General features: G+C 47.5%; 55 protein-coding genes and 1 tRNA gene (1 of these 56 only partly in view). 27 read left to right on the top strand and 29 right to left on the bottom strand.

Annotated elements, in window-relative coordinates; translation table 11 throughout:
• Positions 1-231: 231 nt before the first annotated feature.
• Entirely contained in the window at positions 232-780 is a 549-nt protein-coding gene (locus tag ACSHX2_RS03165) for a DUF4136 domain-containing protein (protein ID WP_435690491.1), read from the top strand.
• A gap of 51 nt (positions 781-831) precedes the next feature.
• Here the strand turns inward: ACSHX2_RS03165 and ACSHX2_RS03160 are convergent, their stop codons facing one another.
• Entirely contained in the window at positions 832-2,313 is a 1,482-nt protein-coding gene (locus ACSHX2_RS03160; protein WP_435690489.1) for an NAD(P)H-hydrate dehydratase, read from the bottom strand.
• A gap of 86 nt (positions 2,314-2,399) precedes the next feature.
• Here ACSHX2_RS03160 and ACSHX2_RS03155 point away from each other — a divergent pair, with 86 nt between their 5' ends.
• Positions 2,400-3,143, top strand: coding sequence for a spermidine synthase (locus tag ACSHX2_RS03155; RefSeq protein ID WP_435690487.1), 744 nt, complete (start codon positions 2,400-2,402; stop codon positions 3,141-3,143).
• 27 nt (positions 3,144-3,170) lie between these two features.
• Here ACSHX2_RS03155 and ACSHX2_RS03150 read toward each other — a convergent pair whose 3' ends face one another.
• Entirely contained in the window at positions 3,171-4,022 is an 852-nt protein-coding gene (locus ACSHX2_RS03150) for a DUF1853 family protein (protein WP_435690485.1), read from the bottom strand.
• A gap of 106 nt (positions 4,023-4,128) precedes the next feature.
• Between ACSHX2_RS03150 and yaaA the strand changes: the two genes are divergently transcribed.
• Genes yaaA through ACSHX2_RS03135 form a run of 3 tightly spaced genes read left to right on the top strand, consistent with a single transcriptional unit; the run spans position 4,129 to position 6,401 of the window.
• The gene (gene yaaA, locus ACSHX2_RS03145; RefSeq protein ID WP_435690483.1) at positions 4,129-4,902 is read left to right on the top strand and encodes a peroxide stress protein YaaA; all 774 of its coding nucleotides are present in this window, start codon (positions 4,129-4,131) and stop codon (positions 4,900-4,902) included.
• Between the two features lie 10 nt (positions 4,903-4,912).
• Positions 4,913-6,217, top strand: a complete 1,305-nt coding sequence (locus ACSHX2_RS03140; protein ID WP_435690481.1) for an MFS transporter — start codon at positions 4,913-4,915, stop codon at positions 6,215-6,217.
• A 52-nt stretch (positions 6,218-6,269) separates the two neighbouring features.
• Positions 6,270-6,401: an entericidin A/B family lipoprotein gene (locus ACSHX2_RS03135; RefSeq protein ID WP_435690479.1), complete on the top strand. Its 132-nt coding sequence runs from the start codon at positions 6,270-6,272 to the stop codon at positions 6,399-6,401.
• 54 nt (positions 6,402-6,455) lie between these two features.
• Here the strand turns inward: ACSHX2_RS03135 and ACSHX2_RS03130 are convergent, their stop codons facing one another.
• The 6 genes from ACSHX2_RS03130 to ACSHX2_RS03105 all read right to left on the bottom strand — a co-directional run bounded on the left by ACSHX2_RS03130 (position 6,456) and on the right by ACSHX2_RS03105 (position 15,447).
• Positions 6,456-7,361 (bottom strand): DapH/DapD/GlmU-related protein, encoded by a 906-nt coding sequence (locus ACSHX2_RS03130; protein ID WP_435690478.1) that lies wholly within the window; start codon positions 7,359-7,361, stop codon positions 6,456-6,458.
• 225 nt (positions 7,362-7,586) lie between these two features.
• Positions 7,587-10,718: an efflux RND transporter permease subunit gene (locus ACSHX2_RS03125; protein WP_435690476.1), complete on the bottom strand. Its 3,132-nt coding sequence runs from the start codon at positions 10,716-10,718 to the stop codon at positions 7,587-7,589.
• A gap of 25 nt (positions 10,719-10,743) precedes the next feature.
• Complete coding sequence (locus tag ACSHX2_RS03120) at positions 10,744-11,889, bottom strand: efflux RND transporter periplasmic adaptor subunit (RefSeq protein WP_435690474.1); 1,146 nt, start codon at positions 11,887-11,889, stop codon at positions 10,744-10,746.
• A gap of 17 nt (positions 11,890-11,906) precedes the next feature.
• The gene (locus ACSHX2_RS03115; RefSeq protein ID WP_435690472.1) at positions 11,907-13,286 is read right to left on the bottom strand and encodes an efflux transporter outer membrane subunit; all 1,380 of its coding nucleotides are present in this window, start codon (positions 13,284-13,286) and stop codon (positions 11,907-11,909) included.
• Positions 13,287-13,292: 6 nt separating this feature from the next.
• Positions 13,293-13,925 (bottom strand): TetR/AcrR family transcriptional regulator, encoded by a 633-nt coding sequence (locus tag ACSHX2_RS03110; RefSeq protein WP_435690470.1) that lies wholly within the window; start codon positions 13,923-13,925, stop codon positions 13,293-13,295.
• Between the two features lie 142 nt (positions 13,926-14,067).
• Positions 14,068-15,447, bottom strand: coding sequence for an LptF/LptG family permease (locus tag ACSHX2_RS03105; RefSeq protein WP_435690468.1), 1,380 nt, complete (start codon positions 15,445-15,447; stop codon positions 14,068-14,070).
• A gap of 298 nt (positions 15,448-15,745) precedes the next feature.
• Here ACSHX2_RS03105 and ACSHX2_RS03100 point away from each other — a divergent pair, with 298 nt between their 5' ends.
• From ACSHX2_RS03100 to ACSHX2_RS03085, 4 genes are read left to right on the top strand one after another with little or no spacing between them, the layout of a single operon-like run.
• Positions 15,746-16,426: a rhomboid family intramembrane serine protease gene (locus ACSHX2_RS03100; RefSeq protein WP_435690466.1), complete on the top strand. Its 681-nt coding sequence runs from the start codon at positions 15,746-15,748 to the stop codon at positions 16,424-16,426.
• Positions 16,427-16,431: 5 nt separating this feature from the next.
• Positions 16,432-17,265 carry a nucleoside triphosphate pyrophosphohydrolase gene (gene mazG / locus ACSHX2_RS03095; RefSeq protein ID WP_435690464.1) on the top strand — a complete coding sequence of 278 codons (834 nt, stop codon included), beginning with the start codon at positions 16,432-16,434 and terminating at the stop codon, positions 17,263-17,265.
• A 57-nt stretch (positions 17,266-17,322) separates the two neighbouring features.
• Complete coding sequence (locus tag ACSHX2_RS03090) at positions 17,323-18,900, top strand: SpoIIE family protein phosphatase (protein WP_435690462.1); 1,578 nt, start codon at positions 17,323-17,325, stop codon at positions 18,898-18,900.
• 56 nt (positions 18,901-18,956) lie between these two features.
• A complete protein-coding gene (locus ACSHX2_RS03085) occupies positions 18,957-20,552 on the top strand; it encodes a SpoIIE family protein phosphatase (RefSeq protein ID WP_435690460.1) in 1,596 nt (531 codons plus the stop codon).
• Positions 20,553-20,601: 49 nt separating this feature from the next.
• Here ACSHX2_RS03085 and ACSHX2_RS03080 read toward each other — a convergent pair whose 3' ends face one another.
• The gene (locus ACSHX2_RS03080; RefSeq protein WP_435690458.1) at positions 20,602-21,759 is read right to left on the bottom strand and encodes a hypothetical protein; all 1,158 of its coding nucleotides are present in this window, start codon (positions 21,757-21,759) and stop codon (positions 20,602-20,604) included.
• Positions 21,759-22,634 carry a metal ABC transporter substrate-binding protein gene (locus ACSHX2_RS03075; protein ID WP_435690456.1) on the bottom strand — a complete coding sequence of 292 codons (876 nt, stop codon included), beginning with the start codon at positions 22,632-22,634 and terminating at the stop codon, positions 21,759-21,761. Before ACSHX2_RS03075 ends, ACSHX2_RS03080 begins: the two co-directional genes overlap by 1 nt.
• 126 nt (positions 22,635-22,760) lie before the next feature.
• On the opposite strand from ACSHX2_RS03075, the gene ACSHX2_RS03070 reads away from it, so the two are divergent.
• From ACSHX2_RS03070 to ACSHX2_RS03060, 3 genes are read left to right on the top strand one after another with little or no spacing between them, the layout of a single operon-like run.
• Positions 22,761-23,303 carry an 8-oxo-dGTP diphosphatase gene (locus ACSHX2_RS03070; RefSeq protein WP_435690454.1) on the top strand — a complete coding sequence of 181 codons (543 nt, stop codon included), beginning with the start codon at positions 22,761-22,763 and terminating at the stop codon, positions 23,301-23,303.
• Positions 23,304-23,338: 35 nt separating this feature from the next.
• Positions 23,339-23,749, top strand: a complete 411-nt coding sequence (locus ACSHX2_RS03065) for a hypothetical protein (RefSeq protein WP_435690452.1) — start codon at positions 23,339-23,341, stop codon at positions 23,747-23,749.
• A gap of 51 nt (positions 23,750-23,800) precedes the next feature.
• Entirely contained in the window at positions 23,801-24,448 is a 648-nt protein-coding gene (locus ACSHX2_RS03060; RefSeq protein WP_435690450.1) for a hypothetical protein, read from the top strand.
• Between the two features lie 66 nt (positions 24,449-24,514).
• Here the strand turns inward: ACSHX2_RS03060 and ACSHX2_RS03055 are convergent, their stop codons facing one another.
• Both ACSHX2_RS03055 and ACSHX2_RS03050 read right to left on the bottom strand, forming a co-directional pair.
• Positions 24,515-24,787, bottom strand: a complete 273-nt coding sequence (locus ACSHX2_RS03055; protein WP_435690448.1) for a type B 50S ribosomal protein L31 — start codon at positions 24,785-24,787, stop codon at positions 24,515-24,517.
• A gap of 107 nt (positions 24,788-24,894) precedes the next feature.
• A complete protein-coding gene (locus ACSHX2_RS03050) occupies positions 24,895-25,821 on the bottom strand; it encodes a hypothetical protein (protein ID WP_435690446.1) in 927 nt (308 codons plus the stop codon).
• A 174-nt stretch (positions 25,822-25,995) separates the two neighbouring features.
• Between ACSHX2_RS03050 and ACSHX2_RS03045 the strand changes: the two genes are divergently transcribed.
• Positions 25,996-26,394 carry a hypothetical protein gene (locus tag ACSHX2_RS03045; RefSeq protein WP_435690445.1) on the top strand — a complete coding sequence of 133 codons (399 nt, stop codon included), beginning with the start codon at positions 25,996-25,998 and terminating at the stop codon, positions 26,392-26,394.
• Positions 26,395-26,407: 13 nt separating this feature from the next.
• On the opposite strand, the gene ACSHX2_RS03040 is transcribed toward ACSHX2_RS03045, so the two are convergent.
• Genes ACSHX2_RS03040 through ACSHX2_RS03030 form a run of 3 tightly spaced genes read right to left on the bottom strand, consistent with a single transcriptional unit; the run spans position 26,408 to position 28,734 of the window.
• Entirely contained in the window at positions 26,408-27,022 is a 615-nt protein-coding gene (locus ACSHX2_RS03040) for a hypothetical protein (RefSeq protein ID WP_435690443.1), read from the bottom strand.
• The gene (locus tag ACSHX2_RS03035) at positions 27,022-27,801 is read right to left on the bottom strand and encodes a phosphodiester glycosidase family protein (RefSeq protein ID WP_435690441.1); all 780 of its coding nucleotides are present in this window, start codon (positions 27,799-27,801) and stop codon (positions 27,022-27,024) included. Before ACSHX2_RS03035 ends, ACSHX2_RS03040 begins: the two co-directional genes overlap by 1 nt.
• A gap of 12 nt (positions 27,802-27,813) precedes the next feature.
• Complete coding sequence (locus ACSHX2_RS03030) at positions 27,814-28,734, bottom strand: ArsR/SmtB family transcription factor (RefSeq protein ID WP_435690439.1); 921 nt, start codon at positions 28,732-28,734, stop codon at positions 27,814-27,816.
• Positions 28,735-28,800: 66 nt separating this feature from the next.
• Here ACSHX2_RS03030 and metK point away from each other — a divergent pair, with 66 nt between their 5' ends.
• From metK to ACSHX2_RS03015, 3 genes are all read left to right on the top strand, one after another.
• Complete coding sequence (gene metK / locus ACSHX2_RS03025) at positions 28,801-29,979, top strand: methionine adenosyltransferase (protein ID WP_435690437.1); 1,179 nt, start codon at positions 28,801-28,803, stop codon at positions 29,977-29,979.
• Between the two features lie 34 nt (positions 29,980-30,013).
• Complete coding sequence (gene ahcY, locus ACSHX2_RS03020; RefSeq protein WP_435690435.1) at positions 30,014-31,444, top strand: adenosylhomocysteinase; 1,431 nt, start codon at positions 30,014-30,016, stop codon at positions 31,442-31,444.
• Between the two features lie 691 nt (positions 31,445-32,135).
• The gene (locus ACSHX2_RS03015; protein WP_435690433.1) at positions 32,136-32,486 is read left to right on the top strand and encodes a DUF6572 domain-containing protein; all 351 of its coding nucleotides are present in this window, start codon (positions 32,136-32,138) and stop codon (positions 32,484-32,486) included.
• Positions 32,487-32,700: 214 nt separating this feature from the next.
• Here the strand turns inward: ACSHX2_RS03015 and ACSHX2_RS03010 are convergent, their stop codons facing one another.
• From ACSHX2_RS03010 to purU, 4 genes are all read right to left on the bottom strand, one after another.
• Positions 32,701-33,993, bottom strand: a complete 1,293-nt coding sequence (locus ACSHX2_RS03010; RefSeq protein ID WP_435690432.1) for a hypothetical protein — start codon at positions 33,991-33,993, stop codon at positions 32,701-32,703.
• Between the two features lie 27 nt (positions 33,994-34,020).
• A complete protein-coding gene (locus ACSHX2_RS03005; protein ID WP_435690430.1) occupies positions 34,021-34,713 on the bottom strand; it encodes a hypothetical protein in 693 nt (230 codons plus the stop codon).
• 235 nt (positions 34,714-34,948) lie between these two features.
• Positions 34,949-35,587 (bottom strand): PEP-CTERM sorting domain-containing protein, encoded by a 639-nt coding sequence (locus ACSHX2_RS03000; protein WP_435690428.1) that lies wholly within the window; start codon positions 35,585-35,587, stop codon positions 34,949-34,951.
• A 247-nt stretch (positions 35,588-35,834) separates the two neighbouring features.
• On the bottom strand, positions 35,835-36,710 hold the full coding sequence (gene purU, locus ACSHX2_RS02995) for a formyltetrahydrofolate deformylase (RefSeq protein ID WP_435690426.1): 876 nt from the start codon (positions 36,708-36,710) through the stop codon (positions 35,835-35,837).
• Positions 36,711-37,145: 435 nt separating this feature from the next.
• On the opposite strand from purU, the gene ACSHX2_RS02990 reads away from it, so the two are divergent.
• Positions 37,146-37,571, top strand: coding sequence for a hypothetical protein (locus ACSHX2_RS02990; RefSeq protein WP_435690425.1), 426 nt, complete (start codon positions 37,146-37,148; stop codon positions 37,569-37,571).
• Positions 37,571-38,209, top strand: coding sequence for a hypothetical protein (locus tag ACSHX2_RS02985; RefSeq protein ID WP_435690423.1), 639 nt, complete (start codon positions 37,571-37,573; stop codon positions 38,207-38,209). Before ACSHX2_RS02990 ends, ACSHX2_RS02985 begins: the two co-directional genes overlap by 1 nt.
• 37 nt (positions 38,210-38,246) lie before the next feature.
• Here the strand turns inward: ACSHX2_RS02985 and ACSHX2_RS02980 are convergent, their stop codons facing one another.
• The 3 genes from ACSHX2_RS02980 to serA all read right to left on the bottom strand — a co-directional run bounded on the left by ACSHX2_RS02980 (position 38,247) and on the right by serA (position 40,794).
• Positions 38,247-38,912, bottom strand: coding sequence for a protocatechuate 3,4-dioxygenase (locus ACSHX2_RS02980; protein WP_435690422.1), 666 nt, complete (start codon positions 38,910-38,912; stop codon positions 38,247-38,249).
• Positions 38,913-39,033: 121 nt separating this feature from the next.
• Positions 39,034-39,108 (bottom strand) — tRNA-Val (locus ACSHX2_RS02975).
• 87 nt (positions 39,109-39,195) lie between these two features.
• Complete coding sequence (serA, locus tag ACSHX2_RS02970; RefSeq protein ID WP_435690420.1) at positions 39,196-40,794, bottom strand: phosphoglycerate dehydrogenase; 1,599 nt, start codon at positions 40,792-40,794, stop codon at positions 39,196-39,198.
• 276 nt (positions 40,795-41,070) lie between these two features.
• Between serA and ilvD the strand changes: the two genes are divergently transcribed.
• The 4 genes from ilvD (at position 41,071) to ACSHX2_RS02950 (ending at position 45,096) form a co-directional block, all read left to right on the top strand.
• Positions 41,071-42,780 carry a dihydroxy-acid dehydratase gene (gene ilvD, locus ACSHX2_RS02965; RefSeq protein WP_435690418.1) on the top strand — a complete coding sequence of 570 codons (1,710 nt, stop codon included), beginning with the start codon at positions 41,071-41,073 and terminating at the stop codon, positions 42,778-42,780.
• 161 nt (positions 42,781-42,941) lie between these two features.
• A complete protein-coding gene (locus tag ACSHX2_RS02960) occupies positions 42,942-43,103 on the top strand; it encodes a hypothetical protein (RefSeq protein WP_435690416.1) in 162 nt (53 codons plus the stop codon).
• A 60-nt stretch (positions 43,104-43,163) separates the two neighbouring features.
• On the top strand, positions 43,164-43,331 hold the full coding sequence (locus tag ACSHX2_RS02955) for a hypothetical protein (RefSeq protein WP_435690414.1): 168 nt from the start codon (positions 43,164-43,166) through the stop codon (positions 43,329-43,331).
• A gap of 403 nt (positions 43,332-43,734) precedes the next feature.
• Positions 43,735-45,096, top strand: a complete 1,362-nt coding sequence (locus ACSHX2_RS02950) for a DEAD/DEAH box helicase (protein ID WP_435690412.1) — start codon at positions 43,735-43,737, stop codon at positions 45,094-45,096.
• A 160-nt stretch (positions 45,097-45,256) separates the two neighbouring features.
• Here ACSHX2_RS02950 and ACSHX2_RS02945 read toward each other — a convergent pair whose 3' ends face one another.
• Both ACSHX2_RS02945 and ruvX read right to left on the bottom strand, forming a co-directional pair.
• On the bottom strand, positions 45,257-46,003 hold the full coding sequence (locus tag ACSHX2_RS02945; RefSeq protein ID WP_435690410.1) for an MBL fold metallo-hydrolase: 747 nt from the start codon (positions 46,001-46,003) through the stop codon (positions 45,257-45,259).
• Position 46,004: 1 nt separating this feature from the next.
• Complete coding sequence (gene ruvX / locus ACSHX2_RS02940; protein WP_435690408.1) at positions 46,005-46,457, bottom strand: Holliday junction resolvase RuvX; 453 nt, start codon at positions 46,455-46,457, stop codon at positions 46,005-46,007.
• Between the two features lie 118 nt (positions 46,458-46,575).
• Here ruvX and ACSHX2_RS02935 point away from each other — a divergent pair, with 118 nt between their 5' ends.
• Together ACSHX2_RS02935 and ACSHX2_RS02930 are read left to right on the top strand one after the other, a co-directional pair.
• Positions 46,576-47,025: a universal stress protein gene (locus ACSHX2_RS02935; protein WP_435690406.1), complete on the top strand. Its 450-nt coding sequence runs from the start codon at positions 46,576-46,578 to the stop codon at positions 47,023-47,025.
• Positions 47,026-47,070: 45 nt separating this feature from the next.
• Positions 47,071-48,324, top strand: a complete 1,254-nt coding sequence (locus tag ACSHX2_RS02930; RefSeq protein ID WP_435690404.1) for an FKBP-type peptidyl-prolyl cis-trans isomerase — start codon at positions 47,071-47,073, stop codon at positions 48,322-48,324.
• Positions 48,325-48,384: 60 nt separating this feature from the next.
• On the opposite strand, the gene ACSHX2_RS02925 is transcribed toward ACSHX2_RS02930, so the two are convergent.
• The 5 genes from ACSHX2_RS02925 to ACSHX2_RS02905 form a co-directional block, all read right to left on the bottom strand.
• Positions 48,385-49,620 carry a DNA polymerase Y family protein gene (locus ACSHX2_RS02925; RefSeq protein WP_435690402.1) on the bottom strand — a complete coding sequence of 412 codons (1,236 nt, stop codon included), beginning with the start codon at positions 49,618-49,620 and terminating at the stop codon, positions 48,385-48,387.
• Positions 49,621-49,670: 50 nt separating this feature from the next.
• Positions 49,671-50,969 (bottom strand): hypothetical protein, encoded by a 1,299-nt coding sequence (locus tag ACSHX2_RS02920; protein ID WP_435690401.1) that lies wholly within the window; start codon positions 50,967-50,969, stop codon positions 49,671-49,673.
• Between the two features lie 214 nt (positions 50,970-51,183).
• Positions 51,184-52,059, bottom strand: a complete 876-nt coding sequence (locus tag ACSHX2_RS02915; protein ID WP_435690399.1) for a YicC/YloC family endoribonuclease — start codon at positions 52,057-52,059, stop codon at positions 51,184-51,186.
• 18 nt (positions 52,060-52,077) lie between these two features.
• Positions 52,078-53,628, bottom strand: a complete 1,551-nt coding sequence (gene tatC / locus ACSHX2_RS02910) for a twin-arginine translocase subunit TatC (protein WP_435690397.1) — start codon at positions 53,626-53,628, stop codon at positions 52,078-52,080.
• 19 nt (positions 53,629-53,647) lie between these two features.
• On the bottom strand, positions 53,648-54,319 hold the full coding sequence (locus ACSHX2_RS02905; protein ID WP_435690395.1) for an HAD family hydrolase: 672 nt from the start codon (positions 54,317-54,319) through the stop codon (positions 53,648-53,650).
• Positions 54,320-54,563: 244 nt separating this feature from the next.
• Here ACSHX2_RS02905 and recA point away from each other — a divergent pair, with 244 nt between their 5' ends.
• From recA to ACSHX2_RS02890, 3 genes are all read left to right on the top strand, one after another.
• Positions 54,564-55,607 carry a recombinase RecA gene (gene recA, locus ACSHX2_RS02900; RefSeq protein ID WP_435690393.1) on the top strand — a complete coding sequence of 348 codons (1,044 nt, stop codon included), beginning with the start codon at positions 54,564-54,566 and terminating at the stop codon, positions 55,605-55,607.
• 107 nt (positions 55,608-55,714) lie between these two features.
• A complete protein-coding gene (locus ACSHX2_RS02895) occupies positions 55,715-56,317 on the top strand; it encodes a class I SAM-dependent methyltransferase (RefSeq protein ID WP_435690391.1) in 603 nt (200 codons plus the stop codon).
• Positions 56,317-56,320, top strand: the beginning of a protein-coding gene (locus ACSHX2_RS02890) for a low molecular weight protein tyrosine phosphatase family protein (RefSeq protein ID WP_435690389.1). The gene runs 341 nt beyond the window's last position; only the first 4 of its 345 coding nucleotides appear in the window; the start codon lies at positions 56,317-56,319; its stop codon lies beyond the right edge, outside the window. Before ACSHX2_RS02895 ends, ACSHX2_RS02890 begins: the two co-directional genes overlap by 1 nt.

Raw genomic sequence — 56,320 nt, 5'->3', positions numbered from 1 at the left:
CCGTTAGCGGATTCGTTCCGTGTCTGTGCATTTTAGGAATGTACCTACAATATCTCTCTCCCTATTTAATTCATAACAAAGCTCTGTGTGAGAACAGTGGATCAATGGGTGTTGGTCCAAGATAATGAGCCCCATAGTCTTTGTTTAGGCTATGGGGCTTTTTGTTAGGGGGCTGGATTGAGCTGAGATTAGTACTTGTGAAAAACTAGTACTCTCGTTAGAAATTAAGACATGACAGCATTACGTTTACTTGCCGTTGCCACATGTGCAGCGGTCTTTACCTCCTGTTCTTCAAGCGTAGATATGCCGAAGGGTACTAGTAAGGGGTATAACTCAGCTCGCCTTGTAAAGCGCGGACCTAGTGAAGCCACTCAAACTTCTCGTGAAAAACAAGTACACGGGCTTATTCAGAACTCTATCAAGCAGCAGTTCACTAGCCATGGACTTTCTTACAATCAACCAAATGCCGAACTCGTGGTAGGCTACATGGTGATTTATCAGGAGAATGCAATGACCACATCTTTTGATGATTACTTTGGTTATGGACGTGATGCTAACGAGATCCTCGGAGTGGCTCATGAGCGTGGTGTTATCAAAGGTGATCGCCCTGATTACTTTGAGCGCGCAGGTCTGGTTGTTGACGTGATTGATGCGAAGACGAACAAGCTTGTTTATCGAAATGTCTCCGTTGGAGATATTGTTGAGGGGGCTTCCAGCTCACAGCGCTCTGCACGTGTGAATGCCGCTGTGAATGAAGCTTTGGCTCCATTCTTCAAGTAAGTACTTTTAAATTTCAATAGCTCTCAGTCCACCACAGGACTGAGAGCTTTTTTATTTTGTCCGGCCTACTTGAGCAAAAGCACTGTGGAGGTAGTGAAGTGTCGAGCTGGCTGTGAGTGTTTCATGAGTTTCTGCGTCTTTAGCTAGTGCTATTTGAGCGGCTTCTCCAGCGATCCAAGCCGCAAGCTTTGTCGCATCAAGGTTCTGATACCCTTGCGCGCAAAGCCCAGTAATGAGGCCAGTAAGTACGTCGCCTTGACCCGCTGTAGCCATAGCTGGGCTCCCGCTGGAATTAACGAAGATCGGAGATTCCCTTTGTGCTACTATGGTTCGGGCTCCTTTGTAGAGGAGGGTGACTGGATGTTTTTCTAGAAATTGTAAGACTGTTTCCTCTCGCGTTAGATTAGCCGATGCAGGGAAGATGCGTCTCATTTCCCCAGGGTGAGGGGTAAGAATAGAGGTGGGAGGTAAGCATGATAGAGCATCGAGCTTTGCTATGAGATTAAGCATGTCCGCATCTATAACAATAGGCTTCGTGGATTGCTTTATGAGCTCTATGAGTCCGTCAGAAATTAGTTCAGAAGGACTACCTATTCCTGGACCTATGGCGAAGGTATCGAAATGTTCCTTGGTCATATCGAGAGGTGAACTAGATGGGCGAAGCATTATTTCAGGAGGAACCATTGTTGCTAAAATGGGGTAAAGCGAGGGTTCGATAAAAACGGTGATGAGCCCGGCTCCGGATAGTAATGCAGCTTTAGTTGTGAGAGCTGCCGCTCCAAGCATTCCTGTAGATCCCGCCCAGATTGCGACTCGTCCCGCTTGTCCTTTATGGGTTGAGAAGTTGCGACGTTTTCGTGTGAGGCTATGTTCCGAAATTAAATGAGGTGTGGCTTTTTCTTCAGTGATTTCAGGCTTTAATGCCTCGAGTGTGACTAAGCTGATCGCTCCAACATAGTCGACTACTTGACTATTCAAGAGGCCTACTTTGGGAAAACCAATGGTGATTGTGTGGTCTGCAACTACTGTGTTTTCATTTACATCAGCGGTGTCACCATTCAGTCCACTGGGAATGTCGAGTGCGACAACGGTACAGTCATGTTCGTTCCTGTGGTGATTGATCGCTTCTGCAAGCCCCTTAATTTCATTTCGTAAGGGACCTTTAGCGCCGATTCCTAGCAATCCGTCGATGAGTATGCTCCCAGGAGTGGGTCTTTTCTGATTTTGGTTATACTCGAGACCTAGTGAGATAATTTTTTTCTGAGTGAGAGGCGCAAGGCTACGAAGAAGAATATTCGTTTGGATATTTACCTCCCAACCCGCTTCTTTCAGGTGTTGGAGTACCACGATAGCATCTCCTGCGTTATGGCCTTTACCTATGTATGCGGTGGCTTTCCAGATGTTAGGATAATAGTGGAGTATTTTCTGAGCAATTTTGAAGCCTGCTTCGTCCATCAATTCTTCTGGAGTATGGTGCATCGAAAATGCGCGATTCTCAATGGAGCGCATGGATTGGCAGGATACAGATTGCATGTTATGACTTTATCAGCCACTGATCTCAGCGACCAAGCATTTTATGTGATTCACGTAAGAGCATTGCAACTTCTTCGCTGGATGCTATGGCAACGAGAACACAGCAGATTATGAAGCAATATATCAAGCTAGCAGAAACAGTTACTCCAGAAGGTGAATCTCTCGATCTCTTTGAGCACGATGGTGAGTTTTTTATCAGCTCTAAAGGAGAGCGCTTGATGACTAGTATTGCTTATGGATCTGAGGAAGAACTCGCGCGTATGGCCTGCCAGCCGTTTCGTCCTGCACGTCAACCTAAAGTTCTTATTGGCGGTCTGGGGATGTGTTTTACTCTCTCTGCTGCAGTCGAGAGCTTGCCGCAAGATGGGGCCCAATTTGACGTGGCTGAGCTTACTCAAGGAGTTGTCGATTGGAATAAAACCTATCTCAAGGGATTACACCCAGGTTTGTTAGATGATCCTCGTATCAAGATTAAGGTTTCTCCTGTGCAGAAGATTATTGCAGGTGCAAAAGCTGAATACAGTGCGATTATGCTAGATGTTGACAATGGTCCTAGTGCTTTTCATGGCGAGGAAAATGAGAGCCTGTATACTTTAGAAGGGCTCAATGCAGCAAAGGCTGCCTTGAAAGAAGGTGGGATTCTAGCAGTATGGTCGGCTTACCCAGATAAGAATTTCACGAAGCTATTACGTAAAGCTAAGTTTGATGTCTCAGAGGTGGAGGTGCCAGCATCGCACAAAGGCCGTAAGCGCCGTATGCATACTATCTGGCTCGCTCGTAGTGGATCTTATGTTTCTCAGAATAAGCCTGAGTCTAGACGTAGAAAGTAATGTACTCAATTCACGCGGTTTGAAGGTTTAATGATTCGGCCAGCTGTCAGGAACGACGAAGTATGGATGAGTGTCTGAGCTGTTAATGCATAGTGTGCAACGCTCTTGCGCTAGTTCGGAGAGCTCTTTTAGTGGGACCTCTACGAGGGTCTGGAAAATTTCAGAAGTTATTTCGCAAAGCCACAGAGGCTTCGGGATGACTCTGACGGTGTGTAAGCTGGGGGAATTTTTAGACATTTCACTGAAATACATCCATTTGCGCCGTCTAACATTGCTTGAAGCATATTCAGGTAGAGGCGTTGTTTTAGCGTGAATGTGGTCGAAGAATATCCCATGAATAAGGTGCTGTACTTTAATCGTACTGGAGTTTGTTAGAGGGGTGATGAGCTCTTGTGTGTCTTCTCTCTGAGTTAAAGTTAGCTGATGGTTAATGAGCCTAGTTAGCTTTCGTTGGTAATTATCCCGGGCATCAGGCCCTGGGTATTGGGGTTCTCTATTTTGTTCATGAATGAGATAAAACTTCACGGCTAGTTCTAGATGAATGTGCTCATTTCGCTCTGTGTCAAGGAGTAGGAAATCAAGTTCTCCAATAGTTTGTTTCTGAGCTGTAATGAGTTGCGTGTTTTTAGCCAATAGCTTGTACGCTGTGCTACTAGAGAGAATTTGAGCAAGGGCATCCTCATAGAGATGGCCTAACTTTTGATTGAAATTGAGCTGGGGGTTATCCCTCCTAGGGAGCTGTAATTTACTTGGAGTAAAGCTGGTGGATATCGGTAAATCTCCGACCATGACAGATGGAGATAAGAGGCTCTCGTGTATAGCCCTTGTATAGAGTTCTTCATATTCAATGAGAATTTGTTGGCTCGTATGAAAGGGCATGAACTACTTTTAGGAGTTGTGAAGGCATCGGCAAAGCATCTTCTAATACTGAGTATAAGTGACGGCTGAATCTTGCATTTTTTCTAGGGGACGCTTGATTAGTTCCATGCTCATTCTTCTTTCACCAGCTAAGTCACTCAACTACGATTCTGAGCTTCCAACTAAGAAGCACACTAAGCCACGACTCCTCGATGAATCTGAGGTACTCGTACAGCAATTAAGAGCGATGACTCCAGTCCAGATCGGTAGCTTGATGTCAATTAGCGAGAAGCTGGCAAATCTCAATGCTGAGCGTTATGTTCAATGGGAGAAGGACTTTTCTCACTCTAACAGCCGCCAAGCATTGTTTGCATTTACTGGGGATGTTTATCAAGGCTTGGAGCTAGCCGAATGGTCAGGGGATGACTATACTGAAGCGCAGAAAAAAGTACGAATTCTGTCAGGTCTCTATGGAGTGCTACGTCCTTTGGATCTAATGCAGGCATACCGTTTAGAAATGGGTACGAAGTTAGAAAACAAGCGTGGTAAGAATTTGTATGAATTCTGGGGCAGTAAGATCACGGATCTTCTTAACAAAGATCTCAAAGCGAGCGGGAGTGACTTAGTAGTAAATCTAGCGTCTAACGAGTATTTCTCATCGGTGAAGAAAAAGGAGCTGGAGGGAACCTTGATCACTCCGAGCTTTAAGGATGAGAAGAATGGTAAGTATAAGGTGATCTCTTTTTATGCCAAGAAAGCACGAGGGATGATGGCTGATTATATTGTTAGAAACAGCATTGAAACTGTAGAGGGAATCAAACAATTTAAGGCTGCAGGGTATAAGTTTGACTCGGTGAGCTCTACGGATACGGATCTTGTGTTCTTGAGAGCTGAGCAATAGTTTCACTAGCATGTATAAAGGGCTGAGCACGCGAGACCTCGAAAGCAATGTGAGGCTTTTTGTGTGGTATCGTGTGTTATTTAATGCCCGCTTCTATTATCCCATTTTTGCTGTGTTCTTCACAGATATGGGATTGAGTATTACTCAGTTTCTTTGGCTAAACGCTCTGTGGGCGGTAACTATTGTCATTTTCGAACTCCCCTCAGGAGTTCTGGCAGACATTGTTGGGCGGAGGAAATTAGTGATTTTTTCAGCAGTAAGCATGATGGTAGAGATGCTCTTGTTGATCGTCTCACCTCAGGGCGCTGGATGGTGGTTGTTTGGAATATGCGCTATGAATCGCGTTTTAAGTGGAATGGCAGAGGCCGCTGCAAGTGGTGCGGACGAGGCTCTAGCGTATGACTCAGTGAAGCTTCTTCACGCTGATGAAACGGAACGAGAGAAGCGTTGGGATGAAGTGTTAGTGGCAACTATGCGCTGGAAGTCTTTGGCTATGATTGTAGCAATGCTCATTGGGGGCTTAGTTTTTGACTATGAAAAAATGAGTAGTCTGTTTGGCGAGTTTCCAAAGTGGATTAGTCTGAAGCTTCCTGTGATCCTTTGTTTTCTCTCATCGATCGCATGTGTCATCATGGCTCTACGTTTTACTGATCTAGGCCTACAAAAAAAGGCTGAGGGCGAAAGAACTCAGGTGAAAGACATTTGGCGTGGCATCTGGAAAGCTGTGCATTGGGTCCGCAGCTGTCAGTGGATAGCTGCAATTATTATTGGCGGGCTTATTATTGACGCAATTGCGCGAACTTTTGTAACTCTCCAAAGTACCTACTTTCGTTCGATCGACCTCCCAGAGTACAGCTTTGGTATCATAGGAGGTGCAATGTCTCTCTCAGGTTGGATTGTTCCGCTTTACGTGAAGAAACTAACGGAGCTTTACTCTCCTCGTGTGAATTTCCTCATTGCGGGTTTAATCAGCGTTGTCGGATTATTCGGCGTGCATGTTTTTGATAATGTTTGGGGAATTATCCCGAGCTTTTTCATTATGCTGAGTTTGATACAAGTGGGCTTCCTTCTCAGCCGATATATCAATCAAAGTGCACCTTCCGAGATTCGAGCCTCTATTCTCAGTGTGAATAATCTCACATTAAATATTGGGTATTGCCTGTTCTCATTGGGAATAGGAACAACGATAAATCGGTTTTCAAAAACTCTTGGCGATGGGCTAGCATTCTCTCAGGCGCTTCACTGGATGGCAGTGGGTTCGATAAGTGGCTTGCTTCTCTGGTTTATAGCCAGTCGGCCTTTTAGAAGAACTTAACTGTAAAATTGCCTTTGCAGATTAAAACGAGCGAGGTTAGATGTGCGGAGTTATGAAGAAAATTATTCTACTCTCTTTACTCGGTATTGCCGCATTGGGTCTTGCTTCTTGTCAGACAGTCGAAGGCGTCGGTCGTGACATCAGTGCAGGTGGACAAGCTCTGACTAATGTCGCTGAGCGTTAATCCGTTTCTGAAAATATAAATGTACAAAGCGTTAGGGGAGACCCTAGCGCTTTTTTACATCATATCGGAGGTAACGATAGCTCCTGCAGAGGTCGTTCTAGCATTGCCAATACGAATACCTGGCTGGATAACCGTATTTGGGCCAGTACGTACCCCGTCACCGAGAAATGCTCCGAGTTTTTGTAAACCAGTGTCCATTTCCTCTCCATTAATAACGCAGGTGTGATTTTTCCCATCGTGACGCGTATTCGATAAGATAGTTACTGGTCCTAAGTTAATGTATGAGCCAAGAATAGAATCTCCGACATAGGAGAGGTGGGCAACTGATGTATGGTGGGCAATCAGCGAGTTTTTAATTTCTACCGCATTCCCTATGGTGCAGTTATCGCCAATACTTGTGTTGCCTCTGATGTAGCAATTCGGACCGATGCGGCAGTTTTCACCGATCGCGACATTTCCTTCAATGACCACACCCGGTAGTATTCTTGTTCCTTTGCCTACGTGGACTACTCCATTTATTTCAGCAAGTGGGCTGACGGCTCCTTGAATATCATTTTTAGGAAGTGCCGCAAGGACTGCTGAATTTACTTGGAGAATTTCCCATGGATAGCGCATACGGAAGCAGTTCGCTTCGGTCACTAGTTTACGAGTACATTGGTCTGCTTCATCACAACCTTTCCAAGCCACGATATCTCCATCGCTGTCATAGAGGCAGGTTCCTGAATCTTCCCTAGCTAGTAAACAAAGAGCGCCGACATCTATCCAGTGGTCGAGAGGCAGGTGAACTGTTGCTCCATTTGTTTGTGACAGCTCAATAATTTGGAAGCCTGAACGACGTAGCTCTGTAGCCATGAGCTCTTTCAGGCGTATATTAGCTATGAGGATATCGGCTACGTGATGGCCGGTGGTGATTGGTGCACAGAGAGATTCGTGATAGGGGGTTTGAATGACAGCTTCCATTTTATTAATGTGTTAAAAAGTCATTCTAGCAGAATATTTTCAGACTGTCTAGGTATCTGAGTTTTAATAACTGAGAACAGTCTGGAAGGTTTAAATAGCAAGGGTTCTTGTCATCAAATGTGCTTCATACTTTCTCATGATGGAGAGAGAGATTTAATAACAATGAACCAAATTCTCAGATGAGTTGACTGGGTGGGCGGTATCAAATTTCAAGAATTTAGTCTTTTAGAGCCGAATATAGGCGAGAGTTTTGTCTTTAAAATCTTTAGCGATGAGTAAGAGCAGAGGGAGTAAGACCAATGTAATGAGTGTTGCAAATAAGATCCCGAAAGCGAGTGAGGCCGCCATTGGTTTTAGGAACTGGGCTTGTACTTCCTTTTCTAAGAGCAAGGGGTAAAGGCCAAAGAATGTGGTCAATGAGGTTAGTAGAATAGCGCGGAAGCGGTCGGCTCCAGCTCGCTTCACTGAGTCTAATAGGTTTAGCCCTTCTTTCTGCAGATCATCAATACGGCAGACTAACACGAGTGAGTCATTCACTACGACACCAGAGAGTGCGAGTATGCCAAAAATGGATAAGATGGAGACTGGAATCCCCATAATGATGTGACCTAGGAGTGCTCCAATAACTCCAAAAGGAATAACTGACATGATAATCAGCGGCTTGACGTAGCTTTTAAGTGGGATGGCTATAAGGATGTATATAAATACAATAGAGAAGGCGAATCCTGTGATTAAAGAACCCATGGATTTTCCACGCTGTTCGACTTCTCCGCTGGTACTCAGAGAGATACTTGGGTGCTTTGCCAGCATCTCTGGGAAGAATTCTTTCTCGAGTTTTTGCTGAATTTCATCTGAGGACGTAACAGCCTTATCAATATTACCTTCAACCGCCACGACTCGCTTGTTGTCATAGCGCTCGATGGATGCAAGGGATTCAGAAAACTCCGTATCTGCAACAAGTGAAAACGGTACAGATGTTCCGTCTGGTTTACGGATACGCATGTCACGCAGAGTTTGGAGTGAGTCACGCTCGGCGATGGGGTAGCGGACCATTACTCGGACTTCCTCGCGCCCTCGCTGCACACGCTGAGCTTCACGGCCGTAGAAGGCGTCACGCACCCCGAGGGCGAGATCTCGTTTAGTAAAGCCTGCTGCTTGTGCTTCAGGAGTGATCGAGTAGATGATTTCAGGTTTTCCAGAATCGAATGTATCTAACACATCATAGACACCTGGATAGGTGGCAACGACAGCTTTGAGTTGATCAGCAACAGATTTTAACTCTAGCAGGTTGTCACTTTCTAGATTGATGACGAAATCGCCGCCGGGAGGGCCCGCCTTGTTGGCAAAGTTGAGTGAGCGAGAGCCTGCAATGGAGCCGACTAATTTACGCCAGTCCTGGGTGATTTTTTCTGTAGGGAGGAAGTTCCGTTCAGTAGAGCGAGAGAGCTCTGTAACTACAGAGGCGGCAGTGTTAGTGGACGAGCTAGCTTGGATTTCAATAAATGGGTTGTGGCCGTATTCGGCTTCATAGCGGGCACCTAACTCTTGAGCTGCGTCCTCGATTCGATCGACACAGGAGTGCAGGTACTGAACAGATTGCCCTTGTTCTAACTCGATAGTGACGGTGATGTTGTCTTGGTAGATGTTGGGGAAAAATACGAATCTGAGAATTCCTGCAGGGAAGAGGTTAATCACCAAAATGAAAATACCGATGAAGGCCGCTAGTACAGCGTAGCGCCATGGTATGAGCTTTAGAATAACGGGACGGTAGATCCTATCGATGAGCCATTGTAGTCCCCGCGCAAGAGCGCCTTGAAATTTCGCCCAGAGCTTGCTGATCCTATTCCGGGGTTTCTTGTGCACGTTTATGTGTGCAAGGTGGGAGGGTAGAATGAGTTTAGACTCAATGAGTGAGAAAATGAGACAGAGAATGACGACTGTGGCGATTTGGCCAAAAACATTACCCATTCGTCCACTTACTTGAGTAAGGGGTAAGAAGGCCGCAATGGTCGTGATTACTCCAAATGTAGCTGGGGTGACGACTTTGCTCACACCTCTAACAGTAGAGCGGATATAGCCCTCACTATCAGTGATTTCTTTTTGCTCTTCTTTCTCTGAATAGATGGATTCACCTATTACGATGGCATCATCAACAATAATTCCTAACACAATGAGGAAGCCAAATGCTGAGATGACGTTTACCGACAAGTCTCCTGCGATAGGGAAGCACGCCAAGGCTCCTGCCAGTGAAATGGGGATGCCCAATGCTACCCAAAACGCGAGACGCAAGTTGAGGAACAGGGTGAGGACTAGGAATACTAATAGAACGCCGGTGAATCCATTTCGAGCTAGTAGCTTGAGGCGGTCCCGGATGTTTGTCGCCCCGTCATACCAGCCAGCTACTTCTACTCCCTCAGGTAGTGAGATTTTAAATTCTTCGATTGCCTCCTTGGTCTGTTGGACTGCTTTGATGATGTCATCATTACCTTCTGTTTTGACGCGAACGCTCACGGAAGGTTTGCCGCGGAATCTGTTTAGATAGTCTTGATCGATGAAAGCATCGCGGACTTGAGCTACGTCTTTAACGAAAATACGGGTTCCGTCAGCATTCGTTCGAACAGGAATTTCTTCGAAGTCAGCCTTGAGGTAGGCCTGGTCACGAGAGCGAAGGGATATGTCTCCGCGTGCCGAACGGATCACGCCACCACCGAGGTCTATCGAGTTGTTTGATACTGCGTCTGCGAGTTCAGAAAATGTGAGATTGTAGAGTCTTAGTTTCTCTTCTGATGGTTCAATGGAAATTTCATACTCCCTGTCACCGATGGTCTCGACTTTTGAGATGGCATCCTTGGTTAGCAGAACGTCTCTGAGCTTACGTGCAGTTTCTTTAAGTGTGGCTTCGTCTGCAGAACCAAAGAGTTCCACCCAGAGCACTTCATTGGTGCGTTTGTTTTCGACAACGACTGGCTTTTCTGCCTGCTCTGGAAAGCTAGGAATTGCGTCGATTTGGATTTTTACATCATCGAGAAGTTTGGTGATAGGATAGTTCTCTTTCGCTTGGATCGTGATGGAGGCAAGGTTATCTGAGCTAACTGAGCGGATGTGTTCAATGCCGTCGACACTTTGCAATGACTCTTCAATCTTGATTGCAACACCGCGCTCCACGTCTTCTGGAGTTCCTCCACGAATAGGTACTGTGACTCGCACAGATTCAGCAGCAAACGCAGGGAAGCCTTCTTTACGTACGGTGAAAGCTGTGAAAATCCCCGCAGCTAAAATGGAGAACATGAGAATGTTCGCGACCACGGGGTTGGAGGCAAACCATGTGATAAAAGGGTGTTTCTGCAATGGATTCATCGAAAAGGTAAGTTACTGAGTTCGATTATTCTGCGTTTTCTAGCTTCACTTCCATAGCCACACGGAAGTTCGTGAGTGGGCGAGAAATGATACGCAGTGGGGGACTCAGTTTTGAGTCATTGAGAGTGACGTAGGCGAATGCGTCATAGCTATAGACGCGTGAAATGGGGACGCGTATGAGCTTAGAGTCTTTACCTACAGCCCATATGAAACTGTCGTTGATCACGGCTGCCTCTGGTAGTTTTAGAGCTGAGTCCACTGGTGAGGCTGGGATGGAGGCGTTTACAAAAGTACCAACTGGAAGAGGGGTTTCACCATCATAGGGTTTGTGGATTTCCGCGATAACGAAGATCACTTGGTTGCGAGGGTCTATGACTGGGTCGACTCTCGTGAGTACGCCATTCCATGTGGCAAGTGGCTTGGTCGGACTAGTTAGAGTGATGTTGATGCTTTCGGATTTTAGCTTCTGAAGATCGATACGGTTGACCTGCTCTGGTGTTAGAGGTAGTCGAACTTCTGCGTGCTCGGTTGCGACTAGAGTCCCAAGAGTAGTCTGGACTGTGGCATAATTTCCGAGTGAGGCTTCACGTGATGCAACGACCGCATCAAAGGGAGCTATAATAGAGCAGCGGTCGATGTCAGCTTGGGCTTTTCTTATGGAGGCATTCGATGAAGCTATGCTTGCTTTAGCTGCTGCAAGTTGCGGTTTACGCAGTACAAAGGGTGAGGCTGTTTCTACATTTCTGCCTGAAGCGGTCCAGTCTTGTTCTGCCTGTTTGGCGCGAATGATCTCTTCTTCTAAAGTTCTCTGGTTAGTCGTTAAAGCCGCTGATTCTCGAGCTAGAATAGCTTCGTAGTCAGTTGGGTCAATTTTTGCGAGGGTGGTGCCTGTGCTTATAATTTCACCTACTCTAAATTTAGGAGCAACGTAGATGATCTGGCCATTTACTTGAGGACTAAGACTGGTCTCGAAATAACTTTTTACAGTGCCGTAGGAATGCACTGGTGGGCTGTGGTTTTCTGTGTCTACAATAATGGTAGAAACTGTGGGGATAATCGTTGGAGGTTGCTTACTCTGCAGAGGCTTCTTGCTAGCAACAATGCCTTTAGCTGCGTAAACGCTGATGACTATCAGAAGAATTGGTAGAAAAATTTTGAGAACGGTTTTCATGTGAAGATGCTAAAAAGTTAGATCGCTTTACCCAGTGCTAGCGCCAGGGAAACACGATTTTGGTAACGCAGTGAGCGAATATTGATGAGTGATTCTTCGGTCGCGAAGGTGCGCCTTTGGACTTCTAACAAGTCGAGGATATTGATGAGACCAGAATCATAGCTCCTGAGACTGCGGTTTTCAGCGCTTTGAGCTGCTTTGAGAGCCTTTGAGGTAGCTGAGTATTGTTGTCGTAGATAGGTCTCAGAGCCTAGTGCATTTTCAACTTCTGAAAAGGCATTGAGGACTATGGATTGATAGTCCGCTAGAGCTCGCTTCGCTCTGGCGTTAGCTGCACCTAATTCTGCTTTGCGCGATCCGCCGTCGATGAGCGGACCACTAATGTCGGCTAGTAATGACCAAGCGTTGAAGTTAGAGTCTGCAAGCTTTTTGAGCATGTTTGATTGTTGGCCGAAGCTAGCAGTAAGCGTGAAATCAGGATAAAGTTCAGCATGCGCCACAGTGACTCGTGAGTCGGCTGCTCGGATACGTTGGTAGGCTGCATCTATGTCCGGACGCTTCATAAGGAGCGTGGATGGAATGTTAGGGCGAACATTTCTAGCTAGTGATGGCCAGACTGTGGCAGATGCAGAGTTGGTGGGGTAAGCACCTGTTAGGGTAGCCAGACGGCGCGCAGCTTGGTCGCGGGTGTCCTTGCTCTGAGCAACAAGAGATCTGGTGTTTTCGATGTCAGTCCGGGCTAGATCTAATGCACCTAAATCTGCAGTTCCTGCCTCAAACCTGCGGTTTACGAGATCGTATGTTTTTTGAAATGAAACGAGCCTTCGTTGTGCTAGGTCGAGCAGGCTGGAGGCTCTGAGTAGCTCGAAGTAGGCTTGTGCTGTCTGCGCTGCGATGGACTGACGAGCTGAGGCATAATCTGCAGCTGCGGCAGATTGGTCACTAGCTGAGGCGCTGATGCCGGCGCGAATGCGGCCCCAGACGTCTAATTCCCAGCGCGCGTCTAACTGCGCCGTGTAGCGCTCCGTCTCGATCGTGCTAAGTCCTGTCGGGTTTGAACGCGAACTGGCGCCAGCGCCTGTTGCATCGACCGTTGGGCTGAGACCTGCTTGAGCTCGACGAGTATTGAAGCCAGCTTCTTCCAAGCGTGCCGCGCTGGAGCGAAGGTCTGGGTTATTATAGAGGGCTTTGTTGATGTAGTTTTTGAGTTTTGCATCGGGAAAAATGGTGAGTAAATTTTCTGCTATTTCAGGGACTGGTGGCTCAGTGGCATCATAGCGCGCAGGGATGTCTAGTGATGCTTTAGCATTCGGAGAGAGAGCCTTAGGAGCAGAGACGCAGCTCCACAATGTCATTGAGCTAGCTAGAGCGATGAAAGGTAGAGTATTTCTGTTCATCCTCGCTTATAAAGTGGATTGTAGTTCACTGGTGGCCGTTTTTAAAGAGGCGGTGGCGGCTAGGATAGCTGCTACTTGCTGATCGATGAAGGTGTCAATGATGCCCATATCAGGCTTGTCTCCAAAAATTTTCTTAATCACGTAGGGGTGGTGGGCTACAATTGCTCCTAGGCTGAGGAAGTTGAGTATAGCTACTCCGTAGATGTGCTCATCTTGTGGGCCGAGGTACTCTGTTAGAATTTCTCTGAGTGGTATGACTTGGAGTGTAGTGACTTCAGTACAGATGGTGTCGATTGGCGTTCCGGGTGAGTGCAAGGTCTTGGCCATGATGCGGCTGTATGCTCCAGCTGGCCCGGGGTCGAGCGTGCGCGCGACAATAGCTCTAGCAAATATTGCGAGACGTTTCTTCGGTGGCTCGTTTTTAGCTCCCCCTCCGTCGATAGGGTAGGTTTCTTGAGAGATTTCAAATGCGCGTCTAAGTACTTGGATGAAAAGCTTTTCTTTGGAGCCGAAGTAGTAGTTGACCGCAGCTATGTTAGCCTTTGCTCCGCGTACAATTTCAGCCACTTTGGCATCGCGGTATCCATTTTTAGAGAAGACCTTGATGGCGCTATTGAGGATCTTATCTTTGACAGTCATTACTGACTTTTCGCATGCATGCAAAAATTCGCAAATAAAATTTCAAATTGGTTTTTGAAATTTGAATATTCCAACAGGAATACGGTGAGTTCTTTAGGATATGTTATATTAGTAAGCAGCGTATACATCAAAAGGTAGCGCTTTATCTGCTAAACCAGCTTTTGACTGTTTGATAGATCGGCTGACCAGTGATCCTGCGGTAGAAGAGTATTAGAGCAACAAAGGTGAAGAGGAAATTGGTAGCCCATGCCGCGATAAAGGGGGAGAGGTGGCCAGATTCGCCAAGAGTGGGGAAGACTGTAGAGCAAAAAATCATGCCAGCGCAGAGGAAAATAGCCACGGCTACTCCACCACCGAGCCCGCGCCGGTTAAAGACAATTCCTAAGGGGGCTGCCAGTAATATAGTGATCAGACTTATAAAAGGGTGGGCAAAACGGTAATGCCAATGCGTGAGGTAGGATCGCTGGTCAGAGAGTGGGTGGTCACGATGGTTTGCGAGCCAGCTCGTGAGTCCAGGAATCCCTAAAAACGGAGGTTTGAGGCCGGGCTTGATAATTTGAAATGGAGTTTCAGGCCAGTCATATACTAGTGGTGACTCGTACTGAGTGACCGTTTCACCTTCTGTTGAAAAATCGAAGACGACTGGTTTGGTGAGAGTCCATTTCCGATCGTCTAGTGACCACGTCGCGGTGTCTGCTATGATGCGCTGGCGTAGACTTTTTTTATCATCAAGAACGGAGATGCTCACTGACTGTAGCGGAGCTCCCTGGCTGTGGTCGAAGGGGATGGACCCTACGTACCACTGACGTGTGTTATCGCTGTTTTGGTAAGCTACATGTTTGGCTTCTGTCTGAGCGATTCCTTTGGCTGCTTCGAGGATGCTTTTTTCTTGGCTGTCGGCGTAGGGGGCCCAGTGATAGTTAAAGATGAGACAGACTATGCTTGTCAGCAAGCCGAAGCCTATGAGGGGAGCGACGATTCTCGTGACGCTTCTTCCCGTCTGAATCATTGCAACGATTTCTTGGCTTTTTGACATTTTCCCGAGCGCCCAGAGGAGTGAGAGCATGAGGGAATAAGGGAGGATAAATACCAAAAGAGCAGGCAGCTTAACGAGGTAGTGCTTAGCCAAGAGTTCCCACATTCGTGGGCTTTCTTTGAAGTCTGAGAGGTTGTCTTGAATGTCTTCTAGGAACATCACTATGAAAAGTGCTCCAAAGCAGATAGCAAAGGCATTGAGAAAAACTCTAATAGTGTAACGGTCCAGTGTGCCGCTACAGCGGTAGATTACCGAGGTTATAAAGGGGACAAAACAGACAATGCCTATGAGCCAAGGGCGGAGCTCATAGGCTGGAACTACTGATCCTGGATAGCCAATGATACGCTCAGCAACCAAGGCTGACTCCGCTGGGCATAGATAGGACGCAGCCACAGCTCCCGCTAGAAGAAGGATAAAAGGCCAGAGTAGGTTGCGCAGCGCCTTGGGCATGCCGTCAATGTTGTCTTCGGCATAGCCAATGTGCAACCTAAATTCGAGAGTATGACTGATGAATGTGGTCTAACTGCTTAGTCGATCTAGAGATTAAAATTGCAGAATACGGCTACCCTGCTAATGGTTTGCTTGAATGTTTGGAAATCAGGAAAGTGGGCAGCCTAGCTTTTGGCAGCAAATCAAATTGAGGTTAAACGAGAGTCCAGTCACAAAGTGGCTGATAATCATCAATTTGCTTATTTTTATAATAGGTTTCGGGAGTGATAGAGCGGGGTATCTTACTTATTACGGTACATTTGTCGTTGGTGACCTTTCCTACTACGGAGTGAGCTTGAACGATTCCCTGAGGAGTGGCGAGGTCTGGAGGTTACTTACTTTCCAGTTTTTACATGCCAATCTTTCGCATGTTTTGATGAATATGGTTGGATTGTATTTCTTTGGGACAATTGTGGAGCGAGTATTGGGGATGCGCAGGTATCTGGCATACTACCTAATATGTGGGGTGGCAGGAGGCTTGTTTTATTATCTTTTGGTGTATTTCGGTTTAGTCAACCCAGGTTATATTGTCGGAGCTTCTGCTGGGCTTTATGGGGTGCTGGCGGCACTTGTCGTTATAGCGCCGAACATGCAGGTGATGTTGTTGATTCCCCCAATTCCCATGAAAATGCGCACATTAGCATGGGTTTTGTTAGGCTTGGCTTTATTTTCAATACTTGTGACCGGGAGGAATGCCGGCGGGGAAGCCGGTCACTTGGGCGGGGCTTTAATTGGTTTTTTCTTAATGAAATTTCCACGTGCGCTGGGTTGGGCTGACCGTATTGGAACGAAACAAACCATTGTAAAAAAAGCCGCTCAGAGTGGTCCGTATCAAGCCAAAGTGAGACCGCGGACAAAGCTGAATCTGGATACTACAGAGGTTGACCGTATTTTAGACAAAGTGAGTGCCGAAGGCCTGCATTCGCTCACTGATGCAGAACGAGAAACTCTTCATCGAGTTTCTAACAAAGACTAATAGTAATGACTGATGATGAAATGATGACGAATGGCGAACCCGTTCGTCAGATGGAGAGACTACGTGCGATCATGCACCGGTTGAGGGCTCCGGGAGGCTGCCCATGGGATGCTGAGCAGACTCATGAGAGTATCGTTTCAAACTTGATCGAGGAAGCCTATGAAACTGTGGACACGATTAAGCGTGGCGACATAGATCACATGAAAGAGGAGCTAGGAGATCTGCTTTTACAGGTGGTGTTTCACAGTGAAATTGCTGAGGGAAATGGGCATTTCTGCTTTGATGATGTGGCTGCTGGGATCTCTGAAAAACTAGTTAGGCGTCACCCTCATGTTTATGGGGAAAGCGAAGTTGCTGGTTCAGAAGGAGTGCTTAACCAATGGGAGGCAATTAAACGGCAGGAGAAAGGTGTAGAGCAGAGGCCATATCTCGATGGAGTTGGCGATGGGCTACCAGGGTTACTCAAAGCGCTTAAGCTACAGAAGAAAGCTGCAAAAGTGGGCTTTGATTGGCCTGAGATTGTTTCGGTGATCGGGAAGGTTCGAGAGGAGTTAGAGGAAGTCGAAGAGGAAATTGCTTTATTGAAAGAAGATAAAGCATCGGCTGCTCTGGAAGCGGAGGTCGGAGATCTACTGTTCTCCGTGGTCAACTTAGCGCGTAAACTTAAGGTGGATCCTGAGGTAGCACTAGACTGTACGAACAATAAATTCCTCTACCGTTTCGAAATCGTAGAACAGCAGCTTTCCGCAAAAGGAGTCTCTCTGGAAGCTGCCAGCTTAGAGCAAATGGAGGATGAGTGGCAAGCCGCTAAGAGTTCTCAAGAGGAGGGTGAGAGATAACGAATCACTTCTGAGGTTGCTATTCATAGACATTTTTGGCTTTATGGTTCGTTAGACATGGGAGATTCATTCCAAGAAATTTTAGATCTTGTTTTAAAAGCCTCGAATGAGGGGATCTGGGACTGGAACATTGGCTCAGAGGATATTTATTATTCAGAGCGAGTTTTAACTTTCTTTGGTTACTCAGATGAGGATGCGCCAAACTTGATGACTGCTCCTGAGTCGATCTTGTTGGCTGAGGATGTGGCGTATTTCAGGCACATGCTTGATCTTGTTCTTATGGATGATGCCGAGGAGCTTTTTGCCGTGGATTGCCGAGTGGTGCGCAAAGACGGAAGGACTCGCTGGATTCGTGTTCGAGGAGTGGTCGTGAGGGAGCATGGCGAAGCTGTGCGAATTGCTGGCTCTATGATTGATATTACTAAGCGAAAGCGTGCTGAAGCTGCTCTGGAAGAAGAACGTGAGATGCTCCGACTGATCATTGATAACGTGCCGGTACAAGTGTATTTTAAAGATCTAGAGTCGCGCTTTACTATGGTTAATAAGCGGCAAGCCCATTGGTTAGGTTGTGAATCTGAGAACCAAATCTTGGGGAAGTCCGATGCTGATTTCTACGCTGAGGAGGGCTGGAGGCGTTCTATTGAAGACGAGCAGAGGTTGATGAAAACTGGAGAACCTATTTTAGGTAAAATTCAGCGTGAAAAATGGATAGATCGGCCAGACACTTTTGTGCAAGTGGTGAAGCAAGCGTGGTACGACAGCCGTGGGCGGTTATCAGGAACATTTGGATTTTCTACTGATGTAACGATGATCTTCGATGCGCAGGAAAAGCTTGAGGAGGTAGCACTCGATCTCCAAGCTCGAAACCGGCTTTACCAAGAAGAGTTAGGTTTAGCTAGAGAGGTTCAACAGGCATTGTTACCCGAAAGTGATGAAAGCTGGAAAGAGCGCATCGCTTCAGTAAGGGACAAGGCTGAGGTAGAAGCTAAGTATATACCTGCGACGGAATTGGCCGGTGACTATTACGATGTGCTCTCGATAGCCGAGGGCAAGCTAGGTTTCTTTATTTGTGATGTTATGGGGCACGGTGTCCGTTCAGCATTGGTGGTCTCCATGATTCGAGGATTAATGGAGAAGGCTAGTGACTTTGTTGAGCAGCCAGCTGAATATTTGCAGAAGATCAATGAAGGGCTATGCCGTATCCTAGGTCCTACTGGTGTGGATATGTTTGCGACGGCTTGTTATCTCATGGTGGACTTTAATGAAGAGGTGATACGCGTCTCTAGTGCAGGTCATGATTATCCATTGATTCTCTCGAGGGATGGGGCGGATTTATTACACTGCAAGCAGGCCTGTGGTCCCGCCCTTGGCTTTTTTAATACAGCTGAATACAAAGCTTGTACGTATGACCTGAGGGATGTTTCCGAATTTATCCTGTATACGGATGGAATCTATGAGTCAGCGAATAAGGATGGAGCTGAGTGGGGAATAAAACGTTTCAAGGATGCTGTTCTGGAAATTGCTAAACTTAAAAGAGAGGGTACACTAGATATTCTATGTGATGAGGCTATTCAATGGGTGCGTGGTAAGGGGTTTGACGATGACGTTTGCTTGCTATCCTGTAAAATTAAATAGGATCCGCTCCCGCTTTCTTATTGCATCTATTCTTTTAGAAAGCTTTGATAGTAAGAATGCAGGCTCCTCCAGATGATCGATATGAACTAGCCCTGCGCGCTTCTAACGAAGGCATATGGCAGTGGGATCTATGCGAGCAGTATGTTAGCTATTCTGATAGGGTTCTTAGCTTTTTAGGATATGACGATGGAGAGGACGCTCCTAACATTTTCATGCAGCCAGAGAGCTACTTCCATGAAAATGATTTGGCGAAATTCGAGCATGCGCTAGCTAGAATGCTAGTACCGAACGGCGAGGAGATTTTTGCAATTGATTGCCGTTACATTCGGCCGAACCAAACAGTGGCATGGTTGAGGATACGTGGTGCATGTATTCGGAATAGTGCTGGTGAGACCTTGCGAATGGCTGGGTCGATGATTGATATCTCCAAACGTAAAAATGCGGAACTTGCTCTCGAGGAGGAACGGCATATTTTACATCAACTCATCGAGAATATCCCTAGTAGTATCTATTTTAAAGATACTGAGTCACGTTTCGTAATGGTAAATACTGGTCTTGCTCACAAGATGGGATATGAGAGGGTGAAGGATCTGTATGGTCTAAGTGATCACGATGTGTTCGATGACGCTCATGCTAATAAGTCGCGTGCAGACGAGTTGAAGATCATGGAAACTGGTGAGCCTTTAGAGGAATCTCTTGAACGGGAGATCTGGGCGGATCAACCAGATTCATGGGTTCTCACCACAAAGCTTCCTTGGCACGATCGCAATGGGAATGTGAAGGGTATCTTCGGTGTTTCTAGCGATGTTTCAGATATCGTAAATGTTCAGATGCGCTTGGCCGATGTGACTGATGAGCTGAAGTTGAGAAATGAGCAATACGCTCAAGAGCTGGAGCTTGCGAAGCAGATTCAGTACTCAGTCATTGATTCCACGCCCCTCCCGTTTCCGCGTAATAAAGCAGCTACCCGCTATGGTGTAGAATTTAGTTCTCGTTATCTTCCTGATAGTGAAATGGCTGGGGATTTCTTCGAGAACCTTAAGATTAGTGACACCAAAGTAGGGGTGCTAATTTGTGATGTTATGGGGCATGGAGTTCGTGCATCACTGGTGGTGGCTATGCTACGAGGCCTAGTGGAAAAGGAGCGTGACGCATCTGGCGACGCAGATTGGTTCCTTTACGGGTTAAATGATTCACTGGCAAAAATTTTAAATCATGCCGGGATTCAAATGTTCGCGACCGCCTTTTATGCCGTGGTCGATTTAGAAAAGGAAACATTTCAGTATGCGAGTGCTGGTCACCCGATGCCCTTTATTAAAAGGAATGGTAAGTTCGAGGTACTATCCTCTAAGAGAATCGTTAGGGGCCCTGCATTAGGGTTGATGGCTGAGGCTCCCTATGGAGCTGAGACACTGCCTCTATCAGAAATAGATCAGCTGATCATGTTCACCGATGGAATATACGAGGTAGAGGATGCCAAAGGTGAGCAAATCGGTGTCGATGGACTGTGTTCAATACTTAATGAGCATCCTGAACTCGATGCGGATGAGGCGCTTCATTTATTGATGCATTCGGCTAAGGAGTTCAACGCCTCTGATGGGTATGGAGACGATGTTTGTATGTTTGCTTTTGATGTCATAAAAAATGGCTAACACCGTTTAGTGTTAGCCAAGTATCATAGGAGATAGATATTATTTCTACTTAGCGGACTTCGCCACCTTTGCCGAAGTCGATCTGGAACTGGAGCCAAATTGAATTTTCGTTGCCGTAACCCTCTAACCAATCATTGTTATACTGAAGTCGAGCGTGGCCACTCAGGTAATCATTGACTGTGACAGCTCGAGTGAGCGCTAGTGATGTACGGTGGCGTTCAGGGAGACCTTCTATAGCGCCGCCGACACCTTGGAGGTAGCCATAGCGTGCACCGAGTTCCCAGTCTTCCTTGAAGCCCCAGCCCACACCGGTGTGAACACCCCATTCGTCAGCTGAGCCTTTTAGATCACCGTCTGCACTTTTATAGTCGAAGTCACGATAGGCGAGTTCGCCTGTAGCTCTGAAGTGCTTTCCTCCGGCTTCAAGTCCGTTCTCTCTCCACAAGTAGGTAAGATCAGCTCCGTAGAGGTTAGTGCGTTCATTAAAACCATTGTCACCTGTTAGGAAGCTCGCGCCATAAGTGTAACTCTGGAAATCTGTGTGGTAGTATATTCCTTTCCAGCGCATCGTAAGTATATCGTCAGAGGCTAGAGCCTCTTCACCTTCGATGTGCTCATCTTCGTGCTCATCATGATCTTCGTGTTCATCATGATCTTCATCTTCGTCGTGGCCATGATCATGTTCATGAGCGAGAGCATTACCGAAGGCTACAGTGATGAGCGAGCTGTGCTCGAAGGGGAGTATGTAGGATATTTCACCACTGTCTGAGATGAGCCCTTCGTCTCCTAGGAAGCGGGAAGTGATCAAGTTAGCATCGACAAAGTACCAGGAGTGAAGGTGCTGGTTGTTCTGAGATGTGACACGATTTAGAAAGCGTCCACCACGTAGCTCAAAGCCACCGGGTAGGTTTTGGAGCTTAAGAAATGCCTCTTCGAGCTCACCATCTAGCTGGTTCTCGAGGTCCGTAAAAACATTGTAAGCAACAAAACCTGCGAGGTATTCTCCGTAGCTTGCTGAGAGTGACATCTCTAGTCCTTGAAGAGTGAACTCATCGTTAGGGTCGTGTGCGTGTGCAGCTAAGATATCTTCATCGATACTAGCGGCTCCCATAGCCACATCGAGGTGAGCATTTAGGTTGATTTCAAAATCTGGTGAAGCAGTGGCTGTAGCTGTTAACAGGGGGATGAGTAAGAATGTCTTTTTCATTATCTGAGGTACTTAACGATGGTTTCGATATTATATTGGAACATGCCAATGATAGAGTTGGCGCTGTCTGCGTAGAGCGGTCCAGCGATTTTGGCTCCAGTAGCTTTGGAGATAGTTTGTAAACTCTTAGTGTTCGCACCCTTTTCTGGAAAGAGTGCTTTGACGTGGTTCTTTTTAATGACTTCGATTGCTTCCGCCACGTATTGAGGCGATGCAGATTGCTCTTTATTGAGGCCTTGGATTGGAATGGATTTGAATCCGAACTCTTTACAGAAATAGCCAAAAGCGGCATGTGCAGTGGCCAGATTACGTTGGTTTCTAGGGATCGTTGAGATTTGCTTCTTACTCCATGATTTTAGGTCTGAGAGCTCTTTACGGTATTTCTTAGAATTCTCTTTGTAAGTTGCTGCATTGGCTGGGTCAGCTTTGGAAAACTCTTTTTCTACAATACTAGAAGCACGTCGCCAATTTTCGATGCTCTGCCACCAGTGAGGATCAAGAGCGCCGACGGAATGTTTCGGGCAACAAGCGTAGACTGCTGAACTCCCAGATATACGGAGCGAGGGTATGTCGCGGCCGACTTCGACGATTATAGCCTTTCCTGCTAGGATGGATTTTAGCTTTGGAAGGGCTGGTTCGAGATCTTTACCTGAGGCCAAGTAAATCTTAGCGCCCTTTGCGGAGGCTAGTTTACTTGGTGATGGCTGGAAGGTGTGTGGGTCACCGTTTGGCCCTAGTAGATCAACGACTTCTACTTGGGGGCCTCCAACATGGCGGGCGAGGTCAGCAAGCAAGGGGTTGAGCGTGGCAACCTTAAGTTCAGCTTGGCTGACTAATGCCGTAGCTATGAGGGTGAGGAGGCTTAGAAGTTTCATGCCTTTGTATATCTGCAACTCTATTGCATCTTCAAGTTTTAAATGCGATAAAGTTGCAATTGTTATTTTTTGCATTTAAGATGTCATGCTTGTCGATGGGGGAAATACTACCTAGCTTGGGCTTCAATGAGCACGCATGAAGGAAGTCCGATTGATTGGGAAAACTGGCAGGCTGAGATTCCTGCGACATTGATGTTCATCGTCAAAAATGGTCAGATCTTGTTGATCGAGAAGCTCACTGGGATTGGTCAAGGAAAGATCAATGGTCCAGGCGGTAAGATTGATCCAGGTGAGAGTGCTGAGCAGGCGGTGATACGCGAGTGCCAAGAGGAGCTTCACATTACCCCGCATGATCCAGTGAAAATGGGCGAGCTGCATTTCGCTATGTCAGACATTCCAGATATTCATTGCCATGTGTATATGGCAGAGAGTTTTGACGGTGAGCCTACGGCGACACGTGAGGCGAACCCTCTGTGGACAAGTATCACTGAAATCCCGTTCGACCTTATGTGGGCGGATGACCGCCATTGGTTACCTCAGATGTTAGATGGGCAGAAATTTAATGGGCGATTCAAGTTTGAGGAGCAAGACGTCATTTGGAAGGATGTACAGTTTGGTGAGAGTGCCAGCGAGTTATGGATTGGCTGTCCACTTGAGTTGGCCAAATAGTTGACCGTAGAGGTTCTCTGTGTAGGGTGGCGAGCATGAGTAAAGCACAGCAAATCATGTTAGGTAAGGGGCTCGCGGATCTACCCTTTGGAGCGACCCGTAGTGAGGTAGAAGCTGTGCTTAATGTGCCTGATGAGCGCGATGAGGTCGATCTTGGCGATGAGATCTCAGAAGCGTGGCACTATTGGGATTTGGGAATCTCTCTCAACTTTGATGAGAGTGAGGATTTTCAACTTACTACGATTGAAGTAGCTAGCCCTGAAGTGACATTACTGGGTAAAAAAGTGATCGGGATGAAGCGTGAAGAAGCACAGGCTTTTCTAGATACTCAGAAGATCGGCCCGTCAAAGGTTGAGGCTAGCCGTGGTCTTGCTTATGAAGACGTTGAGCTTACTTTGTGGTTCAATGGTGGGGAATGCGCGGAGATTCAGTTCAGCAAGATGTAGCTTGTACTGACTGCTAGGAGTTGTTAGATTCTTGCTATGTTTAGCAAGTGTGTGGCTGCTTTTCTCTTTCTGGCGTCGTCGTTGTACGCTCAAGAGCGCGTGATCGAAGCGCGCTTACGCTTCCTTGTGTGGAAGCCAGAGCCGATGAGAGCCTTGCTGACCGAAGCCTCACAGGTCCAAGCTGTAAAGCACATCCAGGATGCGGTTACACTTGAGTTAGGTGCTGATCATGTTCTGCTTAGCAGCTTACGCTGTAGCGATGCTATCGCTTATCAAGGTGATGGTGTGATTCGCCTATTACGAGGTGAAAACTCGATTGTTGAGTTCATGATCTCGCGAAATGGGGAGTACTATATTTTACTACAACCAGAGGGAGTGGGTTATCGAGCATTTCCTGTGGAGATAAGTGCTCTTCAAAAGGGGGAAGTACTGGTAGCGAATCAGACTACTCGTCGCTATTCACTAAAGGTGGCTGGAGGAAAGCGTGTTGCGGTAGGGGCTGGTAAGTCGCGTTTGGTTGAGCGAGCTGATACGAAAAACCATGTTTGCCATTTAACGGTACATTGCTGGAAGGAGCTGAAATGGCAGCCGGAATTTGCGCGACATTACTCACTGGTGCCAGATTCAAAATCGCTCTGTGTTCTTTACTACGACCTCGGGGGAGAGCGCTTGCGGCTACAGTTTTTTAGTGGCTTATGAGAGGGCGTAAAAAAAGCTCCTCGAGAAATCTCGAAGAGCTTTTTGAAAAGTTGCTTAATAGCAGAACTACGCGTTGAGCGTAGGCTTCTTCGCACGGCGAACCGCACCGAAGCGCTTCTGGAACTTGTCGATACGACCTTCGGTATCAACGAAGGTAGACTTGCCAGTGTAGAACGGGTGAGTGTCTGCAGTAACGCCCATTGAGACAACGAAGTAGTCTACGCCGTCAATAGTTTCAGTTACGTCGGACTTCTTAGTAGAGCGTGTAATATAACGCTTACCGGAAGTCATGTCTTGAAAGATTACTGGGTGGTAATCCGGATGAATATCAGCTTTCATGGTATTGATATGGTTGTGCCACGTTTCCGTCGCGGCGGGATGGGGAGAATGCAAAGATCGACTCCCTTGTCAACTATTTAGCAAAACATCAGCGAGAACTTTACTTGCTATATTTTTTGCGCAACTTGAGCGGCTTTACGCATAAGGACTTCAGAAAACTCCATGAAGTGGCTAAAGAGGCTAACCCAGTGGACTGCGTAGCTTTTAAAACTGAGGCCACCAGGGACGAGACATAGCATGATCGCTAGTAGTAGGACGTTTGCCAGATAGATGATTACCAATGAGAAGAAGGTTCCATTTTCTTTAAGGTCAGGTTGGTCTCGGGGAATCATCCAGATCGTGTAGGCGAGATGGAAAGTCCAGGTCGCTCCAATCGCCAGATAAAGAGCGTAGTTGTGATAGGGGATATCCCAGAAGAGCTTTATTAGAGCTGAAATAGCGAGCACGATAAACGACCAGAAGGGTACAAAATAGGGGGAGAGTGCGATGAGAATGTTGGATTTGTTCGTCATCACATAACCTCCGTCGAGTGTGACGTTGAAGCCTGATACTTTTCCTCCACACATGAAGATGAAGATCACGTGTGTCAGCTCGTGACCGAGCACGTACAGGTAGAGGAAAAATTGACTGAACAGCTTCGAGTAAAACCAACCAGCCATGAGGAAGCAACCAACGGCAAAAAATAGGAAAGGGCGCGACTGCGCGATGTTTGACCAGAACTGATTATCTCCTGTGTGCTCAGTGATCGTGAAGAGGGCGAGAGTGCTGATGGCACTCGGGATGAGTAAAAGAAACGCTAGTAGACTGCGCAGAATGAGGTGGCGAGTGGGTAACGCGTAGTCATCCTCATAGGTGTCTGCTATTGCCGCATGAACTGAGGTTAAGCCTTGGCGGCGCCATGTGCGCTGATTGGAGCGCTGCTGGGCGCGCTTGTTTGCTCCTTGGATCGATTCCCACAAGTTTGGTCGCTGAGCACGGCGCGCAGCTCCGTGAGAGCGACGGCGTGATGTAGTTTTACGGGGACGAGCAGCCATAAGGGAAAAGAGATAATTAAGTTTCCTTAAATTAGGTGAAAATGCAATCTCGAAGTCGAGGGCTGTGAGGGCTAGGGGATTCTCCGCTGACGTATGGCTTCAGCTAATGCCAAAGGTAACTGGTGTTTTGCTTTTTGAAGTGACCGTTAGCGCATGAGATTGTTAGGTAATAGTATGTCTAAGGATAAAGTGTTTCAGAAAGTAACTTTTGGGAGTTTCGTTGAAGAGCTAGAAGCTCAGAATATAGCGAGAGCTGATCTCTACAAATATGGTGACATTGATTTCACCTATGAGACCAAGGATGGCCAAGTTTTTGGCACGGAATTACCTTATGTAGCGGCCGAGGATGACCTATTGATTTCGGTTCTGAAACAGAACTCGGTTGAGTACATCGCTCACACTGAATCACACCCGTATAAGGAAAGCGGACACCATATGGGAAAGTATGTGAGTTACTTGATTTTCATTACTCCGCTGCTATTGATCGGGCTACTCTTTTACCAAGCGCGAGTGATTTCAAGGCTGGGGTCCGAGTTGGCTGCTTTAAAAACTCGCCCTCCAGAGTTGTCCTAAAAGAGGAGGTTTCTCACTTAATGCTCAATCCTGCGTGAGGGCGAGAGAGCTCTTTCAGGTAGAAGGGCTGATAGCCTTCGTTGCGGATCCAGAGTGAAGAGGGGTTTCCGGCATTGAGTTGGTAGGCTGCTGTGTAACGGACCGGGCCGTTCGCTGAGATGTGGGCGAGAGCGGTGGCGAGCTGCGCTTGGCTCAGTGATGGTGCGTAACCGATCGCCCAGCGTTTGTTTCCATCGTGGAGTAAGAATGTTCGGCGTGCATACTTGCTATTATCGAGACTTGGTTGGGGAGATTGAGCTTGCAGCAGTTGAGGCCCAATGAGAGTGGAGCTCTTGTTAGCCTTATTGGCTTTCGATATTTTAAGAGCCCCGTTGTGAATTTCTAATGTGAAGGCCTGAGAATCAGGCGCAGCTCCGAGGGCAACGGCGGCCAGATGAACTTGGTGGTTGAGCGGCTGTTCTAGGCTTGTTGGATTTTTGTGGAGCTGAACTTTGTTCTTTGTGGCGTCGAAGTGAAAGATGTGGAACGAAAGCATTCGACCATCAGCGTTCACTGGAGCGTCGATTTTTTGGTATTGCGCGAGAGCGAATACAGCGGTGGTCAAGAGAATGGCGAGTACGCGGATCATCAATTTTTTTCTAATACGAGAAAGTTGCGCACAGGCTTATTCCATAGTGCTCGGAAGGTTTTTTTGCCATTTCTGACGGAGTGAGATATCCAGAGGTCGGATGAACGACCACCGTCTAAGTTAATAGCGTTTTGGATAGTTACGTCAGCTAATTTTTTTCCTGTTAGCGCGTTCCCTAGCTGGGCAAGAGTTGCTGTTTCGGCGTAGCCTATGAGCCATTGCTCTGCTCCATCGTTGGCTAGAAATGAACGGGTGCGGCTACGCTCGTTAGAGAGTCCAGAAACCGCGGCTCCATGATAGCTGAGCATTGGCCCAGTTTGTAGTAGCTGGGTTGGCTTGGCTTTGTTGATGACATCATTCATCGATGCGCGGCGAGCGATCCCAGCATGTGCTGTGTTTGAAAAATAAAATCCGCTGCCGAGCGAGCTAGAGTTATTTTCACCGCGTGAGACTCCAGAGGTGATGAGCTTACCGAGCGGGGCGCCTTGAGGTGTGAAGAAGCCAGCATTGATTACTGCGTAGGCTTTGCGTGCTTTTCCTAGGCTAGCGGAATCTCTCCATTCACTGCTGGGGCCATTCTTTTGGTCAACGACAGTGAGTTGATAGTCGCGGCTGTTGAATTTAACTAGGTGCAGAGTGATTCCTTTCGAACTGACTCGGTGGTAGCTAGGTGGCGAGCTTACAGGCGAGGAATCGTTAATGACTATAGCACGAGGCGCGTCTTGGCCGTGAGAGGTCAAGCTGCTAGCTAGCAACACTATGGAGAGGACGCGCGTCATCAGACGAGGGAGTTAAACTGGCTTGCGCGCAGTGGCAAGCAATGTTTGAAAATGTGGTGGCTCGTCTTCTTTATCAACGATTGCCGTTTCACAGTTTTCAAAGCCAGTATCCTCTAACATCTGGATGATGGAAAGCTCTGAAAACCCTAGCCATGTGTCGTAGTACATTTCGCGTGCTTGCTCGAAATTATGCTGGAGTAGGTCGAGAATGACGAGAGTGCCGCCAGGCTTGAGGATGGCGAAAGCTTGTTCAAGCGCGCGCTGAGGCTGTTCAGCATGGTGGAGTGCTTGGGAAAAAATGGCGAGATCGACGCTGCCTGGGTCAATAGGAGGTTTTTCTATGTCGCCGAGTCGGTACTCAAGATTTGGTAGCTTGTGTTCTTTTGCCAGCTGCTGACCGAACTCGACCATCTTTTGGGAGTTATCGACGGCGATCACTTTCTTTGCACGCTGGGCTAGGAGCTGGGAGAGTGTGCCTTCTCCAGCGCCAAGATCAGCGACGACTTCGTAGTTGAGGATTTTTAGGAATGCTTCGGCGAGCCCCTTCCATGAGCGGCCAGGTACATATTGCCGGCCAAACTTGCCGGCGAGTTCATCAAAGTAAGCGCGCGCTCGATCTTGTCGTTTTCTTAGAGCTAAGCGTAGGGCTGCTCGGTCGGTAGAGATTTCTTCAATGTCTTCAGCCGCAAAGCGGGCGACCTCGAGCAAGGCGTCAGATGCACATACAGAATAAAGAATATTTTTTCCCACACGACGATCCGTCACGAGAGTGTTTTCTTTAAGCTTTGCTAGCTGAGTGGAAATTCGGCTCTGCCCCATGCCCAGGATACTCTGAAGTTCAGCCACACTGAGTTCTTCGTGCGCTAAAAGCATGAGAATGCGCAGGCGTGTGGAGTCGGCAAGTAGCTTGAGTGAAATTAAATTTGACGGCATCGGGAAAGCGTTTATATCTACTTCACATCAACACATCAAGATTTGTTGATGCAACCATAAAATTTTATGAGCCGTCCTTTCATTTTTTCTTCCGAGTCCGTCACTGAAGGTCACCCAGACAAGGTCTGTGACACCATTTCGGATACTATTCTAGACGCTTGCCTTGAGCAGGACGTGAACAGCCGTGTGGCCTGTGAAACTTTCGTTAAAGACAATGTAGTGGGCCTCGCTGGCGAGATCACCACCCATGCTGATTTCGATAGCCGTTCATTGATCGAAAAAGCGATCCGTGAGATTGGTTACGTGCACGATGACTGCAAGTTCAACGCGAACAGCTTTTTCTTCGTGAACCTGATTGGCCAGCAGTCACCAGACATTGCACAGGGTGTGGATGAAGGCGGTTTCGAAGACAAGACGACTGAGGAACAAGGCGCCGGAGATCAGGGGATCATGTTCGGTTATGCCTGCAATGAAACTCCAGAGTTCATGCCAGCTCCTATCAGCTACTCACACAAGCTTGGCCGTGAACTCACATCACTGCGTAAATCTGGGCAGCACGCCTGGCTTCGTCCCGACTCCAAGACGCAGGTCTCCATGGAATATGTCGACGGTAAGCCAACGCGCGTGACTGCAGTGGTCGTTTCCACCATGCACTCAGCAGACATCACGACTCCTGAGATCCGTGAGACACTTCAAAAGGATCTCATTGAAAAAGTGATCCCTGCGAACTTGCTCACCGACGACACCGAGCTTCTCATTAATCCAACTGGCCTATTCATTATTGGTGGGCCTGAAGGGGACGCTGGCCTCACTGGACGTAAGATTATCGTGGATACCTACGGTGGATCTGGTCGTCACGGCGGTGGTGCTTTCTCCGGAAAAGATCCATCTAAGGTAGACCGCTCTGCAGCTTACATGTGTCGCTGGGCCGCTAAGAACATCGTAGCAGCAGGCCTTGCTGATCGCGCTGAACTTCAGGTCGCATATGCAATCGGTCATCCACATCCAGTTTCCATTAGCGTGAACACCTTTGGCACAAGCAAGGTTGATGAGGTCGTGATCGAGAATGCAGTGAAGGAAGTCTTCTCCTTCAAGCCTGCTGACATCATCAGCCAGCTCAACCTCCTCCGCCCAATTTACAAACACACAACCAACTATGGTCACTTCGGCCGTGAAGATAATCTGGATGCTCTTACTTGGGAGAAGACGGATAAAGTCGATGCGCTGAAGGCGATAATTGGGTAAATCTGATCACTTTTTACAACGAACAAAAAACATTATGTCCACTTCAACACTCGAAAAAACAAGCGACTACAAAATCGCTGACATTAGCCTTGCCGGATTCGGTCGTAAGGAAATTGATATTGCTGAACACGAAATGCCTGGTCTCATGGCGATCCGTGAAAAATATTCCGCGGAAAAGCCACTTCAAGATGTACGCATCATGGGGTCGCTTCACATGACTATCCAGACAGCTGTACTCATCGAGACTCTTGTAGATCTTGGAGCTGACGTACGCTGGTGCTCATGCAACATTTTCTCAACACAAGATCACGCAGCAGCAGCTATTGCTGAGACAGGTGTTCCCGTGTTCGCTTGGAAGGGCGAGACACTTGAAGAGTACTGGGACTGCACATGGAACGCAATTCTTAGCCCAGAAGGACAAGGTCCTGAACTCATCGTTGATGACGGTGGCGACGCGACACTTTTCATCCATAAAGGATACGAGCTAGAAAATGGCTCAGACTGGATCAACGAGCCGGCCGGTTCTGAAGAAGAGCAAGTTATCAAGAACCTCCTCAAGAAGGTTCACGCTGAGCAGCCTGGTATTTTCGCGAAGCTTATCGCTGACTGGAAGGGCGTTTCTGAAGAAACAACCACTGGTGTGCACCGTCTCATTCAGATGGCTAAAGAAGGAAAGCTTCTTGTTCCAGCTATCAACGTGAACGACTCCGTAACGAAGTCCAAGTTCGACAACCTCTACGGTTGCCGTGAGTCATTAGTCGACGGTATCAAGCGTGCAACTGACGTAATGATCTCAGGTAAAGTCGGAGTGGTCTGTGGTTACGGTGATGTGGGTAAGGGCTGTGCTCAGGCACTTCGCGCTCAAGGTGCTCAGGTAGTGGTGACTGAGGTCGACCCAATCTGTGCTCTTCAGGCTGCGATGGAAGGCTTCCGCGTTCTCACAGTAGAAGACACACTTGGCTGGGGTGACATTTATGTGACCACGACTGGTAACTATAACATTATCCGACTCGAGCACATGGAGAAGATGAAGGATCAGGCAATCGTCTGTAACATCGGTCACTTCGATAATGAGATCCAACTCGATAAACTCAATAATGCTCCTGGTGTCGAAATACTCAACATCAAGCCACAGGTTGATAAGTACACGTTCCCAACAGGCAACAGCCTCTACATGCTCGCTGAAGGTCGTCTCGTGAACCTCGGTTGCGCTACAGGTCACCCATCCTTCGTGATGTCTAACTCTTTCGCAAACCAGACGCTCGCTCAGATCGATCTCTGGAAGAACAAGGAGTCCTACAAGGCAGGCGAAGTGAAAGTACTTCCTAAGCATCTTGATGAAGAAGTAGCGCGTCTCCACCTCAACAAGATTGGTGCGAAGCTTACAACACTATCACAGGATCAAGCTGACTACATCAACGTTCCTGTTGAAGGGCCATTCAAGCCTGAGACCTATCGTTACTAATCTGAAACGCAGTTTCGGAAGTCAAAAGTAATGAGCCAAAAGTGTGAAGTGCAAGTCACTTCCCTTCGCTTTGATCACTTAAAATTTCAGTGCTGTTCCGTTCGTTCGGGACAGCGCTTTTTTTGTTTTAATTTTTTTCTAAAAAAAGAGCACAACTTAGACAAAGGGGCAAAAGGGTGGCGCTCTTTGTATGTAGTTATTCATATGTAAGGAGTTTACACCCCCTGTTAATGTCAATTTTGTGTAGGTAAGGGCCGTCTCGTAAGAGACGGCCTTTTCACTTGTGTGGGAAAGAGCTTTGGCCGTCAGAATGCAATAGAGCTGTAGAATCTCATCCAAGCCTCGGGTTTTTCGCTGCTTTAAATTTTTTCTGAAAAAATCACACAACTTAGACAAAGGGAGAAAAGGGTGGCGCTCTTTCTATGTAGTTATTCATATGTAAGGAGTTTACACCTCTTGTTAATGTCAATTTTGTGTAGGTAATGGCCGTCTCGGGAGAGGCGGCCTTTTACTTTCTAAGAAGCCTGATCAGTTGATCACGAATATGTGCAATGGCCGGCTGGAAATTATCTTAGGCTAGGTCTTCTAAGCTTGTGTTGGGTATACTCCAAAGTTGATTTAGAAACGGCTATTAGAAGTGCTAGACTCTCTTGGAGAGGCTGGTATCACCTCTTTGTCCGACTTTAAAACTATGAGTATTGATCACCCAGGAATTATCGACCATCTCTCAACCAATAGTGACGGGAGTTGCTGCGTCGCGCACATTGCAGATCACTTAGAATGGAACAGCCATGCACATGTTTTAGCGCTGCAAGAGAAGCTAAATAACTACCTGTCTTTTATCGAATCGGGGGAAATCTACGCTTCTCGTCCTGAAGCTAGAGAGCAAGAAATTGAGATTTCTATTAGCTGTAAGTACACGCCGGTGGAAGAGGATGATTTAAGGTTCCTTCGGTTTGCCAGAAATGCGATTCAGAAAGCGGGGTTCCGGTTCTCGGTCATCATAGACAACGCGGATTTCATCATTCCTGATGAAATCTAAGCGAGTAGTTCTGGGTCGAACTAGAGCTCTAGAGAGCCATTAGCGCCCCAGAATTTTGGGAGCTTTAAATTTTTTCTGAAAAAATCACACAACTTAGACAAAGAACTAAAAGGGTGGCGCTCTTTGTATGTAGTTATTCATATGTAAGGAGTTTACACCTCCTGTTAATGTCAATTTTGTGTAGGTAAGGGTCGTCTCGTTAGAGGCGGCCTTTTTACTTATTCTCCCAGATGATTTCCTCTTCACTAGGAGGGCGGTCGCTAGGATCAGAGACTGGCATGGCTGCACCAGTGGCATCTATTTCAGAGGCAAAGACACCAATATAGTAAGTGTATCCTTCGCTTTCATGTGTTTTCAAGAAAGTGGGTTCGTTATTTTTAATGAAGGATTCTTTCGATACTTTGACTTCTTGGTCAATTGAGATTTTGATAAATCCTGGATTATCGAGAGGGCGTTGCTCGTATTCAACTTTTAGATGGTTCCTAAAGCCAATTTTAGATGGGTTGTAATTTATTCGTAGACCACCCCAATCCTCTGATTCCGCACCTGTTTCTCGAATCAGTTCGAGTTGGGTGCCTTCATTATAGCGCACAACTAATGTATGAAGATCTGACTCTAAGTAGTCTGGAGCTGTATCGAGGTAGGTGTGAAATTCCTCTTCGGTGAACGAAGATTGATGTGGCGTGGTTTCTGTATCGAATGCAGTTTTGGGTACCGAATAAAGCGTTGTTTTAATTTTAGACTGTATGGGTATTATAGATCTAACTCTATCTACTAGATCAGCGACTTTGTTGAGCTTAGTTTGATCTGACCGTACAGTTAGGGCGCTACGGGGTCGAGAAAACCAGAGTTTTGACTCAGGTCCAAAGCGTAGTTGTTTAGCCAGAAGTTGCATCGCTTGGTTAGGAGTCATTTTCTCATGGCTTAAATGTGAGGACGGTAGAAGCCAAGGAAAGTCAGGAGGGACAGCAAATGACTGAGTGGTTTTAGGTTGGTCACTTGTGTCTTCAGGTTCAGTGAATGTGATAATATCCTCATCGAGATGAAGGTCCATTCCAGCCATTAAAGCTAGGTCTTGGAGCAATCCCTTAAAACTTCCACCCCACTTGAAGGTGATATTTCCAATGGGTTCCCCTTCAATATGCAGATTGAAGGCAATCGGCTTTTCCCCCGTGCGGAGGCAGATTGTTTCGTAGTTGTAGAGAAGCTTGGCGACGGCTTGCTCTAGGCTGTCATCGATAAATTCAATTTCTTGCAGATGAAAATCAACAAGATGCTCAGCCTTGTGCTCAAGCGGAATGCCATTGGCTGGAGTATAGAGGACTTTATGTTGGCCAGCTGAAGTGAGCGAAGAAGTGCTCCGGTGAGTCGTTTGGAGATGGGATCTTTTACGCTGAGTGAGTTGCTCAGCCTCAGCTTCCTCAGCCAATTCGTTTGAAGGGCTTTTGATGATTAGCCACAAAAGGACTAGAGCTAAGGCTATGAGAAGGAGTTTGAGGTGACGCATGTTGAGTTGAACAAGGACTAATGAGAGTTATAAGCTCATATGAGCTTCGAGCTCTTTGCGGCTACTAATTTTTAGCATGGCGTAGGCCTCTTTGAGGTGGGCGGAGGCGTCTTGCGGGTCTTCGACTTCTTTATTGGCCTGAGCTTTGAGTTGTGTCAGAGCATCCTCGTAGTCGGGTGATGAACCTTCTTTTTCGAGAGCTCTGATGCACTTGCCGTCGACATAGTAATGACGTTCCTCGCGGAGGGTTTCGATAGTGCTTGGGTTTTCTGGATCTGAGCTAGGATCGAATTGCCATGAACTCATACTAGAGAAAATGAAGAAGATTTCGCCATTGAGAAAGTAGGCGGTGCGGCTGACTCCTCCGTGGTCACCACCCCATTCGGTAGTTTGTTTCACCACGATTCCAGCACTATTTGTGTAGCGCTTGATGCTGCCTAAATTTGGCGCGAAGTCTTCATCGGTGCGAATTTCTGTGACTTTGAGACCCTTGGCTGATTCGATCTTGTTGTAGTGCTGACGAATCTGAGTGATTTCTTCCTTGGTGTCGGCAAAGCTGAGGCTGCTAGAAGCGAGTATGAGAACGAGGAGCTTTTTCATCAGGAGGGAATCTAACAAAAGTGCATTAGCCTGGCGAGAAGGAAGATGGAGGAGAAACCAGCCGTCTAAGACGGAAGTCCTACAGACTTCGTATTCTAGAAAGGGCTGTTCACCCAGCATTTGGCTTACGCCATGCTGGGCTGGGAGAGGAAACCTCGTTGAGGTTTTTAAATTGGCTCGACCGCCAGTCACAAATAGCTGAATGATCCGCAGACTTAGGTGAGCGAGCTGCTTTCGAGTGTATTCTTAATAAGTTTGGCGGAGGGAGCCTTAACTAGGGTGTGCCACTAATTTACGCATCGAAAGATTATATCACGATTGATTTAAATCCTATTGGATTGTCTAAGAGACGAAATTAGGATGGGCAAACCCTTTTGCGTCTATATATACCTATGATGCAGCCAATACTTAAGAGCATAGATTGAGCTGGTTCAGGGACGCTAACTGGTTCAGTTGCTTCTATTGATAAATCAAAAATGTAGTGACCAAAATCTGATGAAGAACTGGAAGAAAGAAATAAATCTACTGAAGGGAATGATTCGAATACCTCAGAACTTTCTGGAATACTGTCAGATTCTAGAGTCAGGCCATTTGGGTCATAGAATGTAAAGTGAAAAATAGATAGATCGTCTGAGGGCTCTGGAGAAAGTAGCATTACTACAAAATCCTCTGAATTTCCAGTGGTTACGTTAACAGTGTTGGTTGCATTTTCTAGCGAGGAAAAATTGTGGTTACCAATAGATATATCTAATGTGAAATTAGAGGAATCGTAGGTCCCTAATTCAGTATTAGAAGAGGTGTCGGAAATTCCATAATCGATAGTGAATGTTCCAAATACTGAGCTGCCGATTCCGACTCCTTGTAAAATGTTGGAAAATTGATTCATTCCATTGACCTCACCAACAAATTCATAGGTGACTATGGTCGCTTTAGCAGCACTTGCTGAAATCAATATAAGTGCAGGTATGATAAGGCTTCTCTTTGGAATGATCATTTTGGATTATTTAGTAGCTGGTTTTCTGAGTAGAGATAGGCAAGTCACACTCTTCAATATTATATATAATGAAAAATATTAGAGCTCTTAATCTCCGCCATCTCTATAAGTCATTTTAGATAGGTAGGTCAAATTAAACTGTTAGAATCGGGGGCTTTCATGTTTCGCAAGACTACTGAAGCCTTACGTATACATGAGGCGTAAGCGAGTCTCGTGTATATTTCCGGAGGTTTCTGTGATGACTGATCTAATCCTCGAAGACGATGGCGCGGTTGCCATCGATGATGGTGCGGTCGTAGACGTGGTAGCGGATGCCGCGGGCAAGGGCAATGCGTTCGCAGTCGCGGCCGAGGCGCATGAGGTCAGCGGGTGAATGGGAGTGGAGCACGCGCTTTACTTCTTGTTCTATAATCGGGCCGGCATCGAGGTCACCAGTGACGTAGTGGCAAGTAGCGCCGATGAGTTTGACTCCGCGGTCGTAGGCTTGGCGGTAGGGGTTGGCTCCGATGAAGGCGGGGAGGAAGGAGTGGTGGATATTGATGAGCTTACCTGAGAATTCCTCACAGAACCAGTTTGGCAGAATTTGCATGAAGCGAGCGAGAATACTAAGCTGGACGTTTTCGTCGCGCAGGATTTGTGCGATCTGTTGGAAGCCTTGCTCTTTCAGGTCGCCATCCATATCGATTTGGTGAAAGGGAATGCCTTCCTTTTCTGCGATGGCTTTGCAGTGGTCACGGTTGCCGATGATGGAGGTGATTTCTAGCGGGAGATCGCTTTCGCTGACGCGCCAGAGGATTTCGTTGAGACAGTGAGTGGTCTTAGTAACGAGGATGGCAGTGCGGAGCTTGAAGGGCGTTTGGCGGAAATGCCAGTCAGCCTGAAGTGCCTCACCTAGCACACTGAAACCTTGGATAAATGAGTCGAGTTCGACAGCGAGTTCCGCTGTGTCGATTTCGAGTCGGGCAAAGAACTTGTTGCCGATGCTGTTGGTGAATTGGTTGAACTCTAGAAGGTTGCCATTATGTGACGCGACATAGCTGGCGATCTTCGCAACGATCCCGTGTTGGTCAGGGCAGGAGAGTTTCAGAGTGAGCATGCGCATTTGTGGATTCACTGTAGGCATTGGTCAATGGCGGATTGAGCCATCTCGCGGCAAAATGCGGGTTTTTTACCACGAATTCTCCTGGATCTAGCGAATGCCTGGAGTGTGGGTACGCTAAATGGAGTAGTCGAGTGTGTGTATTTTAACTGAGCTGAGGAGCAACTGAGAGGGTGGTGTATTTGGGGTGAATGAAAAAAAGGTAAGAAAGATGATAAATACAGATGCTTGCTGCGTATTAAAAGCATGTAGCAAATGTTAGTGCATTTCTCATGTTTTCATTGTGTAGGATAAGCCGTCTCGGAGAGGTTCGAGGCGGCTTTTTTGTGAGTTCTGAGCTTGTTGGATTGCTCTGAATAGATCTGTTGATGCTCGATTAGAGCAAGGAAGGCTCACAGATTTCTGCGGAATCAAGTATAGCGGTTGACGGTCGTGGCAAAGGCAAATAATTTGCTAACAATGTTCACCGTTCAATTTCCCTTATTCATGCAGAAGGTTCGACTTGTCATCTTCGGAAGTCTTTCGCTAGCTTGTATTGGGGTGTCACTTTCTTGTGTCAGCGCTAGTAGTGAGAGGGGTGTTGAAAAACGCTGGAGTTCTGCTGCAAGCAACGAAGTTGGTGGAGACTGGAAGGTCGGGGAAACATCGAAAAGCCAAATACTCAAAGAACTAGGTCCGCCATCTCAAGTCGTCTCGCTAGGGGATGAAACTGTCTTTTATTACCTTCGAGAAAACATGCAGGTCAAAGGTCTGGTTTTGATCGTATTCAACAATGTGCGAGTTTCCGCTGAATATGATAGAGCGATATTCTTCTTCAATAAACAGGGAGTGTTGAGCGATATGGCGGTAAGTGAGGCTTCAGCATCAGGAGCTCCTCAGGAATAATGATGGAGAGATTCGCAACGATCTGTTCAGCTCTGAGCATCTGTCTTTGGACAAGCTGCACAATGATCGAACATCGGGTCGAGCAAGAGAGTTTAGCAGGCGAAATAGCGCAACTTGACCAGAGCGGCTCAGTTCAAAAACAGGAGCTGCATGTTGTTAAGGACCGTGCCGAAACTCTTGAACGATTCGGCCCTCCGCATAAGTTTGGCGTGCTCGATGGGGGCCAGTATGTTTTTGGTTACGAATACCGAAATGTGACGGAGCGCCAAATTGGATTTTCAGTTCCAGGATATTCACTTTTTAAAGTAGGTGCCGGGCAGACGGGTGCTGGAAGGTATGCTCTGCTTATCGAATTCTCTGCCGATGACCAAGTGAAAGCGATTGGAGCCGCAAATTGGCAGGAGAATGTAGGCTTTGGTTTTAACCTCCAACTGTTTTTTGCGGTAGCGCCCACTTCTGATACGAAAGGAATACTAGAGCGCTGGGGTACAGAGGCGTGGGCGATGGACTTATTGCATACTCCGGTAGCGATAGTGGATTTATCACATGATCAGGATGCTGGCGATACTGGTCTGCGTTTCTCTGGGATGCCAAAGCCTGAGTTACAGTTCCCGGCGACACGGACCGGTAAGCGATAAAGTTGACGGTGGTGGCACAGTTAACTAAACGGCCTTTCTATTCGTGCTGAGGCGATTGGCCTTCGTCTATTTTAGCGAGAATGATTTGGTAGCGATAGAGCCCTGCTTTGTCACTTTTTGAGACCATCAGCTTTTGTTGCTCGGGCGGTTTACGCTGGAAGAGACCATCAGTGCTTAGGAGCTCCGTGTCCTCTGGGAAATACATCTGGGTGGTGAGTGGTTGGTATCCTGGCTTGGTGACTTTAAAGTGGAGATGTGGTGGGCGTGTCCAATCATTGGCCACTTTGTAGGCACCAGGTTTGATGGTTTTGAATGTGAACTCACCTTCTTTACCTGAAGGCACGATCGACCATCCTTGAAAATTTGGATCAAGTGGTGATGTGCTGGTGTCGCGCGGGTGGGCGTAGCGACCTGCGGCATTGGCTTGCCAGAGCTCGACCATGGCGTCTTCAATGGGTTGACCTGTTGTATCGATGACTTTGCCCGATATGTGTATCACCTTGCCTTTTGCTTTTTCTTGGTGGCCATCGATAAGCGTGAGGTCGAAGTCCTTATCCTTTTGCTGAGCGACGGGATAGAATGGGCCCTCGATCTCGGGTGGTGTCGGCTGAAATGCTGCATCACTTTTCGTGAGAGCTATTAAGCTAGCGGCAGAGCCAATAAGAGTGGTCTTGAGCGCTTCACGACGATTGATGGGGTTCATAGTTCTTCACTCTATCCCAGCACTGAAAGAGACCAAGTAGGAAACTGTAAAGAGTGTGTAAAGGACGTGAACAGGGACAAAAAAGAGGGCCTTTGATGTTACTCAAAGACCCTCGGTAAAATGGTGCGCAATACAAGATTTGAACTTGTGACCTCTGCCATGTCAAGGCATTGCTCTACCACTGAGCTAATCGCGCTTTTGTTGCTTGCTGAGCTTTTTAAGGGCTCGTGCTGCGGGCGGGAAACTAGAGTTCTAGCCAGAAGCTTGCAAGCATTTTTTTGTCTTAAATCTCGATAGCTTTTACTGAGAGAACTCCAGCTGCAGAAGTGAGCTCAGCAAGAAGCTCTTCAGTAGCTGGGGAGTCGAGCTCGATGACGCTGAGCGCATTTCCTTCAGTCTTGTTACGAGCAAGTGAGAGGTTCGCGATGTTAAGGCCGTGTTTAGCGAGTGCTGTGCCGACGAGACCAACGATGCCTGGGCGGTCATCATTTTTGACGATGAGGAAGTTACCTTCGATGTTAGTGTCGACGTAGAGCTTGTCGATTTCCACGATGCGTGGGGACTTGCCTATGATTGAACCAGCGAGACGGAACTTCTGGTCGCCTTTTTTCAGTTCAACTACGATGAGTTCAGAGTACTCAGTAGAAGCATTGATTGTGGTTTCAGTGAGCTCAAGGCCGAGTTCTTTAGCGATAGCTGGGCAGTTGACGATGTTTACGTCTTCGCGGGAAGATGCGAGGAAACCGTGGAGCACTGTGCGGGATACGAGTGGTGTGTCCTTGTCAGCAATTTCGCCGTGGTAGGAAACGCGGATGGAGTCTGGGTTCGCAGGTCCGAGTTTCGCGAGGAACTTACCAAGGGATTTAGCTAGGCCGAGGTAGTCGCCGATGTCTTCGAGCGCTGCAGCGTCGAGGGACGGCATGTTGATCGCATTGCGGATTTCACCAGTGGTGAGGAAATCGCGGAGCTGTTCAGCCACCTGGATACCCACATTTTCCTGAGCTTCGTTAGTGGAAGCACCAAGGTGTGGTGTGAAAGCAATGTGCTTAGGAAGGTCGAAAAGGATGTGATCTGCTGCTGGTGGCTCGTCTTCGAATACGTCGAGACCACAACCTGCGATGTGACCGGAGTCGATCGCTGCGCGGAGTGCTGGCTCGTCGATGAGTCCACCACGTGCACAGTTGACGACGATAGCGCCTTTGTTCATGAGGGCGAGACGGTCAGCATTGATGATGTGCTTGGTGTCTGGAGTCATTGGCACGTGAAGTGTCACGAAGTCTGCACCTTTAAGAGCTGCGTCTGGAGACTCAGCGAGTTCAACTTTGAGTTGGTCCGCGCGAGCTTGTGTGAGGAATGGGTCGAATGCTGCCACAGTCATGCCGAATGCTTGAGCGCGCTTAACGAACTCAGTACCGATGCGGCCCATGCCGATCACGGCGAGGCGCTTCTGGTAGATTTCGATACCTTTGAATGCTTTACGTGCAGCTGGGAAGTCACCCGCGAGAACGCCTGCGTGACCTGGACCGATGTTACGTGCAGCGGAGAGCATGAGTGTGAATGCGAGTTCAGCTGTGGAAATAGTGTTACCAGTAGGTGTGTTCATTACGATCACGCCGTGGTCAGTAGCTGCGTCGCGGTCGACGTTGTCTACGCCTACACCCGCACGACCGATGACCTTGAGCTTCTTCGCAGCTTCGAGAACTTCGCGAGTTACTTTAGTTTGGGAACGGATAACGAGACCATCGTAGTCGCCGATGATTTCAAGGAGAGCTTCAGGAGTAAGACCTGTGTTGACATCCACTTGGAGGTCAGGGTGCTCGGTCATTGCGGCTACACCGATTTCAGAAATCGGGTCGGATACGAGAATGCGCTTGGTGGACATACGCAGAGGTGTAGGTTTGAGAGTGGGGTTTGTCAAAGTCCCTGCGTGTCAGCATGGCGAACTTTTTGTGACATACACGCGCAGATAAGTCGCCAGCGAGTATTTTAAGCGCCTAAAATGTGAATGAGATCAGTGTGGAAATGGAAAAGAGCTTAGCTCTGATGAAACAATTCACCTGCCAATGTGTGGATAAACTGTCAGCTTCTATTCCCTATGCTTGACCTCCTGACTTGAATAAACGAGATTCACGCACTCGAATTTTTACGCAGTACGATTATGAATCCATATGAAAATAACCGCCGTCCGTTTTCCTCACAGGTAGTGGATGGTGATGACCGCGCACCTAGTCGCGCGATGCTTTACGCAGTAGGTTTTGATGAAGAAGATTTTGAAAAGCCACAGGTAGCGATCGCTTCCCTCTGGAGTGAAGTGACGCCTTGTAATATCCACCTCGATAAACTCGCAGCTGAAGCATCTAATGGTGCGAATGCAGCAGGTGGTAAGGCGCTTACTTTTGGCTCTATCACTGTATCTGATGGTATTTCCATGGGTACAGAAGGGATGAAGTACTCGCTCGTTTCTCGCGAAGTGATTGCTGATTCTATTGAGACCGTAGTTGGTGGAGAAGGCATGGACGGACTCGTTGCCGTTGGTGGTTGTGATAAAAACATGCCTGGTTGCATGATCGCGATCTCACGCCTCAACCGCCCAGCTGTATTCATTTATGGCGGCACTATTCTTCCTGGTTGTGCATTAGTCAAAGGCGAGAAAAAAGATCTCGATGTGGTTTCTGTGTTTGAAGCGGTAGGCAAACACGCAAGTGGTGAGTTTAACGACGGTGAGCTCCAAACAGTGGAGAGCTGCGCTATTCCTGGTGCAGGTTCTTGCGGTGGTATGTACACAGCGAACACCATGGCCAGTGCCATTGAAGCGCTTGGGATGTCACTTCCTAACAGCTCCGCGCAAAATGCAGTGGGCGACGACAAGATGATTGATTGTTTCGACGCTGGTGCAGCTGTAGTGAACATGATCGACAAGGGGATTCGCCCGAGCGACATCATGACGCGTAAGTCTTTTGAAAATGCGATTACCGTGGTGATTGCACTTGGTGGCTCGACCAATGCAGTGCTTCACTTGCTTGCAATGGCGCATGCAGCGAACGTGGAACTTAGCATCGATGACTTTACTGAAATCGGTAAGCGCGTTCCTGTGGTAGCTGACCTCAAGCCGTCTGGTAAATATGTGATGGCAGATCTTGTTCGCATCGGTGGGACAATCCCTCTTATGCGCATACTTCTAGAGGCAGGCCTTCTTCACGGTGACTGTATGACAGTGACTGGTAAGACAATGGCTGAGAACCTAGCGAACTCAGACCTCTACTACCCTGAAGATCAGAAGATCATTCTCCCTCTCGATAAACCGAAGAAAAAGGACAGCCACCTGCGCATCCTTTACGGTAACCTCGCTTCTGAAGGTTCCGTAGCTAAGATTTCAGGTAACGAAGGCACGCTTTTCACAGGTAAAGCTCGTTGTTTTGATTCTGAGGAAGAGTCATTGAAAGCAATTCTTGCTGGTGAGATCAATGCTGGCGACGTGATCGTTGTGCGTCGTGAAGGACCAAAAGGTGGTCCAGGTATGCGCGAAATGCTAGCCCCTACATCTGCAGTCATGGGCCGCGGTCTTGGTGACAGTGTTGCGCTCATCACAGATGGTCGCTTCTCCGGTGGTTCCCACGGTTTCGTGGTAGGTCACATTACACCAGAAGCCTATGTCGGTGGAACTATTGGTCTTCTCAAGGACGGTGATGTGATCACGATCGATGCTGAGAAGAACGAAATCAATGTAGACCTCAGTGATGAAGAGCTAGCTGAACGTAAAGCCGTTTGGGTTCAGCCTGAGCCACGCTACCGTCGTGGTGTTCTGGCTAAATATGCTAAGCTCACAGAATCTGCATCTAAAGGTGCGGTGACTGACGCGGGGCTATAAAAGAATTTCGAATTTAGAAATTACCAAGGCGCAGCTTCGAGAGAGGTTGCGCTTTTTTGTGCGCATATTCTGGGGCTGCTGGTGAAATGTTAGAATGCAGTGGTGAAAAAATAAGATACTTTTTTGGAATAAAAATCGAAATAGAGTATCTTACCTAGGCTATGAAAGCAAAATATATACTCGCGGCTTTCTCCGTAGCAGTCTTCAGTGGTCTTTCCACCGTGGTCGCTACAGCAGAAACCCAAAATGATATGGCTGCAGAATCTGCAGCGGAAAATGAGACAGTGAAGGTCTTCATTGTCACCGCTAAAGGCGGTGGATGAGGCGCTGACAGAGCGGTCCGTGCGGCCATTGGAAGTCAGGAAGGCGTTGAGTCCTTCAAAATGTCAGGTCTTCGTACCACCGTCTTCATGAAAGACGGTCACAAACTTGAAGAAGCAAAACTCAAGGAGGCCTTCGCGAAAGGCCCTGTGGATTTTGTCTCTCTTGAAGAACAGGAGCAAGCAGTGCCCAAAGCTGCCTACATGCTTCAGGTGAGTGGTGTTGGATGAGTAATCACTAATGATAAGGCTCGTGTAGCCTTAGAAAAATTACCAGGGATTGCCTCAGCATACGTGAATAAAGAGACTGAAATTCAATTGTCTGAAGACAAAGCTCTCGATGAGCAGACTGTCAAAGACACGCTAGCTAAGCATAAGATCAAAGTTCAATCCGTGAAAAAGGCGGAACTTTAGTCTCACTTAGGAAAATTAAACCTTAGATTGTCCCTCGCTGAGTTGATTTCAGCGGGGGATTTTTGTTCATTACCACTGGTGGAATTCATTCGGATTGTTAGGCGTGATCGTGATTTTAGTGTAGATAAAACGCTAAAATGGAAAATGTTATTCGTGTGTTGCTATTCTCGCCAATGCATGATTAGTGTCGCGTCCTAGACAAAATCCTCCCAACTTTATTATGGAATTTTCCTCACTCGCACTTTCACCACCCATTCAGCAAGCTATTGCTGAAGAAGGGTATACAACGCCGTCACCTATTCAAGCACAAGCCATTCCGGTAGTGCTAGAAGGCAAAGACGTAATGGCCGCTGCCCAAACAGGCACCGGCAAAACAGCAGGCTTTACCTTGCCGCTGTTAGAAAAACTTTCACAAGGGCAGCCAACACAATCAAATCAAGTGCGCGCTCTTATCCTTACTCCTACTCGCGAACTTGCTGCTCAGGTTGCTGAGAGCGTGGAAAAGTATAGTAAGCATCTCAATATAACTTCCTGCGTAGTATTCGGTGGAGTAAAAATCAACCCGCAGATGGCGCGCTTGCGTCGTGGAGCTGACATCTTAGTAGCTACTCCTGGTCGTCTAATGGATCTCTACAACCAAAATGCGGTGAAATTCAATAAGCTCGAAGTGCTCGTATTGGACGAAGCAGATCGTATGCTTGATATGGGATTCATTCACGAGATCAAAAGACTGATCGCGATCTTACCTAAGAAGCGTCAGAACCTTTTATTCTCCGCTACATTTTCCGATGACATTCGCAAGCTCGCTAAGAGCATTGTGAACAACCCTGTAGAAATCTCTGTAAATACACGCAATGCGACGGCTGAAACTGTCGAGCAAATGCTGTATTCAGTAGACAAGTCTCGTAGAGGCAATGTGTTGATTCGCCTGATTAAAGAAAACGACTGGAAACAGTGTCTTGTTTTCGTTCGTACAAAGCACGGAGCAAATCGCTTGGCACGTCAGCTCGAATCTAAGGGAATTACTTCATCAGCTATCCATGGTGATAAGAGCCAAGGAGCTCGTACACGTGCACTTGATGGATTTAAAAAAGGTGCTCTACAGGTGCTTGTCGCTACTGATATTGCAGCGCGCGGAATCGATATTGATCAGCTGCCGCAAGTAGTGAACTTTGATTTGCCAGATCAACCTGAAGATTACGTGCACCGTATTGGTCGCACAGGTCGTGCAGGTACAGCTGGACAAGCGATCTCACTCGTTTGTGAGGAACAATTTCCTCAGTTAGTAGATATCGAAAACTTGATTAAGAAAATCATTACTCGCGTCGAGTTAGAGGGATTCGTTCCCCAGGAAGTTCTTCCTGAATCACGTCTTGGAATGCGTTCTCCTAAGCGCCCAGCTAAGAAGGTTGTGCAACGCGGTAACCGCTCTAACAATCGCGGTGGTCCACCAAGCAATAAAGGTGGAAGATCTGGCGATAAGAATTTTTCAGGTCCACCTAAAAAGGGTGGGTCAGCATCTGGCCGCCGCAGAGGTCAGGGTGGCATGGCTAGCCAAAAGCGCTCTAGCCACAATAGATAATAAGATTTTAATCTGATAAAGAAAAAGCCATGAAGTGTTAAGCTTCATGGCTTTTTTAGTGGTAGGTTTAAGCTCTCTACTGACAGAGATGAATGTCAGAGTTAAACTGCAGCAAGTTATCTTTTCGGTGAGTAAGTGCACCAAATGCGCGCGAAATTGACTAGAAGAAGGGATTGTTGGACTTTTCTTGCCGGACGGTCGTTAACGGGCCGTGGCCTGGGCAGAGGATAGTGTCGTCAGGCAGTGGCCAGAGATGGTCTTTGATGTTGGCTAGAGCTGTTGTGTAATTCTCAGGTCCATCGCACTTGCCTATTGAGCCTGCGAAAACACAGTCGCCGATGATACATATTGGTTTTTCGAGCCCTTCGATGAAGTAAGCTCTCGCTGGGTTATAGTGGCCTGAGACATCGAGTACTTTAAGCTTCAGAGTTCCGAACCTGAGTTCATCTCCGTGGTGAAGATGAGCTGCTTGGTAGACTTTTGTATGGCTAAATTCTCTCAAGCCTTGGTTATGATCAGGGTGACCGTGGGTAATGAAAAGGGCTGTCGGATGAGGAGCGAGTTCGTGGAGTTCACCGCTGTCTGTGCCGGTGTCGAAAATGAGAGTGGTATCGCCATGGTGTACAATGTACGCGTTTACTCCCAAGTAGCCGAAAGGGCTAACTATGCAAGTGAGTCCTAGTACCTGTGGGGCTTTAGGATTGTAGTTTTTTAAATCTAACAACCGTTGTGGATTGAGTTGGAGATGGGGGGAAATGGAGTTGATGACGCTGGCGTCTTCGGTGCCGTTGAGGCAGCGTGTGATACGATCAGCTGTGATGCCTGCAGCTTGTGCTAAGTGAGCAATGGAGCAGCTGTGGCCACGAATTGCTTTCGAGAGGCAGTCATTGAAGTCGTCTTCTAACATCTTACCAGTGAGGTTCTTCGAATACAGGAGGGGATTGTTGCGCGAGCCAGTCTGATAGGATTTCTACCGCCGCGGCTTGGTCGATGATGCTTTTCTGTTTCTTGGCATTCTTCCCTGCAGCGTGGAGCTTTTCAGCTGCGGAGACGGTGGTTAGTCGTTCATCGATAAAATGGATAGGGAGCGGAGCAGTGAGGTGCTCGCGCAGTTCCTCAGTGAAGGCTCGAATTTTCTCTGCTGCAGTGCCTTCTGAGCCATCCATCCGGAAGGGGAGGCCGATGACAATTTGTTGCACTTGGCGCTGAGCTATGAGTGCATTGATGCGTTCGAAAACAGGAGTCTTCTGGACGTGGAGGGTCTCGAGTGGGTGGGCGAGAATGCCTAGTGGGTCAGTGATTGCTAGCCCGATACGGGCTTCGCCGTGGTCAATGCCAAGAACTGGATGTTGGTCGTCCATGGATAAAATAGTAGAAAGAAAAAAGTATGGAACCGTGGTGGCTTGGCTTAGGTTTAGCAGAGAAGTGCGGAAAAGAATAGCTCGTATCTGCTCTCCATTTTCTGCTAGAGTTTATCCCATGAAAACTATGCTTGTTGCCGTCGATTTCTCAAAGGGTTCTGAAAAGGTCATAGAGGCTGCCACGCGTTTGGCAAAAGGCTTAGGTGGGAAAGTTCATCTGGCACATGTGGTGGATGATACTCCGCTGTACACTATGTACGGAATGTATCCTGAAGAAATCCCGGCAATGCTTGAGTACCGAGAACTCGCAAAAGACCGAGCTAGGACATTACTGGCAGACGTAGAGGGTAAGTACACAGCTCAAGGGATAGAAGTTCAAAGTGACATTCTTGAAGGTCAACCACAGGATGCAATTATGGAGCATGCGCAAGCTATAGATGCAGGCATGATTGTGGTTGGTACCCATGGTCATTCGGCGATCGGTAGCGTGCTGATGGGGAGTGTCGCAAGTGGACTTGTGCGCCAAGCGAAAGTCCCAGTATTAGTGGTTCCTTGTGATATTGATTAGAGTAAAGCTTGGCATTCTAACGACATATTATTGGGGGTGCTTGACATGAGCTGCTTGCTGTCGAAGAGTCTCGGGGTGAAGAAAACCCGTACACAACAACTTATCGCAGCAGGCATGGGCGCCATGTTAACCTGCGGTTCTATCAATACTGTAATGGCAGAAAATGTAAGCACTCCAGCTGATGTAGCATCCGCTCCAGCTGAGTCAGAAAAGACGGCTTCAGGCTTAGCTTCGAAGGTTCTTAAAAAAGGAACAGGTTCAGAAAAACCGACAGCTCGGGATACCGTGACTGTGCACTATAGCGGCTGGACAACAGACGGTAAGCTTTTTGACAGCTCTGAAGAGCGTGGACAGAAGGCTACATTCCCACTCGATCGCGTGATCAAGGGGTGGACCGAAGGTCTGCAGCTGATGGTGGAAGGCGAGAAGCGTCGCTTCTGGATTCCCGCAGAACTAGCCTATGGTGAAAGCCCAGGTGGTGGCCGTCCAGGTGGCATGCTTTGTTTTGATGTTGAGCTTTTTGATATTGAGAAGGCTCCTGAGCCGCCAAAAACTCCTGAAGATGTAGGTGCAGTTCCCGCGAATGCAGAAACAACAGATTCAGGTCTCGCTTCAGTTGTTCTTACAGAAGGAACAGGAACTGAAAATCCAGCAGCTAACGATAAAGTAACAGTACACTATAGTGGCTGGACAAAAGACGGTAAGCTCTTTGATAGCTCGGTTTCTCGTGGTGAGCCAGCAACATTTGGCCTCAATCAGGTGATTCCAGGTTGGACTGAAGGTGTGCAACTGATGGTGGAAGGTGAGAAGCGTCGCTTCTGGATTCCAGGTGAGCTCGCATACGGTGAGACTCCGCAACGCCCAGGTGCTCCATCTGGTCAACTTACCTTTGAAGTTGAGCTTCTCGACATTCAGAAAATGCCAGAACCACCAAAAACTCCAGAAGACGTAGCTGCAGCTCCTGCAGATGCTGAAACAACAGCTTCAGGACTCGCTTCTAAAGTGCTTAAAAAAGGTACTGGCGCGGTTAAGCCAAAGGCTACTGACACAGTAGAAGTACACTACAGCGGCTGGACTACAGATGGACAAATGTTCGATAGCTCAGAAGCTCGTGGTGAGACTATTTCTTTCCCACTCAATCAGGTGATTCCAGGTTGGACAGAAGGCGTGCAGCTCATGGTGGAAGGTGAGAAGCGTCGCTTCTGGATTCCAGCTAAGCTTGCTTACGGTGAAAACCCACCAGCAGGAGCTCCTGCTGGAATGCTCTGCTTTGATGTTGAGCTTTTTGAGATCCAATAAGGAGATTTTTTAGCAATTTTATAAAGCCCAGCTGCTTAATCGCGGTTGGGCTTTTTTATGTTAGCGATTCTCGGATTCTACATCGGGGATGTGAGTGAAAGAGATACGCATGGGAGCGGCGGACATGCCGTCTTGCTCGCAGCCGAGATGGATGGATTTCTGACCGTGCTTTCTGCGGATGGAGTCGAGCGCTTGGTTGAGGTTTTCTCGCTCTGGTTGTTCCCTAGAAAAGAGTGAAGGTGTATAGTTGGTTTGTTCTAACAGGTGGCTCAGCTGCATACCCACTTGGAGGAGCTTTGCTTGGTGCCAAGGGCGCTTCTTCCATAGTGAGTGGAGGACTTTTGAAAAATGGAGTGAGTCGTTACTGTGCTCGAATCTCATTTCAGCTGCCCATGATTGTTTATCGTGTAGGTAGCGGAGCTGGAGATGGAGCGCGCCGGCGAGGAGGTTTTCCTTGCGCAGACGGATGGCTGCTTTCTGCGTGAGCTTGTGGGCGATGGGGAGAGCTGCGTCTGGCTTTCGCATGGTTGGTGGGAGCACATGGCTGTGACCAATGGTGCGGCGTGTAGTTTCCAGCTCGGGCAGGGTGACTCCGTGGAGGTTCATCCAGAAACGATCTCCTTCGATCCCGCCCCAGATCGAGTGCAGTGTTTCTCTACTAGCAGCACAGATTTGTTCGACACTATGAAGCCCTCTAGCGTGGAGCCGCAGCTCCATACTGCGGCCAATTCCTGTAAGATCTGAGAGTTTTAAGGGGTAAAGAGCTTCAGGGAGGCTCTTTTGTTCAAGGATGAGAATGCCATCTGGTTTGCGCATTTTTGATGCCATTTTGGCGAGCCAGCGATTGGAGGCAATACCGATGGTACAGGTGATGATGGGGCTGACTTGATCCGCGATCGCCATCTTGATATTTTGGCCTAGTTCTTCTAGAAATGTAGATTCGCGCCAGTTGTAAGGGAGCCAGCACCAAAGTTCATCGATAGAGAGAACAGCCTCGACGTGAATACAGGATTCGATGGCTGCTACGAGCTTGTGATGGTATTCGACGTAGAGCTCTGGTCTTGCTGGAACGATGGTGATGCTTGGGCAGAGTTGCCTAGCCTCACGAATGGGGGTGCCCGTCTTTACTCCAAATTCTTTCGCTTGGTAGCTAGCCGCAATACAGCAGGAGGTTTCCGCCATGACTGGCGCAACTCCAATAGGTCTGCCGCGAAGGTGCGGCTGCAAGTGCTGCTCTACGGACGCAAAGTAAGAATCGAAGTCTAAAAATAGAGCAGCGAGAGGAAGTAAAGACATACTCAGATTGTGTTCATTTGAGTATGTTTGTCGAGTCTGTAAATGTGAGTTTAGTTATCGAGCATTTTATCTACATGGTTAGAAAGACTCTCAGGAACGGGGTTCGACTGGATCCAAGCGCGTGCGCTATCTTTGTCTTGGCGGTAAAGAGACCAGAGAGCTCGTCCGACGGTACGGGAGCGGTTTTCTTCATTCTCTATTTCATTTCCGTAGTTGAGAGCTAGTACGGGATCGGAATTTGTAGCGCCTTCGGCAAATTCTCTGAGAAGTCGCTGGTAGTTCGGAGCATCTGCTTGAGCATCTATCCAGTCAGCAGCCGCGACAGCGTCTTGACGCGCGAGTGTGCTCACGAATTCAGGGCTGGCACTCACTTGGTCTTCAGCTGGTAATGATTCTAACCATGTCTGAGCTTGATCTAGATCACGGCGAGCCCAAGTCTCCATGACTTCGTCAATAGCTCGGCTTCTAGCGTCACCAGACTCTAGTGTGAGAGCCCAAGTTGCGGCACTTTCAGGGTCTTGTCGTGAGAACTGCTCTGCGATACGTGCTGCCGCACCATTAGCGAGTCGTTCATCTTCGATAGTATTCAACCATTGGCTGGCTTCAGCCGTGCCCATCTGAGTGACGTAAGGAATAAGATCACGGAGTGCATCCGAGCGCTCTTCTGAGTAGGGAAGCTCTTGGAGAATCTGAGTAGCAAGTGTGGTATTGCTTCCGACTAGCCCTTTGACGACTCCTACGAGGTAAGCATTAGCGTCGTCTCCTTCATGGTTTTCTCGTGCCCAGAGGAGTGCTGCATTGGGATTAGTAGATGCCCACGCCGCGAGTACTTCTTGAGATGCAAAGTCTCCACCACCACCTCTTCCGCCTCTTCCGCCACGTCCAGTTTGGTCATTAGAAGTGGTATAAGCGAGTGCGGCTAGAGGATCTAGTTTTCCCCACGCTCTGAGAAGCATGGCGTATTCATTTCTACGTTCTCGTCCCATGCCAGTAGCTCGAAATTCTGCGAGGGCACCTTCAAATTCATCAGCGGAAAGCCCTTCGATAAAGTCGAGCATCTTACGTGAGCGTTCGAGTGGGTCAGTAATTCTGCTGATGTCAGTGATGCCTTCTGCACCGCTTCCCGCACCTGAACGAGATGAAATGCGCGAAGAGGATACGGAACCACGTCCACCAGAATTGGAAGCTGAACCATTGATACTGGAAGATGAGCGTTGGAAGCCTTTGTTGTTTTCTGAAGATCCATCAGCTGATGTGTCAGAGTCTGATAGGCTGTTACCTATGTAATAGGCACTGGCAACAGTGACAAACCAGGCGCCGGCTAGTGGGAGTGTCCATTTCGCATTCATTGTATTTTATAGGAGTGTTGGTGTTTTTGGGTACGAAGAGGTGCACCAAAAAATAGAGCTCTAGTGGTGTACTATAGAGTATAACTCTCAAATTGCAGGGATGTTGCAAAAAAAAACTGCAAAATATGTCCTAAGCTTAAAAATAGAAAGGGCCGATCTAGTTATATCACTAGAATGGCCCTTGTTACTATGCGTGAGTTTGTTGAACGTGAAGTTACTCTACGTTTTGGATTTGTTCACGGATTTTCTCTAGCTCAGTCTTAGAGGTGACTACGTGCTGAGCTAGTGTGGCATCATTGGCTTTGGAACCTATGGTGTTGAACTCGCGGTTAATTTCCTGGCAGAGGAAATCGAGAGAGCGGCCAACTGGGTCTGAGGCGTCGAGGTATTCTCTAAACTTAGAGAAGTGAGAACGCAGGCGCGTTATTTCTTCACTGATGTCGCAACGTTCGGCAAAAATGCCAACTTCCTTGAGCACGCGTTCATCGCTTAGGTCGAGCTCTAAATCTGATTCTTGGAGTCGACGGTGGAGGTTTTCACGGTAGCGTGCGATGACAGCTGGTGAGTATTGCTCGATCGCCGCGGCTTCTTTTTCTAAAGTATCCAGCCGATCTAGTGTGTCCTGCTTAAGATCATCTCCTTCGCGGGTGCGCATTTCTACAAGATTCGTGACCGCATTTACGAGGGCTGGCTGAATGGCGGCGCGTACTGAGTCAAGATCGACCTTCTTGTCTTCGAATTTGATGATGTCAGGGACGCGTAAAATGTCTGCGGCAGTGATTTCGAGCGGGTGGCCGATCTGATGACTGAGTTCTTTCAGAGCCTCGGAAAGGGCTTTCGCCTTAGCAGAATCGACAGAAATCGGTGAGATTGCGCATTCTGTTTGTTCCAGTGAGATACTGATGCTGACACGGCCTCGCGAAATATGCGCAAGTACATATTTGCGAATTGAGGTCTCGAGTTCAGCGTAGTTACGAGGAAGCTGGACGATGACTTCGCCTTGCTTCCGGTTGACGGAGCTCGCTTCGATATTAGCGATTAGTGTCTCAGTGGCGTGCGATGCACGGCCGAATCCTGTCATTGATTTCATGAGTGTAAGAGGAGTTTATTAGTTCTTGTTATCGGCATCGTCAGAAGAGTCTGGCTCTTCAGCCGGGAGCGCATTCTTTTCGAGCGCTTTAATTTTTTCACGTAACTCTTCGAGTTTAGCTATGGCGTCTACGAGCTGAGGATCATCCACAGAGCTTTCTTGATCTAGAGATGCTTCTTCTTCGAGATGTTCGTTATTAAAGTCCTCTTCGCAGAAATGATCTTCACCGTAATGGTTCTCATGATGATCATAATCTTCCTCAGGTGAGCTATTTGGATCATAGGGGGCGCGGAGAGTATCGAGTTTGGTGTTTTCTTCACACTCGTACTCGCCATCGTCAAATTCATCTCCCTCGTCGAGAGGGTGATCATTTGCATAGTCTTCCTCATCATCGTCGTCGAGGTGACACTCTGCAGCTTCTAGTGCAGCGAGGCTACCAGGAGCAGCTGCGATGCGAGGTGCCTGCGTGGCTCGTGCCTCAGCTTCCTCTTTTAACTCTTTCTTTCGGGTAAAGTACGCGAACCAGATACAGAATTCATAGAGTAGTGTCATCGGACCAGCGAGCATGCAGAGCGTGAGCGCATCACCTGTAGGGGTAATAATAGCTGCGATGATGAAGATGGAAACGATAGCATAGGACCGCGTGCGGCTCATGACTTCATAATCTAATAGACCTATTTTCACCAAGGTCATGACGACGACAGGAAGCTCAAAAGCCAAACCGAAAATGAGGGTGAACTGGGTGGCAAAAGTGATGTATTCACCGATACGCCATTCATTCTCAACCCCCATGCTGGCAGAGTAGAGGTAGAAGAATTCAAGTGCTTTCGGTAGGACGATAAAGTAGCAAAAGAATACGCCGCATAGAAATAAACCGAAGCCAATAATCATAGCTGGCCATAGAGCCTTCTTCTCGTTTTCTTTGAGACCTGGTATTATGAATTGTAGGGCAAAGGTGAGGATGAAAGGGAAGGAGATGATGAGGCCTGCAAAAAACGCTAATTTCAGCGAGAGCATAAACGTCTCAGTTGGCTTCAGCGAGCGCATGTAGACGACGTTATTCTTAGCGTTTAGTTGCACGCTTGGCTCAGACTTCAGGAGCTTTTTTGTTTGGTCTCGAACTGCCTTTGAGGTGTCAGGAAGCGAGTCTATAAAGGTGATACGGTGCTCTGGTATTTCGATCGATCTGGCGGCTCGGTAATAGCCTGCGCACTCGGCGTAGAATGAGAGTCTCGGGGTATCAAACTGATCGAAGTAGAGCTTTTTTGAATCCTCACTGAGACTAGCCGAAAAATGTGATGCATTCTTAGCTTGTTCCCATATGTCTGGAGTGATTTCTTCTGGTAATTTACTTTGTTGATTCTGTTCCCATACCGTTTCAATGGGCTGACGTAACAAGTCCATCAATGTGTCCTTGAAGAAGTAGCAAAGAAGAGTGGAAATCATCAGTGTGGCCACAATGCGAGTAATCATTACTCGCAGATCTTCGAGGTGCTCAAGGAAGGGCTTTTCATGCCCGTCATTGTTCACCTTATCCCGCAGCTTGAATGCCTTTGTTAGAAGAAACATATTCTGAAATAATTAGGCTTTAGAAGCTGAGAATTTTTTCCGCGGGAAGAAGCTCCTTGAGGCTTTCTATCACATTATCAGCGATAGAAAAATCTAGGCAGTTAGTAAGTCGTGAGGGGACGACGAGTGTTTGGCAGCCTGCGCCGATGGCGGCTTTTGTTCCATTGAGAGAGTCTTCTATGACGAGACAATCTTTGGCGGGTAGTTCCACTTGGCGAACCGCTTCGATATAGAGGTCTGGAGATGGTTTGATGCGAGGTGCGTCCCCACGACAAACCGTGGTCTGGACCATGTCCATGAGGTGGAGCTTCTTTAACCAATTATCGACCCAGTCGTGGGTAGAAGAAGAAACGACAAGGATAGGGATTTCTAATGTGAAAAGGTGTTCAAAGAGTTCGCGTACACCCGGGAGAGCGATGGGGTTTTCTAAAGCTGCGCGGATTTCGACTTGGCGTGGTGGGTTGATTTCCCCCCAATTGTAAGTTTTACCAGTAAGCTCCTCTAGGTGTTTCTCTGGTGACCAGGTGTCGAAGTCTGATCCTATGCACTGCACATAAGTTTCAATCGGTAGATCTTGTCCCTCAGATTGAAACAGTTTTAGCCATGTTTGATAGATTGGCCATTCTGTGTCGAGAATGACTCCATCGAAATCAAAGAGTACAGCTTTAGGTGTGAGCGATAGCGCGAGCATGGTGAGAGCTTAATGTGCGAAGCGCATTTGGAAAGTGAAGAGTCAAATAATTCGAAAGAGCCAAGTAGGTAAAAAATAGAGGACAAAAAACTTAAGTAAACTAAAGAGGTTTCTTTAGTTTTAGTCTAAAAACTGTTCCAGTGAACACCTTTTTTGATTGACCTAAGTGAAGGTGTTAGGCAATGTGTAGTCATTAAGACGACTTACTAATACTGTGTCTTCCCAACCCGAACTCATTACTCATATGTCCACGAAAGAATCTGCTGCTGAGGAAAAAGCAGCGCTAAAAGTTAAAGAAGCACGTAACAAGAACCTTGATCTAGCGATCACGCATATTCAGAAGGAATTTGGTGAAACTGCGATTATGCGTATGGGGGATGCAAACTGCGTTGATGTGGACGTTATTCCTACAGGGAACCTTTTAATCGACCGTGCTCTTGGTGTTGGTGGCTTCCCACGCGGTCGAATTGTAGAAGTTTTCGGTCCTGAATCTTCAGGTAAGACAACTCTTACTCTCACGGCAATTGCTCAAGCTCAGAAAAGGGGCGGGCTAGCGGCGTTTATCGATGTAGAGCATGCTCTTGATCCGCAGTATGCACGCCGTCTTGGAGTGAATCTCGATGACCTTCTCATTTCTCAGCCGTCTTCTGGTGAGGAAGCGCTTCAGATTTGTGAGACACTTGTTCGCTCAAACGCAATTGATGTGATCGTGCTCGACTCAGTTGCTGCGTTGGTAACTAAGCAGGAGCTCGCTGGTGAAATTGGCGATTCCACAGTGGGAGCGCAGGCTCGCTTGATGTCTGCAGCAATGCGTAAGCTTACGAGCTTCATCTCGAAAGCACGTACCGTGTGTATCTTTACTAACCAGATTCGTGAAAAAATCGGGGTAATGTTCGGTAGTCCAGAAACGACTCCGGGTGGACGTGCTCTGAAGTTCTTTGCTTCAGTTCGTGTGGATATTCGCCGTATCGGTCAGATCAAGGGTACGGATGGTACTGTCCTAGGGAGTAGAACGAAGATCAAGATTGTGAAGAACAAAGTAGCACCACCATTCACAGAAGCTGAGTTCGACATTATGTACAACGAAGGGATCTCGTCTGTGGGATCACTTCTAGATCTAGCTCTTGAATATGACCTTATTCTCAAGCGTGGTTCATGGTTTTCCTACAATGGTAACCAACTTGCACAAGGTCGCGATGCGGCTAAGATAGCTCTCAAGGAGAATGAAGAGCTTTATAATGAGCTTGAAGAACTTGTCAAAGAAGAGCTGTCGAATCGTAAAAAGTAATTTCAGATAACTTCTATAATCGATAGAATCACCAATAAGAGCCACTCGCTAGAATGAGTGGCTCTTTTGTGTTTTTAGAGAGGCGAAAATTTAGTTAGAGATACGAAATGGAAGTGGAACAGACTGCAATTGGGTATGACGAACTCGCACACTGGTGGGGAGAGAGGCACCGAGATTCGGGTTATGGTGTGAAGCAATTAGAGCGAGCGATTAGCTTTTCGTTAGAACAGGGGAAGGCACTCGATGTCGGCTGTGGCAGCAGTGGACGCTTCATGCGTGTACTGAAAGAGAAAGGCTTTGATGTCGAAGGGATGGATTGCTCAGAAGAGATGCTCAAACTAGCGGAAAATGAGCTTTTCGACTGTCGGTACTTTCAAGGAGACATAGCCAACTGTCAGTTAGATAATGGCTATGCATTTATTTCAGCATGGGACAGCACCTTCCATTTACCTTTAGTTGGTCAAGAGCCAGCATTGAAGAGTATGTGTAGTGCTCTCGTTGAAGGAGGTATACTGATTTACACTTTTGGTGGAGTAAGTGAGGAAGGTGAAATCTCTGGAGGCTTTGAAGGACAGGATTTTGAGTACAGTTCGCTAGGCTTAACTAAGAACCTAGAACTTATTACTCAATTTGGCTGCGAGTGCATCCATCTAGAATTCGATCAAGGGCCTGGAGAGGGGCATGTGTATTTGATTGCTCGGAAACGGTAATGG

It is taken from the genome of Rubritalea sp., assembly GCF_051252225.1.
Lineage (GTDB): Bacteria > Verrucomicrobiota > Verrucomicrobiia > Verrucomicrobiales > Akkermansiaceae > Rubritalea.
Note: the sequence above shows the minus strand (reverse complement) of the source record. Positions and strands in the feature narration are given on the sequence as shown.

Coding starts and splice junctions, on each gene's coding strand:
- ACSHX2_RS02905 (WP_435690395.1), bottom strand. CDS start 54,319: ATGCTCGCGCTATCGCTCACACCTAAAGCTGTACTCTTTGATTTCGAT.
- ACSHX2_RS03140 (WP_435690481.1), top strand. CDS start 4,913: ATGTATAAAGGGCTGAGCACGCGAGACCTCGAAAGCAATGTGAGGCTT.
- ACSHX2_RS02920 (WP_435690401.1), bottom strand. CDS start 50,969: ATGAATGCGAAATGGACACTCCCACTAGCCGGCGCCTGGTTTGTCACT.
- ACSHX2_RS02925 (WP_435690402.1), bottom strand. CDS start 49,620: ATGTCTTTACTTCCTCTCGCTGCTCTATTTTTAGACTTCGATTCTTAC.
- serA (WP_435690420.1), bottom strand. CDS start 40,794: ATGTCCACCAAGCGCATTCTCGTATCCGACCCGATTTCTGAAATCGGT.
- ACSHX2_RS03135 (WP_435690479.1), top strand. CDS start 6,270: ATGAAGAAAATTATTCTACTCTCTTTACTCGGTATTGCCGCATTGGGT.
- ACSHX2_RS03155 (WP_435690487.1), top strand. CDS start 2,400: ATGGCAACGAGAACACAGCAGATTATGAAGCAATATATCAAGCTAGCA.
- yaaA (WP_435690483.1), top strand. CDS start 4,129: ATGCTCATTCTTCTTTCACCAGCTAAGTCACTCAACTACGATTCTGAG.
- ACSHX2_RS03115 (WP_435690472.1), bottom strand. CDS start 13,286: ATGAACAGAAATACTCTACCTTTCATCGCTCTAGCTAGCTCAATGACA.
- ACSHX2_RS02930 (WP_435690404.1), top strand. CDS start 47,071: ATGAGCTGCTTGCTGTCGAAGAGTCTCGGGGTGAAGAAAACCCGTACA.
- ACSHX2_RS03015 (WP_435690433.1), top strand. CDS start 32,136: ATGAGTATTGATCACCCAGGAATTATCGACCATCTCTCAACCAATAGT.
- ACSHX2_RS02985 (WP_435690423.1), top strand. CDS start 37,571: ATGATGGAGAGATTCGCAACGATCTGTTCAGCTCTGAGCATCTGTCTT.
- ACSHX2_RS03070 (WP_435690454.1), top strand. CDS start 22,761: ATGAGCACGCATGAAGGAAGTCCGATTGATTGGGAAAACTGGCAGGCT.
- ACSHX2_RS02990 (WP_435690425.1), top strand. CDS start 37,146: ATGTTCACCGTTCAATTTCCCTTATTCATGCAGAAGGTTCGACTTGTC.
- ACSHX2_RS03005 (WP_435690430.1), bottom strand. CDS start 34,713: ATGCTGGGTGAACAGCCCTTTCTAGAATACGAAGTCTGTAGGACTTCC.
- recA (WP_435690393.1), top strand. CDS start 54,564: ATGTCCACGAAAGAATCTGCTGCTGAGGAAAAAGCAGCGCTAAAAGTT.
- ACSHX2_RS02895 (WP_435690391.1), top strand. CDS start 55,715: ATGGAAGTGGAACAGACTGCAATTGGGTATGACGAACTCGCACACTGG.
- ACSHX2_RS03065 (WP_435690452.1), top strand. CDS start 23,339: ATGAGTAAAGCACAGCAAATCATGTTAGGTAAGGGGCTCGCGGATCTA.
- ACSHX2_RS03080 (WP_435690458.1), bottom strand. CDS start 21,759: ATGAAAAAGACATTCTTACTCATCCCCCTGTTAACAGCTACAGCCACT.
- purU (WP_435690426.1), bottom strand. CDS start 36,710: ATGCCTACAGTGAATCCACAAATGCGCATGCTCACTCTGAAACTCTCC.
- ACSHX2_RS03045 (WP_435690445.1), top strand. CDS start 25,996: ATGTCTAAGGATAAAGTGTTTCAGAAAGTAACTTTTGGGAGTTTCGTT.
- metK (WP_435690437.1), top strand. CDS start 28,801: ATGAGCCGTCCTTTCATTTTTTCTTCCGAGTCCGTCACTGAAGGTCAC.
- tatC (WP_435690397.1), bottom strand. CDS start 53,628: ATGTTTCTTCTAACAAAGGCATTCAAGCTGCGGGATAAGGTGAACAAT.
- mazG (WP_435690464.1), top strand. CDS start 16,432: ATGACTGATGATGAAATGATGACGAATGGCGAACCCGTTCGTCAGATG.
- ACSHX2_RS03050 (WP_435690446.1), bottom strand. CDS start 25,821: ATGGCTGCTCGTCCCCGTAAAACTACATCACGCCGTCGCTCTCACGGA.
- ACSHX2_RS03000 (WP_435690428.1), bottom strand. CDS start 35,587: ATGATCATTCCAAAGAGAAGCCTTATCATACCTGCACTTATATTGATT.
- ACSHX2_RS03150 (WP_435690485.1), bottom strand. CDS start 4,022: ATGCCCTTTCATACGAGCCAACAAATTCTCATTGAATATGAAGAACTC.
- ruvX (WP_435690408.1), bottom strand. CDS start 46,457: ATGGACGACCAACATCCAGTTCTTGGCATTGACCACGGCGAAGCCCGT.
- ACSHX2_RS02955 (WP_435690414.1), top strand. CDS start 43,164: ATGTCAGGTCTTCGTACCACCGTCTTCATGAAAGACGGTCACAAACTT.
- ACSHX2_RS03120 (WP_435690474.1), bottom strand. CDS start 11,889: ATGAAAACCGTTCTCAAAATTTTTCTACCAATTCTTCTGATAGTCATC.
- ACSHX2_RS03160 (WP_435690489.1), bottom strand. CDS start 2,313: ATGCAATCTGTATCCTGCCAATCCATGCGCTCCATTGAGAATCGCGCA.
- ACSHX2_RS02945 (WP_435690410.1), bottom strand. CDS start 46,003: ATGTTAGAAGACGACTTCAATGACTGCCTCTCGAAAGCAATTCGTGGC.
- ACSHX2_RS03055 (WP_435690448.1), bottom strand. CDS start 24,787: ATGAAAGCTGATATTCATCCGGATTACCACCCAGTAATCTTTCAAGAC.
- ACSHX2_RS03090 (WP_435690462.1), top strand. CDS start 17,323: ATGGGAGATTCATTCCAAGAAATTTTAGATCTTGTTTTAAAAGCCTCG.
- ACSHX2_RS02960 (WP_435690416.1), top strand. CDS start 42,942: ATGAAAGCAAAATATATACTCGCGGCTTTCTCCGTAGCAGTCTTCAGT.
- ACSHX2_RS03035 (WP_435690441.1), bottom strand. CDS start 27,801: ATGACGCGCGTCCTCTCCATAGTGTTGCTAGCTAGCAGCTTGACCTCT.
- ACSHX2_RS03075 (WP_435690456.1), bottom strand. CDS start 22,634: ATGAAACTTCTAAGCCTCCTCACCCTCATAGCTACGGCATTAGTCAGC.
- ACSHX2_RS03125 (WP_435690476.1), bottom strand. CDS start 10,718: ATGAATCCATTGCAGAAACACCCTTTTATCACATGGTTTGCCTCCAAC.
- ACSHX2_RS02915 (WP_435690399.1), bottom strand. CDS start 52,059: ATGAAATCAATGACAGGATTCGGCCGTGCATCGCACGCCACTGAGACA.
- ACSHX2_RS03010 (WP_435690432.1), bottom strand. CDS start 33,993: ATGCGTCACCTCAAACTCCTTCTCATAGCCTTAGCTCTAGTCCTTTTG.
- ACSHX2_RS03040 (WP_435690443.1), bottom strand. CDS start 27,022: ATGATCCGCGTACTCGCCATTCTCTTGACCACCGCTGTATTCGCTCTC.
- ACSHX2_RS02950 (WP_435690412.1), top strand. CDS start 43,735: ATGGAATTTTCCTCACTCGCACTTTCACCACCCATTCAGCAAGCTATT.
- ACSHX2_RS03030 (WP_435690439.1), bottom strand. CDS start 28,734: ATGCCGTCAAATTTAATTTCACTCAAGCTACTTGCCGACTCCACACGC.
- ACSHX2_RS02980 (WP_435690422.1), bottom strand. CDS start 38,912: ATGAACCCCATCAATCGTCGTGAAGCGCTCAAGACCACTCTTATTGGC.
- ACSHX2_RS03165 (WP_435690491.1), top strand. CDS start 232: ATGACAGCATTACGTTTACTTGCCGTTGCCACATGTGCAGCGGTCTTT.
- ACSHX2_RS03085 (WP_435690460.1), top strand. CDS start 18,957: ATGCAGGCTCCTCCAGATGATCGATATGAACTAGCCCTGCGCGCTTCT.
- ACSHX2_RS03110 (WP_435690470.1), bottom strand. CDS start 13,925: ATGACTGTCAAAGATAAGATCCTCAATAGCGCCATCAAGGTCTTCTCT.
- ACSHX2_RS02935 (WP_435690406.1), top strand. CDS start 46,576: ATGAAAACTATGCTTGTTGCCGTCGATTTCTCAAAGGGTTCTGAAAAG.
- ilvD (WP_435690418.1), top strand. CDS start 41,071: ATGAATCCATATGAAAATAACCGCCGTCCGTTTTCCTCACAGGTAGTG.
- ACSHX2_RS03130 (WP_435690478.1), bottom strand. CDS start 7,361: ATGGAAGCTGTCATTCAAACCCCCTATCACGAATCTCTCTGTGCACCA.
- ahcY (WP_435690435.1), top strand. CDS start 30,014: ATGTCCACTTCAACACTCGAAAAAACAAGCGACTACAAAATCGCTGAC.